Consider the following 57,671-nt stretch of genomic DNA (forward strand, 5'->3'; position numbering starts at 1 on the left):
CCGGCGAACACCGCGCAGTCTGATTTTATCAACTTCCTGATCGACCGTCCGTTCCTGTTACTGGCCGCCACCATGCTGATCAGCACCCCGCTGCTGCTCTGGCTGGCGTGGAGTCTGGCAAAACCGGCACGAAAACTGAAAAACGCGGCGGATGATGTTGCCAAGGGGAATTTGCGCCAGCATCCGGAACTGGAAGCCGGCCCGCAGGAATTCCTGGCGGCGGGCAACAGCTTTAACCAGATGATCAGCGCCCTTGAACGCATGGTGAACGCACAGCAGCGGCTGATATCCGATATCTCCCACGAACTGCGCACCCCGCTCACCCGGCTTCAGCTGGCCACAGCACTGCTGCGCCGCCGCCACGGTGAGAGTAAAGAGCTGGAACGCATCGAGACAGAGACTCACCGCCTCGACGGCATGATCAATGACCTGCTGGTGCTTTCCCGCAGTCAGCACAAAAATGAGCTGCTGCGCCAGAACATCAAAGCCAATGAGCTGTGGGATGACATTCTCGACAATGCGAAATTTGAGGCGGAACAGCGCCATAAAACGCTGGAAATCACCTCCCCGCCGGGCCCGTGGACAATTTACTGCAACCCATCCGCTCTCGGCAGTGCATTTGAGAATATTGTCCGTAACGCGCTGCGTTACTCAAACCAGCACATTCAGGTCGCCTTCAGTGCCGACACCAAAGGTATCAGCATTGTGGTGGATGATGATGGTCCGGGCGTCAGCCCGGAAGATCGCGAACATATCTTCCGGCCGTTCTACCGCACTGATGAAGCCCGTGACCGCGAATCCGGCGGTACCGGGCTCGGGCTGGCGATTGTCAGCACCGCTATCAGCCAGCACAACGGTAAAGTCACCGCCAACGACAGCCCGCTCGGCGGACTGAGGCTGGAAATCTGGCTGCCGCTGCACCCGCGCTGAAACTCTCTGTCGTTACCGGGAAATCAGTCCCGGTAACTATTCTTTCTTAAGCAAGAATCACCATTGCTATCAACATGATGTAATAAAACATTTCTGCTGTGATTGCGCATGTGCCGATTATAAAAAGTAATAATCCAAAGCTCTGGCTTAAAGTAACACTTTTTCTGCTGCCATCCCAAAAAAGACAGAATTTAAAAAAAATATTAGCCGATTAAACCGCATAAAGTTCGTTTAATGAAAGACTCGCGAGTGTTATCATGCTTGACCTGTCCGGGTAATCGGACTAGCCTTTGGCAGCAAATATAAATGGCGCTGATTGATTTGGTATAAATCATTTACCAATTTATTGAAAAATCAGCCCTCTGTAATACACCACAACTCTTACTGACGAGATTTATCAATAGAATCAGTAGGATAAACTCGCAATAGCGCACTCTGGGAGCGTGTAACCCAGTGCGGTAGCTATGGTCAAAAGAATATAATCATTATATTAATCAGCAAGGTTTTCTGTGAAAGGTATTATTTTAGCAGGTGGTTCAGGTACACGTTTATTTCCTATTACATTAGGAATTTCAAAACAATTATTGCCTATTTATGATAAGCCGATGATTTATTATCCGCTTTCTGTACTCATGCTGGCAGGAATCCGGGAAGTATTAATTATTACAACACCGGAAGATCAATCTGGTTTTCAGCGTTTATTAGGTGACGGCAGTGATTTTGGTATTTCCCTGGAATATGCCGTACAACCTGAACCAGAAGGTCTTGCACAAGCCTTTATCATTGGTGAGAAATTTATCGGTAATGACTCTGTATGTCTGGTACTCGGAGATAACATTTTCTGGGGACAGGGTTTCTCACCTAAACTGCTGAAAGCCGCTTCTTTAGAAGAAGGGGCGGTTGTGTTCGGTTATGAAGTGCAAGATCCGGAACGATTTGGCGTAGTCGAGTTCGACGAGCGCTATAATGCTGTATCAATTGAAGAAAAGCCGGTTAAACCAAAATCTAAATATGCTGTAACCGGTTTATACTTTTACGATAACGATGTTATTGAAATCGCTAAAAATATAAAGCCATCTGAGCGTGGTGAACTGGAAATCACAACAGTTAACCAAATTTACCTGAAAAATAATAAATTAAAAGTCGAATTGCTCGGACGCGGATTTGCCTGGTTAGACACCGGCACACACGACAGCCTGCTGGATGCCGCCAGTTTTGTTGAAACCATTGAAAAACGGCAGGGTTTTAAAGTTGCTTGCCTGGAAGAAATCGCTTACCGGCAGGGGTGGCTGACTGAAAAGCAAGTATTAGATGCCGCTGAAAAATCAAAAAAGAATGGATACGGCCAGTATCTTTTTAAATTAATCGAGAATAAAGAATGAGCCTGATAAATTTAATTGAATTCAAGACACTTGGAGATGATCGCGGCTCCCTGATTTCATTAGAACAGAATAAAAATATTCCTTTTGAAATAAAACGTATCTATTATATTTTTGGCACAAAAGAAAATGTTTCCCGCGGATTTCATGCACATAAAAAACTAAGACAACTCGCTGTATGTGTAAGGGGAAGCTGTCGCTTTGTTATGGATAATGGTACTCAAAAAGAAGAAATTATCCTAGATAGCCCTGACAAGGGTTTAGTCATTGATACTATGCAATGGCATGAAATGCATGACTTTTCTGAAGATTGTATTATTATTGTACTAGCAAACGATTATTACGATGAATCTGACTACATCAGAAATTATGAAAATTTCAGATCGTTTGTATAAAAGAAAAAGGATATTAAAATGTATCAGCTTCAATCAAAAACAATCAGCCTAAGATTTGTAGAAACTGATGACGCTGAATTTATTTTATCGCTACGTAATGACAACAATTACAATAAATATTTATCAAAAACCAGCACTGATATTCAGCAACAAAAAGAATGGATAAAAAAATATAAAGTAAAAGAAAAAAATAATGTTGAATATTATTTTATTATAGAAAGAAATGATGGAGTACCGTGTGGTACGGTGCGGGTTTATGATATAAAAAATGAATCTTTTTGCTGGGGTAGCTGGATTTTAAACCAAGAAAAAACGGCAACAGCAGCGATTGAGAGTGCCTTACTTGTATATAAATTCGGATTTGAAATAAAGAAATATCAACATTGCCATTTTGAAGTAGTGAAAGGGAATGATCGCGTTATTTCATTTCATAAAAAATTTGGCGCAAAAGAAACTCATCATGATGATATCCATTTTTATTATGAAATACTCCCGGAATCAATTAGTAAAATTAAAGAGAAATACAAAAAATACTTATAAACCACAATGACAAAAAGTAGGTAAAATCATGATAAAATTCTTAGACTTGCAAGCAATAAATAATCAATATCAAAGTGAATTAAAGGAAGCTTGTAATCGTGTCATTAATTCAGGCTGGTATATCATGGGAAAGGAGCTTGAAAACTTTGAAGCTAATTTTTCTCTGTACTGCGATACTAAGTATTGCATTGGTGTAGCTAATGGCTTAGATGCACTAACACTTGTATTGCGCGCCTGGAAAGAATTAGGTAAATTAAAAGCTGGTGATGAGTTTATTGTTCAGGCTAATACATATATCGCATCGATATTAGCAATTACTGAAAATGATTTAGTACCAGTTTTTGTAGAACCCGATCCTGACACTTATAACTTATCAATCAAAAATATTCGTAATGCATTAACAAAAAAAACTAAAGCCATATTACCCGTCCATCTATATGGACAGATTTCTCCTATGCCTGAAATCATGGATATCGCAGAGGAGTTTAATTTACTTGTTTTAGAAGATTGCGCACAAGCTCATGGTGCAACTATCGAGAATAAAAAAGCAGGTAATTGGGGCCATGCTGCCGGCTTTAGCTTTTATCCCGGAAAGAACCTGGGAGCATTAGGTGATGCTGGTGCAATCACAACAAATGATAAAGAGCTGGCAACTACGCTATTAGCACTGCGGAACTATGGTTCTCATCAAAAATACCTGAATATTTATCAAGGTGTAAATAGTCGCTTAGACGAAATTCAGGCTGCAATGTTAAATGTAAAATTAAAATACCTGCCACATGAAACACAGATCCGACAATCAATAGCACAACAGTATCTTGATAAAATCAAAAATCCATTAATAAAACTACCTGTAAATCCTGAAGAATATAAAAAAGAAATACAAACGCATGTTTGGCATTTATTTGTGATATCCTGCCCGTATCGTGAAAAATTACAGCAATATCTTTCAGATCATGGTATACAAACTTTAATTCATTATCCAACACCTCCACATAAGCAACAAGCCTACCAACAATTAGGTTCTCTTAATTTACCAATAACAGAAAAAATTCATCAAGAAGTTATTTCTATTCCAATTAGCCCTATAATGGATGATAAATCCGTACAGTATGTAATTGACACAATTAATGGCTTCACACTGTGAAAAAATTGTTAAAAGTATCCGTCCTAACCGGCTTACTGACAATGCTGCGTATGGCAATGGGCTTTGTAATTGCAAAAGTTGTAGCTGTTTATACCGGTCCGACAGGTATGGCTATGCTAGGTCAAATACAGAGTATAGTGACCAGCCTCAATGGAATAATAAACGCGCCTGTTGGAAACGGTATAGTTCGTTATACTGCTGAACATCACAGTAAAGGTTTTGAAGCATGTACTCCATGGTGGAGAGCATCTCTGAAATGGGTCGCGATTATCAGTGCCTTTGTTATTCCACTCGGTATACTTCTGTCCTCTTATATTGCTGATATATTATTACATAATACTTCTTTAGCATGGGTTATTGTAATAACTGTATCTGTCTTACCATTTTCTGCAATAGGTACTTTATGTAATTCAATTATAAATGGCCAACAGTTATATCGCAGATTTGTTGGCCTTGGCATGATATCCACACTTATTTCATCTGCCATAATGGTCAGCCTAATTATATCAGCTAATATCAAAGGTGCGCTACTGGCTGCAGCAATACAATCTGCATTAATCGGGATTGTAATGCTATTAGCTAATTTTCGTCAACCTTGGATGAAATATTCTTTCCTGATTGGAAAACAGGATAAACAAGCATTTAAATCTATTTCTGGCTATATGCTTATGGCATTAACCAGTGCTGCAACTGTTCCCATATCCCTTATTATAATTAGAAATATATTAATATCTCAGGTAGGCTGGAATGATGCAGGGTACTGGCAAGCCATATGGAAAATATCTGAAGTATATCTTGGTGTAATTACTATCGCACTCGGTACATATTACCTTCCGCGTCTGTCTTCACTGAAAAAATCAGAAGAAATAATTAGTGAAATTAATAAAACAGTGCGAATAATTATTCCTATCGTTATAGCAATGTCAATATGCGTCTATTTTCTTAGAGATTTTATAATTTGGCTTTTATTTACTGAAGAATTCAAACCTGCCAGAAATTTATTTTCGGTTCAACTATGTGGTGATGTTATTAAGATATTAAGCTGGCTATATGCGTATCCAATGATATCACGTGGTGCAACAAAATGGTTTATTTCAACTGAAATAATATTTTCTTCATCTTTTGTCATCCTATCATTTATTTTAATATCAAAGATAGGCATGTATGGTGTAACATGGGCGTATCTTATTAATTATATAATTTACTTTTTATTTATATTCTTCAATATAAAGCGTATCATTAGATGATAGCATCAAAAAATCATAGCTATAATATTATTACATGATTCATAAAATCATTGAAAATCACATAAAATGAATTATTCAGAATTCCTTTCGACATACTTCTCCAACCTCGATTTATTCTTACCTTGTGGAATCGTATGCATAGTTCTATGCTTCTATTCAGTAAGAAAAATCAGTATTTCTGGTATATTAGATCCAATTCATTTTTATTGGACTTATACATTTGGTACAACCTACAGTATTATATTAGGTCTATATTATCTTAATTTTATAGATGGATATATTGCCCTGGTAGTAGCATTATCTGGTTTGACTTTAATTTTTTCATTATTTGTCGGTAGAAAGTTTAATATTAACTTCATTAATGTATTTTTGAGATTAGTAAATAGTAAAAATAATAGTCACAGTATTTATATATTATCTGTAGCACTACTATTCCTATTATACAGCATTATCATCTACAACGTAGGACTTAATATTTCATCCGATGTTAATCGCTTTGAACAAAATAAAGGAATTGGCCCTTTAGTTAGAGCAGCCGATGCGCTTCGGTTATTCGTTTTTGCATATAGTTATGTATACATACGAAATATAAAAAGCACTAAAAAAAGATATATTTCCTACATCATTTTATCATTTGCCATATTAATTAGTTCTTTAAGTAATGGCGCAAAATTTGCATTGCTCGAAGTTTTATATTCAATATTTCTTTGTTATGTCATTTACACAGGGAAAAAATTAAAAATAACACTCTATAGATTTTTTTCTATATTTTTTGGCTTTTTATTGGTTTTTGCATTTGCAATTTTAGTAATAAGTCTTTCAATGAAAAATGATAAGAATATCCATCCTCAATATTTACCTCAAAGTACGCCTCTAGCTATAGAAAAAATATTCCTTCGGACATTATCTAATGGAGATCAGGCATACCTTGGATTACCCAATAATATTATAGACAAAATCGAAGAAGGAAATTTTTTTGATATTACACTTTCAGCATTGATAGGAAAGAATTTATATAGGAAATTATTTAATTATAACGAAACCTTAAATTTAGATAATGTTGGCCAAAAAATATTGAAATACCACTTTCCTTCATTTAGTCAGGCTGGAGGCCCTGTAAGTCATTTTGATCTTTATTTCTATCATTACTTACCTATTGGTCTAAATTTTTTAGCTATCATATTTATTGGCCTATTATTGTCATCAATAGCAAATTGTCGTTATTTAGCTAAAGATAATTTATTCTTAGCTTCTGTTGTTACAACCTTATGGATGAAAGGGCTGGTAATGGTTTTAGAACCCGCTATGGGGCTTGCTTATCTGATAGATTTTTTTACAGTTATTATAACTATAAAAATACTAGCTTCCTTATTTTCAAGAGGTAAAAATTCGATATGAACTCAACTTATAATAATAAATTAGTTAGTTTTGTACTTATATCATACAATCAAGAAAAATATATCGAAGATGCTTTACTATCTGTTTTAGAACAAGATTATAGTAATCTTGAAATTATTGTTAGTGATGATGGAAGTACTGATAATACAAAGAATATAATAAAACGCCATCATCATAATAATTTTATTTTCCTGGATAATCAAGAAAACAAAGGTCTGATAGGGAATTTAAATCATGCTTTTAGTTATATCAATGGAGAATATGTTGTTGTAATGGCTGGTGATGATATTTCATTACCACACAGAACATCAACTATTGTAAAATATTTTGATAATAATCCAGATATAAACTGTATCTATTCCAACACTCTTGATATTAACCCTGATAGTGAAGAAATTCCGTTATCTGCATATGGTTTTAAATATTATATCAGAAATAAAAATATGAATATTCATAGTCATTTACTAAATGATTTAGGCATATTAGGTTGTTCTGCGGCATTTAGAAAATTTTTATTAGAAAAACCATTACCAGACTTTCTACCGAGCGAAGATAAATTACTAACTCTCCGAGCTTTAATCAATGGAAGAATAGGTTTTATTAATGAAAAGCTAGTAAAATACCGATTGGGTACTGGAATATCAAATAATTTAAACAAAAAAGAATCCTCTGAATATCTAAAGCTACTCAAAGGAAGAATTTTAACTATTGATGGTTACATATCAGAACTTAGTAACATTAATAATATGGAAAAATATATAACCCTATTAAAAAGACAAAGAAAATTTCTGGAGTCATCTTTACAAATTTTGCAAGATAAAAGATATCGTCTTCCTGATTTTTACTTTGACTTTAAAAATATTTCATTCCGGGATAAATTAAAATTCATCTATTACCGTTATTTTTAATACATAGCTTCTACTATAGAGGTTATTCTTAAATTAAATATTACGTGATGAAATAAATGAAAAAAATTGTTATATTAATACCAACCCTTACTACTGGGGGAGGTGAAAAAATTGCAGCTATCCATGCCAATGACCTTAAAAAATTAGGGTATGATATTTCTATAGTTGTACCCCAAGGAAAAATTCATCAAAAAATAGATCCGTCCATTGACTTATACTCAGGTAATAGTAGAAACTTAATTAGCTCAATATTTTTCTGTAAAAAACAAATTTGTAAAATTAATCCAGATATTGTTTTATCATATATGGAAAGAGCTAATTTCATTAATTGCTGTATTTCATGGCGAAAAAAATGGAAAGCAATTGCCTCTATACATACAGTTCCTTCTGTTGCATATAAAAAAAGGCATATTTTAAATAGAATTTTCATATCTATAACAATGAAAATTCTAAGAAAACTTAACATCCCTATTATATGTGTTTCTTCAGGTGTTCAGAAAGAGCTTTTGTCGTTATATGATATAACTAATACACATTTAATTCCTAATTATTTATCTCAACATAATGAGAATACGATTGAACATAATATTCATGATGATAAAATAGTTTTCTGTTTTATCGGTCGATTGAATAAAATAAAAGGCTGCGATATTTTCCTTGAAGCCATTAGTAAATATCAAAAGAAGATAAATAAAGAAAATAGTAAAAATAAAAAGTTTTTAATTGTTGGTGATGGACCAGAAAAAAACAGTCTTATATCTTTATCTCAAAAATTAAAAATTACAAACATGGTTAATTTTCTTGGAGAAATAAAAAACCCATCTTCAATATTTGAGAAAACAGATTATTTAATAGTTCCATCTTATGTTGAAGGTTTTGGACTAGTCGTTCTTGAAGGATTATATTTTGGATGTTCTATTATTTACTCTGAATGTAAATATGGCCCAAAAGAAATATTAGGCAACCTAAAAGATGAATGTTTCTCATATCCATTCGCAGATCCAAGCTTAGATAGAGAATTAGCTATTGATCAACTTTCTCAATGGATACATGAACTAAATGATAAAAAATGTGATTACACGTCATTCAGAAATGCCATGCTAACAAAATATAGTAAAAATATATCATTGCAAAAAATAGTTTCTTTAATTACTGATTAGAATATATATCTACAGTAGCTATAGGATAATAAATTTAATTCCCGAACTATATTAAAAAGAGTTAATAATGAAAATAGCAATTTCCGGAACTGGCTATGTTGGATTATCTAATGCAATGCTATTAGCACAAAATCATCATGTTATCGCTCTTGATATTATTGCCGATAAAGTAGCAATGCTAAATAATAAATGCTCGCCTATCATAGACTCTGAAATAGAAAAATTTTTACATGAAAGAGAACTTTGCTTTCATGCTACTCTTGATAAATCTGAAGCGTATATCGATGCTCAGTACGTCATTGTTGCAACGCCAACAGATTATGATCCCAAAACTAATTACTTTAATACAAGTTCTGTAGAATCAGTGATCCATGATATCAATAGCATAAATTCAGATGCTACTATTATTATAAAATCAACTGTCCCAGTTGGTTTTACTGATATGATGCGTAATAAATATAATTATACTAATATTATTTTCTCACCAGAATTTTTACGTGAAGGCAAAGCCCTCTATGACAACCTTTATCCATCACGTATAGTTGTTGGTGAACGCTCTGAAAGAGCTGAAATTTTTGCGAATTTATTACTTGAAGGTGCTATAAAGAAAGATATTCCTGTTCTCTTTACAGATAGTACTGAAGCTGAAGCTATTAAATTATTTTCAAATACTTACCTGGCAATGAGAATAGCATATTTTAATGAACTGGATACTTATGCTGAAAGCAGAGGATTAAATACCCGACAAATAATTGAAGGTGTATCACTGGATCCCCGAATAGGTGGCCATTATAATAATCCATCATTTGGTTATGGTGGTTACTGCTTACCTAAAGATACAAAACAATTATTATCAAATTATAACAACATTCCAAATAATCTTATTAGTGCAATTGTGGAATCTAACAGAACCAGAAAAGATTTTATTGCTGATACGATAATATCAAAATCACCTAATAAAGTAGGCATCTATCGTTTAGTGATGAAAGCAGGGTCAGATAATTTTCGGTCGTCGGCTATTCAAGGTTTAATGAAACGAATTAAGGCTAAAGGGATTGAAGTGATTGTTTACGAGCCTGCACTAACGGAAGATAAATTCTTTAACTCTAAGGTAGTATCTGATTTAGATTTATTCAAAAAAGAAAGTGATATTATTCTTGCTAATCGGATAGTCCCTGATTTACTGGATGTTATGGATAAAATATATTCCAGAGATATTTTCGGCAATGATTGATATGAATGATATAAACCACGTGGATGGTTTTTCTGATAAATACTTGGTTTCTGTTATTATGCCATGCTTCAATTCTGAAGAACACATTCAGGAAGCTATTCATTCTGTTTTATCTCAGCACTATAGAAACTTAGAATTAATAATAGTTGATGATAACTCTACTGATGGCACCATTGATATTTTAAGTAAAGTAAATGATAATCGAGTAAAAATCATTTATTCTGATAAAAACAATGGTGCTGGGGTATCTCGTAATCTCGGCATTGAAAAAGCAAAAGGACGGTTTATTGCATTTCTTGATAGCGATGACCGATGGTCTGAAAATAAATTAAGTGAACAAATAAAGTTTATGATAGATAATGACTATTACTTTACATATAGTTATTATCAACATTTTAGTCGGTCCGGTCCGGGTAAAATAATTTATACCCCAGCATATACAACTTATAAAAAATCGTTATACGGCAATGTTATTGGCTGCTTAACTGCAATATATGATACGGCCAGATTTGGAAAAAAATATATGCCACTAATTCGTAAAAGACAGGATTTTGCTTTATGGTTATCTCTTCTCTCAGAAGAAGAAAAAGCTTACTGCTGTCCAAAAATATTAGCTCATTACAGAACTGATTCAGGAATGACTCAGAATAAAGTTAATGCAGCAAAGCATCAGTGGCATTTTTATCGTTTCACATTGAACTATGGTATAATGAAATCTCTATGGTATTTTTCTTTTTATACTATTAATGGCATTATCAAACATTTTTGCAAAAATAATTAGCCGTTTAGCAACTAATATCTCTTAATATCAGTACTATGCTCAACATCGTCTTATTCGAACCTGAAATACCACCTAACACCGGTAATATCATCCGCTTATGTGCCAATACCGGCTTTCGGCTGCATCTTATTCACCCGCTGGGGTTTACCTGGGATGATAAACGTCTGCGCCGGGCCGGGCTGGATTACAGTGAGTTTGCGGATATCAAACATCATCATGATTATTACGCCTTTCTCAACAGTGAGGGGCTGAGTTCTGATAATGCTCAGTCGCCGACCGGTAACCGGGTATTTGCGCTGACGACCAAAGGCACACCGCGTCACAGTAATGTCAGCTATCAGGCCGGGGATTATCTGCTGTTCGGGCCGGAGACTCGCGGGTTACCGCCTTATGTGCTGGATAATATGCCAATGGATCAAAAGATCCGCGTGCCGATGCTGCCGGACAGCCGTAGCATGAATTTATCCAATACCGTCGCAGTGATTGTGTTTGAAGCCTGGCGGCAACTGGATTATGCAGGGGCGTTATTGCGGGATTAACGATACTCTGTATTCCGGACACAAAAAAAGACAGCCTTGGCTGTCTTTTTTACTTTTGGTTGCCGGAGCCGAAAACTAAATCCCCTCGCACCCGTTAAAGTGCTGATCCATATCCAAAGAGGGTTTCTCACAGCCCGGTTTACCTACGATCTTTGCCGGGACACCTGCAACCGTGGTGTGTGCCGGGACCGGGTGCAGAACCACGGAGCCTGCGCCGATTTTGGCACCGCGTCCGATTTCGATATTACCGAGGATTTTTGCACCCGCACCGATCATCACGCCTTCGCGGACTTTCGGGTGGCGGTCGCCGCCGGTTTTGCCGGTACCGCCGAGGGTAACGGATTGCAGGATGGAGACATCGTTTTCCACTACAGCCGTTTCGCCGATGACAATGCCGGTTGCGTGGTCAAACATAATGCCATGACCGATTTTTGCTGCCGGGTGGATATCCACACCAAATGTCACCGAAACCTGGTTCTGAAGGTAGGTTGCCAGGGCGCGGCGGTTCTGGTTCCACAGCCAGTTGGCGATACGGTAAGCCTGCAGGGCATGGAAGCCTTTCAGGTAGAGCAGCGGCGTGGAGTATTTATCCACTGCCGGGTCGCGCAGACGGACGGCTTTGATATCCATTGCGGCAGATTTAATCATCTGCGGATCATTATGATACGCCTCTTCCACGATTTCACGGACAGAAATCGCCGGCATGGTCGGGGTTGCCAGTTTGTTGGCCAGCATAAAACTGAGCGCGCTGCCCAGGTTTTCATGCTTGAGTAATGTCGCATGGAAAAAACTGGCCAGCATCGGCTCACAATCAGCAAAGTCCCGTGCTTCCTGCTTTATATAGCTCCAGACTTCTTCCAGTTCTTCGTAGGACATAATTACCTCACAGACTTCGGATAAAAAACGGGCTTAAAAATGCTCACCTTCTTCTTTGGTGGCACGACCCAACAGGGCACGGGCAGCTTCGAGCACATCTTTATTGCAGTAGAGTATTTGATAGATTTGCTCGGTGATAGGCATTTCAACGCCTGCACGCTCTGCCAGCGCACGCACTTCTTTGGTATTACGGTATCCTTCCACCACCTGACCGATGCGCTCCTGCGCTTCATCCACGCTCACGCCCTGCCCCATCATCATGCCGAAACGGCGGTTACGGGACTGGTTGTCAGTACAGGTCAGCACGAGGTCACCCAGACCAGCCATTCCCATAAAGGTAGACGGATCTGCGCCTAATGCCACACCCAGGCGGGTCATTTCTGCCAGGCCACGGGTGATAAGCGCGGTTCGCGCATTGGCACCAAACCCCATACCGTCAGAGATCCCCGCACCAATCGCAATGACGTTTTTCACGGCACCGCCGAGCTGGATCCCGATAAAGTCCGGGTTTTTATAGACGCGGAAGCTTTTTCCGCAGTGGAAAAGCTGCTGAACCTCATCGGCAAAGGCAGGTTCTGTCGCCGCGACAGCAATCGCTGTCGGCAGGCCGGCAGCCAGCTCTTTGGCAAAAGAGGGACCGGAGATCATGGCCAGCGGGATGTTATCCCCGAGGACGTCACGCACCACTTCACCCAGCAAACGTCCGGTTTCTGCTTCCAGACCTTTGGTCGCCCAGATAATCCGGGCATCAGGCCGCAGCAGCGGTTTGACACGTTTGAGCACATCCCCGAACACGTGGCTCGGCACCACCAGCAGAATATTACGGCTGGCCGCGAGGGCTTTTTCGAGGGAGGCTTCCGGGATCAGGGTATCCGGGAAGGGGACATCCGGCAGAAATGCCTGATTGGCGCGATCGGCCTCAAGCTGGCGGATGTGTTCCGGGTCATGCCCCCACAGCACCACACGGTGCCCGTTACGGGCCAGAGTGATCGCTAAAGCGGTGCCGTATGAACCGGCACCGAGTACAGTCATAGAAGCGTCTGTCATTATGCTTCCTGTGTATCTTCCTGCGCAGCCTGCTGTTGTTCCTGCTGCTGCAGATAGTTCATGAACAGTGCATCGAAGTTAACCGGTGCCAGGTTCAGCTGAGGGAATGTACCGCGACCAACCAGGCCTGCGATGCACTCACGGGCATACGGGAACAGGATATTCGGGCAGTATGCACCCAGGCAGTGCGCCAGCTGAGTACCTTCCAGACCGCCGATGGTGAAAATACCGGCCTGCTGAACTTCACACAGGAATGCGGTTTCTTCGCCCATGGTCGCGGTCACGGTGACGCGCAGAACGATTTCATAAACGTCATCAGCCAGTTTGGTTGAACCGGTGTCCAGATCCATCTTCACTTCCGGCTGCCACTCCTGCTGGAAAACGGCAGGTGCATTCGGCGCTTCAAAAGAAATATCTTTGGTGTAAACGCGCTGAATGTTAAAAGACATTTCTGTGTTTTGTTGTTCTGACATAGTGTTACCTTTTGATATCCATATAAAGAGTGTGTGTTACAAAGGGGATGTTCCAATCATCCTTTGCCGGATTACTTTTTGCTGCGGGAAAGCGGTAAGTTATCACCGGTCCAGCCTGAGAGGCCGTCTTTCAGCACAAATACACGTTCAAAACCGGCTTTGAGCAGGCTTTCAGCCGGTTTGACCAGCTCCATACCGTTGGCGGAAACCAGGATAACAGGGCGGTTTTTGTGTTTTTCCACTTCACCGAGGTTGTTGTCTTTAATTTCTGACGGCGTCAGATTGACCGCGTCAATGATATGACCACGGCGGAAATCGTCCCGGGTACGGGTATCCACGACAATCGCTTCTTCTTTATTCATCAGTGCGATAGCAGCAGAACGCGGAATTGTTTTCACTTTTGAAAACAGTCCTTTGACAGTCAGTACGATGACTGAGATCAGTAACGCGACCCATACAAGGCTGATAATAGGGTGCTTACTGACAAATGGCATAATTTCTTGCAGCATGGGGGACAATAACTCCCGTTGGTTAATAACAAAGATCAAAGGGCAGAAGTATACCTGTGTGCCGGTTCAAATACAGCCGGTCTTGCCCGGGTTATGGCTGTTTTCATCGTAATTTTGCGGCGCATGCCGCGAAAATTCATTTTTCCGACAGACAGAGGGGTTAATTTACCATTGATTCGCGGCTAAGGTAAAAAACAAACGCAACAAATTCGCGGTGAATCTCTGCCGCCGGATTGTCCCGAAGTGTAAATCCCGGACAACAGGACTGGTAACGCTCTAAATGGCATGGAATAATTGTAGTTTAGAATAGTTAAATACGATCGTTTCTTTGGCGCAACGGCAGGGTCAGATAAATTGGCGCATAAGCACGTTTTCCGCACACATTCCCGCCGGGTATCCCCCGGTGTCCGCACATTGCTGGCAGCACTGCTGTTGCCGGTCTCTTTTGCTGTTTCTGCCGCCAATACAACCACCGCTGACGCCAGCAAGAATGAGCTGAAAAATCTCCAGCTGAATATCGCGGAGAAAGAAAAGAGCGTCAAAGAGCAGCAGGGAAAACGCGCGAATCTGTTAACCCAGCTGAAAAATCAGGAAAAGGATATCGCCGCTGCCGGTCGTGAACTCTATTCCACGCAAAAAACCCTGAAACAGCTCGATGGTGAAATCACCTCTCTCAGTTCTGACATCAGGCAGCTGGATGCAAAGCAGAAGTCTCAGCGGGCGCTGCTGTCAAAGCAGCTGGATGCGGCATTCCGTCAGGGGCGTCATCAGGGTATTGAACTGATTTTCAAGGGTGAGGAAGGTCAGCGCGATGAGCGGATCCTCGCCTATTACACCTATATCGGTGCCGCGCGGGAAAAAACCATTGCAGAGCTGGAAGAAACCACTCAGCTGCTGCACGCCCGCCGTCAGACCGAACAACAAAAACGTGCAGAGCAGAAAAAACTGCTCGGCAAACAGCAGAGTGAAAAGAAAAAGCTCGACAACGCCCAAATCGCGCGTAAATCCACGCTGACCGAGCTGGAGCGCTCGCTGAAAGCTGATCAGAAAGATTTGCTGGTGATGCGGCAAAACGAAAGCCAGCTGCGCAACAAGATAGCCAAAGCGGAGCGTGAGGCCAAAGCCCGTGCGGAACGCGAAGCCCGTGAAGCCGCCCGTATCCGTGAAAAACAGGCCCAGGCGAAGAAAAAAGGCTCCACCTATACCCCGACTCAGGATGAACGTTCGCTGATGTCCCGTACCGGGGGACTGGGCCGTCCTGCCGGTCAGGCTGTCTGGCCGGTTCGTGGTCCGCTGGTACACCGTTTCGGTGACAGTATTTCCGGTGAACTGCGCTGGAAAGGTATGGTGATTGGCGCGCCGGAAGGCACACAGGTAAAAGCGGTGGCGGATGGTCGTGTCCTGCTGGCGGACTGGCTGCAGGGCTATGGCCTTGTGGTGGTGGTTGAGCACGGTAAAGGGGATATGAGCCTTTACGGGTATAACCAGAGCGCACTGGTGAATGTGGGTGATCAGGTGAAAGCCGGTCAGCCGGTTGCACTGGTGGGCAGCAGCGGAGGTCAGGAAAAACCGGGCCTCTATTTTGAAATCCGGCGCCAGGGACGGACGGTTAACCCGCAGCCCTGGCTGGGGAGATAGCACACCGTGACTTACCGGCAGAAAACAAAAAATATCTTACTGACTTCGTTACTTTTTATCACTTCGTCACTGATAACGTTTTCTGCCGCTGCAGCGCAGCTCGCCATTGTGATCGATGATTTCGGCTACCGCAAACAGGATGATAACCGCATCCTGGAACTGCCGCCGCAGGTCTCGATCGCTATCCTGCCAAACTCCCCGTTCGGCAAAGAGATGGCGGAGAAAGCCCACCGTCAGGGCCGGGAAATTCTTATTCATATGCCGATGGCACCGATCAGCAAACAGCCGCTGGAACGCAATACCCTGCGCCCGTCCATGAGTGCCGCAGAAATTGATACCCTGATCAAAGCCGCGATTGCCAGCGTGCCGTATGCCTCCGGGATGAATAACCATATGGGCAGCGCAATGACCTCTGATCTGACCGCCATGCAGCATGTGATGGCATCCCTCTCCGGCTCCGGTTTTTATTTTCTCGACAGTGTGACCATCGGCGGTACCAAAGCGACACAGGCAGCACAGGGAACGCCGGTCCGGGTACTGCGCCGCCAGGTTTTTCTGGATAATGTGCAGACAGAGGAAGAGACCCGCAAACAGCTGAACCGGGCGGTTGCGCTGGCACGTAAGCAGGGATCGGTGATCGCCATCGGGCACCCGCATCCGTCAACGGTGCGCGCACTGCATAAACTCATCCCGCAACTGCCGCCGGATATTCAGTTGGTGTCACCGGGATATATGCTGACGCATGCCGGTAAACCCTCCGCCGTAAAACCGCAGCCGGAGAAACCGGTCGTACCGGTCAAACCTGCGGAGAAGGAAAAACCGTGGCTGACACCAATGACAGAACAGTGCGAAGGTAAAGCAGAAATCGGCGGGGAGTTCTACGTCAGTTATATCAACCTGCTGGCAGAAGCGGTCATGAGAGATCAGCTGAACGGCAACGTGGCAGAAGTGCTGTCCTCCATCCGTATGGCGCTGCCGCAGGCGGATACCACACCGCCTGCGGCAAAAGAATCAGTCAGTACTGATCTGAAGGCGGCGGAACATCATGCCGATAACCGCGCGGCTGATCCACAGAGTCAGCACGACACAGACCGCCGCCATCATCCATAACTCTGTTTCCCCGAAGTGCCGGAAACTGTCGCTGATTAATACGATAAAAAGCGTCCCCGCCGTTACGGCGGCCATAGCCAGAAGACTGAATACGGTGCTGAGCAGAACAGATATTACCAGAGGTCTGATTTTCAGTATTCCGCCGTCCGGCGGAAACCGGTGCCGGACAAAAAGAAAAATAATACCGCACAACACCAGCAGACCTGCCGCCGTGATGTACACATTATCAGAAACCGGTTCCGCTATTCCGCCCGGGAAATGTTTTGCTATCACCGCTGTCAGAAATGATGCCGCCATCCACAATAAATACACTATCCCGGTACTGAACAACACGGCGTAAATATCCGGTGATTTTCCGTCCGGAATAACGGCCGGATAACTGACTTTAAGATAATAAGCCGCCGTCAGACGGGTGGCGATACCGAGTAATACAAAAGAAATCAGGTACAGAAAAATATCGACCGTTTTTATCATCAGAATAACATCGGAAAATCCGGAGCCATCTGCAATGATTTGCGCCGCCAGATTACGGAGCCACTCCGCCTTAAGGGCACCGAGCAGACTGTTTACCGTATACAGAAATATTGTCAGGCCGATAACTGCCAGCACTGTTTTCCGGTTCAGTTCGGTTATCCGGTTATGATAAAAAAGGAGTGATGTCAGGGTGAAAATACCGGTCAGCTGGATCAGCTGAAAAGAAAATACCCGCGACAAATACGCCGCTAATGTTAAATCAGGCGAGCCGGCACTGACAGACGGATAAGAAACCAATATCAGCGAACCACCCAGGATAAGCATATAAGCCAGTACAAATAATAACGGTAACCGGAAAACGGTGGTCGTGTTCATGTCTGTTCCTTTAAAGCCCGCAGACCGGGCACATCATCAATCATGTTCCGTGTATAACAGATTATCGCCGGAAAACCCTCAGATGTCACCGGCGGGAATAAAGACGGGAGATGCATTCAGCGCTGATTCAGGCTGCGGTAACTGTGCAGTTCTTTATTGCCGTCCATGACCTGAACATCCTCCGGCGGCTGATAACAATCAGACAGCGGGGAAACACAGCGCCGCTCATCATGCTGACGTAACCCCAGCCAGTCGCTGATCAGCCAGTAATCCGCACTGCCGGAATAGAGGGATTCTATTTTCCGCCCGCGCGGATACTGCCCGGCCAGTTTTTCGCTGTACCAGATATACATCGGGATGTCATAGGAGTCCCTGACCGGATCCGCAATGCCGTGAACATATTCAGTATCACCGCTGAGGTGTTTCCTGACCATACCGTGATCTGAAAAATAAAGCATCGATGAGCGGCTGTCCGCCAGCTGCGCGGTAATATCCCCCAACAGGGCATCCGTATAATAGACGGAATTCAGGTAACAGTTTTCTTCCCGTCCGCCGGAGAACGGCAACAGTATTTTGTCTTCTGTCCGCTCACAGGCCGGCGGGTGACTGCCGTAGAGATGCAGAATAATCAGTTTACGCCCGGGTTGTGCGAGTGCAGCCTCCAGATCCGGCAGCAGTGTCCGGTCATCAATGATAATCTCATTCCGGCGTGTTACCTCTGCCCGGAAGGAAATGGCCGCAATCAGCCCGTATCCCATTCCGCCGACTCCCTGATTGCTGTACCAGTACGTTTTCAGGCCGGCGGACTGCGCCAGTGTCAGTATATTATCCGCGTAATCCGCGAAGTTACCGGTTTGCCCCGGCTGTACATTCGCGATCGATGCCGGTACAGATAAAATAGTGACCGGTGCCGGAGAGACCGCATTGGTAAATACCAGCATATTTTTCTGCTGCGCAACCGCCAGCGGGGTGGTGTCCTCTGCCCTGCCATACAGGCTGAGATCATGACGGCGGGCCGATTCACCAATCACCAGCACATAGTTTTCAATTTCATCATTGACCATGTCATAGCGGAACACCGGCTGCCGGGTTCTGACTTCATTGATCAGCAACTGCATATGATGCACACGGAAAAAAGTGCCGAGAGGATAAAACGGTGAGTGTTTGGTCAGAGATTCCCCCCAGACAAAATCATCCGAGCGGTATTTACCGTTAAAATAATAAAGTGAACTGCTGATCACCAGATACGCCAGGAAAACCACAACCGTATTACGCAGTGTCCGTGCGGAAAAACTGCGCCCGATATACCGGCAAAACAGGTAAAACATCACCGTTCCTGCGAAAAATACCACCAGATACGGCCAGTACATCAGTGTCATTGCCCCGGCTTCTGCCGGGGTGGTTGCCATCAGGGTTTCCGCCAGTGTTTCACTGAATCCGGACTGATAAACCTGCCATAAAAAAAACCGCATTCCCTGAATCATACAGAAAAACAGCACCAGTATACCGGCAATAATCCGCCCGGCCGGGTGGCGGGTCAGCCAGCCGCAGGTCAGCAGAAACATCACGGTAAACAACACCGTTTTTATACTGTGTGCCACACCGTGGTTATCATCGATATAAAACAGAACAACGGCCAGAAGCGCAGTTAATAACAAACTGATTTTTTTCATACTGTAATACTGACCGGAAACAGATAAAAGAAACTGAATAATACCTTAACTTTTTCGGTTGTACTGTGCGGTACTCCCGTCAGCGCTATTTTTTCATCCACGTCTGCCCTCCTTCAATGCTATGATAAAAGCAGTGATTTTTTCATTTTCTTAAATGAACCGAACAGAGGAATGCGTGATGATTATTGTCACCGGCGGTGCCGGATTTATCGGCAGCAATATTGTAAAAGCACTGAATGATGACGGTTACACCGATATTTTAGTCGTGGATAACCTGAAAGACGGCACCAAATTTGTCAATCTGGTCGATCTGAATATCGCCGATTACATGGATAAAGAAGATTTTATTGCCGGTATTGTCGCCGGGGATGATTTCGGGGATGTTGAGGCGGTATTCCATGAAGGTGCCTGCTCATCCACCACCGAGTGGGACGGCAAGTACATGATGGATAATAACTATCAGTACTCCAAAGAACTGCTGCATTATTGTCTGGATCGCCGGATCCCGTTCCTGTATGCCTCTTCTGCCGCCACCTACGGCGGGCGCAGTGATAACTTTATTGAAGATCGGCAGTATGAAAAACCATTGAATGTATATGGTTATTCCAAGTTCCTGTTTGATCAGTATGTCCGTGAAATACTGCCGGAAGCAGAGTCTCAGATCTGCGGTTTCCGTTATTTCAACGTCTACGGCCCGCGTGAAGGCCATAAAGGCAGCATGGCGAGTGTCGCTTTCCATCTGAATAATCAGATTTTAAACGGCGAAAACCCGAAATTATTCTCCGGCAGTGAAAACTTCCTGCGCGATTTCATCTATGTGGGTGATGTGGCGGATGTCAACCTGTGGTTCTGGAAAAATGCCAAATCCGGTATTTTCAACTGCGGCACCGGTCGTGCGGAATCTTTTCAGGCTGTCGCCGATGCCGTGACCAACTTCCACAGTGATCGCCAGTGCGCGCTCGATTACATTCCGTTCCCGGAAAAACTGAAAGGCCGCTATCAGGCTTATACCCAGGCTGACCTGACCAATCTGCGTGCCGCGGGTTATCCGGGCGAATTCAAAACGGTCGCCGAAGGTGTTCGTGAATATATGGCTTGGTTAAATCAGGGAAATTAATTAAACGCACATGAAAATTCTGGTGATCGGGCCGTCGTGGGTCGGTGACATGATGATGTCACAAAGCCTTTACCGTACCCTGAAAACACGTTATCCGCAGGCAACGATTGATGTGATGGCACCGGCGTGGTGCCGTCCGCTGCTGGCAAAAATGCCGGAAGTGGATGAGGCTATCGCCATGCCGCTCGGTCACGGCGCTCTGGCTCTCGGCGAGCGCCGCCGTCTGGGGCATTCCCTGCGTGATAATAAGTATGATCGTGCTTATGTGCTGCCGAACTCGTTAAAATCAGCGCTGGTGCCGTTTTTTGCGAAGATCCCGGTGCGCACCGGCTGGCTGGGTGAGATGCGTTATGGTCTGCTCAACGATCACCGGAAACTCGACAAAGCCGCTTTTCCGCTGATGGTGCAGCGCTATGTTGCCCTCGCGTATGATAAAGCGGATGTCCCTGCCGCCACTGCTCTGCCACAGCCTCTGTTGTGGCCGAAGCTGGTGGTGCGGGATGAGGATATCGCAGAAAGTATGGCGGCGTTTAATATCAGCGATCACCGCCCGGTCATCGGTTTTTGTCCGGGAGCTGAATTTGGCCCGGCCAAACGCTGGCCGCATTATCACTACGGTGAATTAGCGAAGAAACTGATTGATGAGCGCGATGTTCAGATAGTCCTGTTCGGCTCGGAAAAAGATCACGCCGCCGGAGAGGATATTCTCGCCATGCTCAGTGATGAACAGCGCGAAAACTGCCTGAATCTGGCCGGAAAAACCTCGCTGGAGCAGGCCGTAAACCTGATTGCCGGTTGTCATGCCATTATCACCAACGATTCCGGTCTGATGCATGTGGCTGCCGCACTGGATCGCCCGCTGGTTGCTTTATACGGCCCGAGCAGCCCGGATTTCACGCCGCCGCTGTCAGAGAAAGCCCGCGTTATCCGTCTGATCTCCGGTTATCACAAAGTCCGCAAAGGGGATGCCCATGAGGGCTATCATCAGAGCCTGATTGATATTCAGCCGGCGCAGGTGCTGTCTGAACTGGATGATTTGCTGAAGAGTTCCCCGCCATGCGCCGTGTGTTAATCGTCAAAACCTCGTCGATGGGGGATGTGCTGCATACCCTGCCTGCACTGACCGATGCCGTGCAGGCATTCCCGGAGATCACGTTTGACTGGGTGGTTGAAGAGGGTTTTGCCCAGATCCCGGGCTGGCACGCCGCTGTTGATCGCGTCATTCCGGTCGCTATCCGCCGCTGGCGGAAAAACTGGTTCCGCCGTGATATCCGTGATGAACGCCGTCAGTTCCGCGAAGCCGTACAATCACAGACGTATGATGCTGTCATTGATGCGCAGGGGCTGATTAAAAGTGCCCTGCTGGTCACGCGGCTGGCACACGGGCGCAAACATGGCTACGACCGGCACAGTATCCGCGAGCCGCTGGCGAGTTTTTTCTATGATGAAAAACACGCTGTCAGTAAAACACAGCATGCTGTTGAGCGTATTCGTCAGCTTTTTGCCCTGAGTCTCGGCTATGAGAAACCGCAGACACCGGGGGATTACGCGATTGCAGCTCATTTTCTGAATAACCGTACCGTATCGCCGGATGCCGTGCCGTATCTGGTCTGCCTCCACGCCACCACCCGTGATGCCAAACACTGGCCGGAATCACACTGGCGGGCGCTGTTTGCACAACTGGCTGATACTGATCTGCATGTCCGTCTGCCGTGGGGCGCACCGCATGAACAGGAGCGGGCGCTGCGCCTGGCGGAAGGATTCACCCATGTGCATGTATTGCCGAAATTATCACTGGCGGATGTGGCGGCAGAAATTGCCGGGGCAGAGGGAGTGATTTCAGTCGATACCGGGCTGAGTCACCTGACAGCCGCGCTGGATAAACCCAATATCACCCTGTACGGCCCGACAGACCCGGGGCTGATCGGCGGTTACGGTAAGGGGCAGTTTGCCCTGACATCAAAGGACGGGGATTTATCCTCTGTCAGTGCGGATGATGTGCTCGCCGCCATGGCAGAGCACATGCCGCGTTAAGATTATGATGCGTGACGCTGTGCGAGTTTCCGCTGATAAAACTCTGCCAGCGTCATCCCTTCCGCCCGCTGCGCGATATACGCAAACAGCTGCTCCAGATCATCATACAGTGCATCAATCGCCGCCTCATCCCTGAATGTCGGGCTGCCGCCCGGCATAAATTCAGAGGAATGCAGCATAAATTCGATATGATCATTTCCCTGTGCCAGGCAAGCATCCACCACCTGCTGCATCTGTGCCAGATTCCCGCCTTTCGGTCGCAGCCAGTTCACGGACGGCGAACGTTTTTTACCGCGTAACTTATCGTAAAACTGTTTCAGGCCGTTCATCAGCGGGGAATGGCGGAACTGCACACTCATCGGCACCTGTAACAGCGCTGAATCCCCGGAACGGCGGATATCATTCAGATCCATAAAATAAGCGGCAGACGGAAAATTCAGGTAATTGGTGCCGCCGTGACCGATGGGTGCCGGTGCCCCCGGAGTATATGCCCAGTTCACCCGCGGTGTCACCGAGCAGTCTGTCTGATAACCAAACTCTGCCAGCAAACGGGCATATTTTTCATTGAATGCCCAGCGGCCCGCACGGTGGCTGACCATTTTGGTCTGTAATTTATCTTCCAGCAGTGATGTCATGACGTTAATTTTTTCTTTCATCACATCGTCAGGGTATTCAATCAGATAGGGCTGAAAACGATCATCATCGGCTGTCAGTGCCTTCAGCGGCGGGCTGTTCCAGGCGTGTAAATGCATACCGATCTCCCCGGTCTGCCGGGCGATCACATCCTGCGCAAATTCAATATAGGCATCATCGGTTGCCATTTCATAATTGGTCAGCCAGACCGGCTTAAAGCTGTACTTCTCACACAATGCCTGAAAGCGCGGTAAAAACCGGGTATTCTGCGTGGTGATCACCGGACCGGATTCCCAGAGGTTATCCCCTTCCGTATCAAGGGTGATGATAAAAGCGGGTTTCGCCATGGTTGTGCTCCTCACACGTGTGTTGACGGGACGGGCTGAATTAAATCGCAGTACTGGCGGACAATCGTCTGCTGCTCAAACTTCTGATACATCTCCGGTGTGATCACCGGCGGATGTTCATAAACCAGGCGGATTTTTTCCGCCAGGCTCACCGGTGTCATATCGGATAAATAGGCGGTCAATTCGCCGGTCATAATCTCGCCGATCCCGCCCGGACAATAGGTACTGACCACCGGTGTACCGCAGATCAGGGATTCAATCAGAACAGAAGAGAGCCCTTCACTGTCGGAACTCAGTACCACCGCTTTCGCCCCACGGATAACCGGCATTGGTTTTGACTGAAAACCGATAAATTCCACCCGCTCTTCCAGACCGAGTTCAGCCACCTGGCTTTTCAGCGTTTGTGTGGCTGCCGGGCTGCCCTGACCCGCCAGCAACAGTTTGCACGGCAGATTAGCCAGTGCAAACGCGGTCAGTAATCTGTCCTGCCGTTTCACCTCATGAAAACGCCCGAGGTGAACCATGTAATCCTGCCCCCGGTACGGGTTATCTTCCTGCGCCTGACGCTGAATATCTGCAACATCAAACGGGTTATAAATGGTCACGCACTGCTGCGGCGTGACCCCGACGTTTTCACACAAATCCCGGCACACCGCACCGGACACGCCGATAATATTCCGTCCGTTATACACACGGCGGATTTTTTCCTGTTTCAGTCGACGGCGCAGGCCGGTTTTATTGCCGAGGTAGCTGGCTGAAAACATGCCGTGCAGACAGAACCAGACATTCAGCCCGGTCAGTGCCTGTGATGCCGCCACAATACGGTCGGTTTTATGCAGATTGGACACCACCAGTGCCGGTTTGCCTTTACGGGCAAACAGACCGGACAAAAACGTATCCATCTTTCCGGCACGGCGCCGGATTTCTGTCTGGCGGTGGAACAACCCCCGGTAGCTGTCTGCAGAAACCTGATAATCCACGCCTTCCGGGATGTCATAATCACGGGTATTGCTGAGTGACAGCAGAGTGACATCATAACCGGCCAGAACCAGCCCGTGGCTCAGGCTCAGCACCACCCGTTCAGCACCGCCGCCCGGTAAACCGTCAATAATAAATAAAATATGCTGTTTCATTATGCCAGGACCCGCCCGTAGAGATCGATAAGCTGCTGTGATAACGCCGCCGGTGTATAAGGTAAAACCCGCTGCCGCGCGCATGCAGACATCCGGCTGCTGAGGTGATCACAAGGCAGTTGTGAAACCGCGTCTGCCAGACCGGCAATATCCAGCGCATCACAGACAAAACCTTCTTCACCCTGCGTGATAAACTCCGCCCCGCCGCAGGTGGTACTGGTAATCACCGGCAGTGCGCAGGCCATCGCTTCCGGTACCACATTCGGGAACGGATCATACAGCGTCGGCAGCAGCAATCCGTCACTCATCTGATAAAACGGCAGTGTCTGTTTCTGCATGCCCGCAAAACGGATACGATCAGCACACCCCAGAGATACCGCCAGCTGACGATATTTTTTTTCTGCTTTATCCTGACCGATTACCAGCAGCCAGGCATCATTGCGGCTGACAGCCATAATCGCCGCCGCCAGACCTTTGCGTTCAAATCCGGAACCAACGTACACCAGGCATTTTGCCGCCGCCGGGATCTGATGCGTCTGCCGGAGCGCCAGACGCTCAGCTTCCGGCAGCGGATGAAACTTCTCAGAATCAATGCCGTTATAGATGACGGTAATCTGTGACTCTGACAGACCGAAGTCTTCCATCACCTCTTTCTTTACCATCACCGAATTACAAATCACCTGCTTAAAATGCGGGTCATGGTACATCTCCTGCTCCGCCTTCATCACATAACAGTGATACGGTGAGGCAAACAGCAGTTTCGCCCGCCAGGGCGGCAACACCCGCGCCCGCTGTAACAGCCAGCGGCGGTGAACACCATCCCCGGCACGGTAGATATCACAACCGGCGATGCGTTCATGGCTCTGAACAATATCAAATTTTTCATTCTGCCAGCAGGTACGGGCGGCGTGAGCAAATCCGCGCTCACGGCTGATCCGGCCCCATTTCGGCGGATTCACCACATGAATATGCCAGCCGGGAGCCGCAGCGCCCTGCCAGGAGCGGGTGATAACATTCAGATCCAGATTCCGGTTATCCAGTGCTTCCAACGCCCGGGAGACAAAGCGCTCCGCGCCGCCATCCGGACGGTATTTCTGACGGACAATCGCCAGACGCATCTCTTTCATAAATATCTCCGTGCTGCCGCAATCACAGCCTCTGCCGGGATCGGGCTCAGGTAACGTTCATCCGTTCCGGTATCGATATCATCCGGATGCGGTTGTTCGCCATAATCTGATGCCTTAATAATTTCACCGGTTGCCTGCCACGGTGCCCAGAACACCAGTTTTGTCGGGCCGAACAAGGCTATCATGGGTGTTTTCAGGGCGGCAGCCATGTGCATCGGCACGGAATCCACACCGATAAACAGTTTTGCACGATCAATCAGGGCGGCAAGCTGAGGCAGTGTCAGTTCTCCGGCAACAGAGACGATGCTGCCGTCTGCCACCGCCTGCTGACACGGTGCCATAATGGATGCAATCATTGCTTTTTCGCGCGGGTCCGGCCCGCTGCTGAGCACAATCTGATGCCCTTCATCCGCCAGTGTGCGGATAACGTCACTCATTTTGTCGTCATCCCAGCATTTATAGAACCAGCGGGACGTCGGCTGCACCACAATATACTCACCGGTCACCTTTTTACGCTGCAAAAGCTGCTCTGTCTTCTGCCGGTCTTCCTCTGAATACGCCATGGTGACATGACTGACAGTCACCGGCAGATTCAGCGGCGCTAACCCGTTAAGATTCTGCTCCACCGTATGCGTGGTCAGTTCCTGTGAAGTATCTGCCAGCAGGGTGTAACATTTTTTCCAGAAAATACTCTGCCGTTTCCGCAGATCCAGCCCGGCGCGGATACGGGCACCGGTGAACCGGGTGACAATCGCGCTGTACCACTGATCCGCGAGATTCACCACCAGATCATAACGGCGCTGTCGCAATGATTTCAGTAAACGCCACTCATGCCCGATACGTTTGCAGGTTCCCTCTTTACGCCAGTCTCTGTCCATGGCAAAAATATGGCTGATGCCGGGATGACGGCTGAGCATCGGTGCCGTTTCCTGATACAGCAGGACATCCACCTCAGCATCCGGGTAATTCGCTTTCAGAGTATTAATCACCGGTGTTATCAGCAGCATATCGCCGTGATGACGGAGTTTTATCACTAAAATGCGCTGTACCGGCGCGGGTGCTGTTTGCATAAGAGTTCCATTGGGGTCAGACAGAAATCAGGGAATAACAGGTATCAATATCTGAGGCACAGATTACCACAAATCGTTCCCGGCAGTATTAACAGATAGCGCAGTGTGTTGTACCGGGCAGCGGGGCTCCGGCTGTCAGCGGCACTGGGTTTATGCTTTTTAATGCGCTATTCGTGTTAGTTTTATGCTACTATTGCCGTAATCTTATCTGCGAAACTGATAAAATGTTACTGCGTGTATACCAGGTTCTGCTTTACCTGATCCAACCTCTTATCTGGTTACGTCTGTTATGGCGCAGCCGCCGCTCCCCGGCCTACCGCAGACGCTGGGGTGAACGTTATGGTTTCTGCAAAGGAAAAACCGGCACCGGCGGTATCATCCTGCACTCGGTTTCTGTGGGCGAAACACTCGCCGCAGTGCCGCTGGTCCGGGCATTACGCCACCATTATCCGACGTTACCCATCACCGTCACCACCATGACACCGACCGGCTCAGAGCGGGTTTTATCAGCATTAGGTGATGATGTTTACCACGTCTATCTGCCTTACGACTTACCGGGGTCAATGAAACGGTTTTTCAATACCGTTCAGCCGAAACTGGTGATCGTCATGGAAACCGAACTGTGGCCGAACATGATAACCGAACTGCACCGCCGGAAAATTCCGCTGGTGATCGCCAATGCCCGTCTGTCCGCGCGCTCGGCTGCCGGTTATAAAAAAGCAGGCAGTTTCGTGAAAACTATCCTGAACCGGATCACGCTGGTCGCGGCCCAGAATCAGGAAGACGGTGAACGCTTTATTGAACTCGGCCTGCGCCGCCAGCAACTGCATGTGACCGGCAGCCTGAAATTCGATATTTCTGTCACGCCGGAACTGGCTGCCAAAGCCGTTACCCTGCGCCGTCAGTGGGCGGCCCGCCGTCCGGTGTGGATTGCAACCAGTACCCATGAAGGCGAAGAAGACATTATTCTCAGTGCCCATAAAACCCTGCTGAAGCACTTTCCGAATCTGCTGCTGATCCTGGTGCCGCGCCATCCGGAACGGTTTGCCAAAGCACGCGAACTGACCGAAAAAGCCGGTCTGACCTATGTCATGCGCAGCAGTAACACCATTCCGTCACCGGAAACACAGGTGGTGGTCGGAGATACCATGGGTGAACTGATGCTGCTGTACGGACTGGCGGATATCGCGTTTGTCGGCGGCAGCCTGGTTGAACGCGGCGGACATAATCCGCTGGAAGCCGCCGCACACGCCCTGCCGGTGCTGATGGGGCCGCACACCTTCAATTTCAACAATATCTGCGGCAAATTACAGCAGGCCGACGCCCTGCTGACCGTCACGAATGAACAAAGTCTGAGTGACGCCGTCAGTAATCTGCTCAATGATGAGGATTACCGGCTGTACTGCGGGCGGCATGCCGCCGAGGTACTTCATGAGAATCAGGGCGCACTGCACCGTCTGATGCAGCTGCTCGGCCCGTATCTGCCGCCGCGGAGCCACTGATGACAGATAAAAAACGTCTCTCTGTTGTAATGATCAGCAAAAACAATGCCGATGTTATCGGTGATTGCCTGAACTCCGTTCAGGGACTGGCGGATGAAATCATTGTGCTCGATTCCGGCAGTCAGGACGACACACTGACCATCGCCCGCGATGCCGGGGCTCAGGTGTATGAAAACCTGGAGTGGCCGGGCTTCGGCCGTCAGCGGCAGATTGCCCAGCAGTATGCCACCGGGAACTATATCCTGATGCTCGACACCGACGAGAGGATCACGCCGGAGCTGAAGCATTCGATTGAACAGGTCCTTGCCGCACCGCAGAAAAATACCGTATACCGCTTTGCCCGCCGGAATCTGTTTCTCGGGCGTTTTATGAAGCACAGCGGCTGGTATCCGGATCATGTCCTGCGGTTATATCCGCGTGAGCAATATCAGTACAACAGTAATGCAGTTCATGAATCTCTGGAGACACAGGGTGCCAATATCATCACACTGAAAGGGGATGTATTACACCTGACTTGCCGCGATTTACCTGAGTTTCAGCAAAAACAGTTACGCTATGCCGCTGACTGGGCAAAAGCCCGCCATCTGGCCGGTAAACGCTGCTCTTTCCTCTCTGTACTGACTCACACCGCCGGTGCGTTCTGTAAAACCTGGCTGCTGAGAGCCGGGTTCCTTGACGGTAAGCAGGGGTTTATCCTTGCATTTGTGAACGCACAATATACCTTTAATAAATACGCCACCCTGTGGTCTGTCAGTAACAACGATGAGTCAGCATCATGAAAACACGCGCAATCTATCCCGGCACTTTTGATCCTATTACCTGCGGACATATCGATATTCTTGAGCGCGCCTCAAAAATGTTTGATCACATCCTGCTGGCGATCGCCAACAGCAGCCGTAAAAATCCGATGTTTACTCTCGATGAGCGGGTTGCGCTGGCAAAAGACGTGTGTGCTCATATCCCGAATGTGGAAGTGCTGGGATTTTCCGAGCTGATGGCGAATTTTGCCAAAAAGCAAAATGCCAATGTGCTGATCCGGGGTGTCCGGTCGGTTGCTGACTTTGAATATGAATGGCAGCTGGCGAATATGAACCGCCATTTTGCGCAGGATCTCGAGAGTGTTTTCCTGCTGCCGTCACAGAACCTCTCTTTTGTTTCTTCATCCCTGATCAAAGACGTGGCCCTGCATGACGGCGATGTCTCTGCATTTCTGCCGGCGTCCGTTGCACAGGCAATGATGCAAAAACTCGGTAAAGCGTAATCAGTGCTGACAGGCGGGGCAGAAAAACGTGCTCCGCTGACCGACCTTCACCACGTCAATCTTCTGTCCGCAGTTCGGGCAACATTCTCCGTGTTTTCCGTACACAAACAGTTCCTGAGCAAAATAGCCGGGTTTTCCGTCTGACTGTAAAAAATCTTTCAGCGTGGTGCCGCCCTGTTTGATGGATTCCGTCAGTACCTGCTTTATGGTGGTAACCAGGCCGGTTACCTCATCCATCGTCAGATCTTTCGCCGGACGCAGCGGATGGATGCGGGATAAAAAGAGGGATTCATTGGCATAAATATTTCCCACGCCCACCACAATTTTATTATCCATCAGCCAGCTTTTGACCGGTGTGTTTCGTTTGCGGGATTTGGCGAACAGATACGCGGCGTCAAAATCATCACTCAGCGGCTCCGGCCCCAGGTTCGCCAGTACCGGGCAGGTTGCCAGGTCATCCGCCCACAACCAGGCACCAAAGCGGCGCGGGTCGGTATAGCGCAGAATTTTACCGTCACCGAGCACCATATCCACATGATCGTGTTTCTCTTCCGGCGTTTCCTCCAAAAGAATCCGCAAACTGCCGGACATCCCCAGGTGAATGATGATCCACCCTTCCGGCAGCTCAATCAGCAGGTATTTTGCCCTGCGCTGCACACTGAGTACCGGCCGGTCACTCAGGCGCTCGATCTGTTCTGACACCGGCCAGCGCAGCCGCCGGTTGCGGACTTCAACATAACGTATGGTATTACCAACAAGATGCGGCTCAATGCCGCGCCGGCTGGTTTCGACCTCAGGTAATTCCGGCACAGATAACTCCTCAGCGATTAACCGGCAGCAGCGGTTGTGCGGCGTCTTCTTTCCCGCCGGTGACCAGCGCCACTGCAATACACAGGAGATAAACAGTAATACTCTCACGGCTGAAGAACAAGACATCTGTCAGGCCATAACCGGCCAGACACAATGTCATCATTATCAGCAACAGGTTCTTATTCCGGATCCCAGCATAGAACAGCGAGAGATAAATCAGCACCAGCAGTACACCACCGATAACCCCCTGCAATGACAACACGTCAATCAATTCACTGTGCAGATGCACCGTCAGGTAGACAGTGATTGAATCACTGATTGTACCGGCTGCTATTTTTTCTGAAATAAAGTCATTACGGGCCTGAAACGATTGTCCCATCGGGGCATGCTTAAAAGCAGACAGCCCTGCATACCACATGGTATAGCGATCACCCAGTGATCCCCCCGGTTTTGACACATCATAACCCTGAGTTTCAGTGATTGCTTCATTTATCCGGGATTTATATAAGAACTCATATGATGAGCCTGCAAAGATCAGCAAAAGCACAGCAATAATGCTCACTGTTTTTATATTCAGGCTCTTGCGAAAAATAATGATCGTATAAAGAACAGAAAGCAGAAGGTAGATAGCTATCGCCGCACGGGTTTGTGTCAGAATAATAATTGCATTGGAAATAATCAGATTAGTAAAGAACAATGTGACATTTAATTTATTTTTTACCTGAATACAATAATGAAGGCTGACAAAAAATATTGCACTGATAAAGTATGCTGCTACTGTTGCCCGGTTTGTATCTAACTCCACCCTGTTTTTATGCAAAACAAAAATATCATAGAGTGCATACAATAAAATATAAAGTGGTAATACCTTGATAATACCTGAAACATATACATTTCTGAAAAACGTTCGCAGTTCACGCTTTAATAAGATACATACACAAAAAATAAATGCTCCGAGTATAATTCTCGACGCAGTAGGAGAATGGTTTTTATAAACACTCATCCCGTCATCATTCATCAGAAATGACCAGGCAACCCGTGAGAGTCCGAACAGCAGAAATGACGCCGCAACAAGCAATGCTGCACGATCACGGAAAAGCGTCATTTTTTTGAAAAAGACCAGCCAGAATGTCACGATAACGGATAAATAACTCAGTATAAAATAAGCGTCCCGTGACAAGGTATCCACGAAAGAAGCAATTACCATCGAGAAAGTCATCAGCATACCAATGATAATGGATAATGTTCTGTTCATCGCCATTTAAAAAACGCCTGCTGATTTTATTTTTAAGAACATCATTTTTCTGCTTAGTCTTACTTTAGTACTGAACAGAAAGTGAAATGTTTTAATATCATTAAACCGGTCCATAACAAAACGCGGGAGTTTGCGTTTGTTATTTCTGGATAAATAATCAGAACATACTTTAACAAACAGACCTTCAAACATCACTTTTTCATTTTTATTTTTTACAAAGAAATTTTCCATTGATAAAACAATTTGCAGGAAAAGAACGGTTTTATTCATACTTTTCTCTGTGGATAAGCTGCCGCGATGTTTATAATAGCAATAAATCTGAGTGTCTGTGATCAGAATATTCTGAGCGGCACAAATCACATATGCCGTAATAACCACATCCTCATAGCAATAAATTTCGGGAAACATATCATCTGTCAGGATATCACGGCGGATAAAACGGCCAAGTAAATGCCCTTTCACCATCTTATGTTCCAGATAAAGTTCTTTTAATCTGTCCTGTGTGATGGATACAACCGGTTTATCCTCAATCTCTAATACCGGATGACGGTCGTGATGCTCATCCAGACGGGTTATCAGCAGATCAAACGGATGCTCCCGCATAATATCCATAACCCGGGTCAGCGCACCGTTTTTCAGCATATCATCACTGTCTAATGCTGTAATATAGTCGCCGCGGGATAATGAATACGCATAATGACGGACTTTGCCAATATTAGAAAAGTTAACTGTTTCAACAACCTTAATAAAATTTCGCGGCTGATAATGATTGATAATATCTAACGATTTATCTGTGGAACCATCATTAATAATGATCGCTTCAACCCGTTCCGGAGAACCATTCTCATTCAGGGCATTATCCAGACTCTCTAATGCGGCCCGGATTGATGACGCCGCATTATGTACTGCAATCATGACCGAAATAACCGGGTTACTCATATCATATTCCAACATTCGTTTTTATCTGTGAAGTAAACTGACTCTGATTCCGGCTGTCACTGACACGCCAACTCAGTAATCATATAAAAACTATATAAAAATAATAAATAAATCAGCCGTTATAGTTGTATGTTCTGACGAGATAATAGTACCTGTAAATGATACAACAATCTGAATATTTTAATACTCTTACAATCAGTATTTAAGATAAGTACCCGATTTATCTGCCATTTTATCGCTAATTAACGTTATGAATGATATCATTTTATATGAAAGCACCAACAATTCATAAAATTACGATATATTATACCAGATAACCCAGAAAGTGAAAACAGATGACCATATTGCCCTCTGCCGTTTACCTTTCTCCGGTAAACAGGCAATAAAAAACCCGGCCGGAGCCGGGTTTTTTCAATCAGAAAGCAGAAATTACTTAATTTTTGCTTCTTTGTACATTACATGCTTGCGAACAACCGGATCGAATTTTTTCATTTCCAGTTTTTCAGGCATAGTACGTTTGTTCTTCGTAGTGGTATAGAAGTGACCTGTACCTTCAGAAGAAACCAGTTTGATCTTTTCGCGAATACCTTTAGCCATTTTTCAGCTCCTTAGTACTTCTCACCGCGGGTACGTAAATCAGCTAAAACAGCTTCGATACCCTTTTTATCAATGATACGCATACCTTTAGCAGATACACGCAGAGTCACGAAACGTTTTTCAGACTCAACCCAGAAACGGTGAGAGTGCAGGTTCGGCAGAAAACGACGTTTGGTCGCATTTAATGCGTGAGAACGGTTGTTACCGCTCATCGGACGCTTGCCAGTAACTTGGCAGACTCGGGACATGTCTATTCTCCAAAAATCTAATCAGCTCGAGCTTTGTATTGGGTGAGGCTGCCTCGTCAGGCTTAGGAGCCCATCTCAGCTTACTTTTGACTCGCCGGGAAATTGCTCTGTCAACCAGCAAAAATATGCTGAGATAGGCTCTTCTCGCCAAACCCAAGATCCTCAAAGGTGGCGTAGTATACGCTTTCCGGCGCAAACGCTCAAGACCCGAACAGTAAAGATCGCGTGTTTCTGCGAAAAAAACTGCTCAGATCATCTCGTGTTCTGCGAACGAAAACATATTGAATTTCCCGACAATCAGGTGATCCAACACGTTTATCCCTACCAGCTCACATGCCTGAACAATTTTTTTGTCAGCAGGCGGTCAGCCCGGCTGGGGTTTTCGTTACCGGAGGGGTGATTATGCGCCAGAATCACAGAAACTGCATTCACTTTGAGCGCCAGGCGCAAAATCTCTCTGGGATGCACTTCCACACAGTTTACTGTCCCTGAAAACAGCTCTTCATAACGGATAAGCTGGTTCTGGTTATTAAGAAAAAGCACAGCAAAGACTTCCCGCTCCTGCCAGGCCATCCGCTGGTTAAGATAGGCCTTTACGGTACAGGCACTGCTGAGAAATTGTGTTTCCTGAAACTGACTGCTGAAATAGCGCCGGGATAATTCGACAATCGCCTGCATCTGGCAAAACTTACTGTCCCCGATCCCGTTCAGGGATTTGAATTCCTCATACCCGGCGGTCAGCAGCCGGTGCAGTGACCCGAAGACCTCCAGCAGATACTCCGCAAACTGCCGCACCGGCCGCTCACGGGTGCCGGTACGCAAAAAAATAGCCAGTAATTCTGAATCACTCAGAACGGATGTCCCGTAAGCGATCAGTTTCTCTCTCGGCATCAGCGCCGTATTTCCGGTTATGTTATCCATTTTTCCCCCGCCGGTTTCCCTGTTTCACCGGAAAAAGTATGTCAGCTCCGGCGGTTTTTCCGTATAAAACAGGCTATTTTTGCGAGATGCGCCGAAGAAAAAACATTATTTAGCTGGATAAATACACAGCACCCTACCTATACGGCGGTGTTGTGGTAAAATCGCGTATCTCCGAAAAATAACTGGATCAAACACAATGTCCGAACTGACAGGAAAACAGATAGTTCTGGGTATCAGTGGTGGTATCGCAGCCTATAAAGCCCCTGAGATTGTCCGCCGTCTGCGTGACCGGGGTGCCATTGTCCGTGTCGCCATGACACCCGCTGCGACCGCATTTATCACCCCGCTCACACTCCAGGCCGTTTCCGGCTTCCCGGTGGCTGAAAGTGTGCTTGACCCTGCTGCGGAAGCGGCAATGGGCCATATTGAGCTGGGAAAATGGGCGGATCTCATTATTCTCGCGCCCGCCACCGCTGATCTGATTGCCCGCCTGAGCGCCGGTATGGCAAATGACCTGGTCACCACTATCTGCCTGGCCTCTGATGCCACCATCGCCGTTTTACCGGCCATGAACCAGCAGATGTACCGTGCGCAGACCACACAGGAGAATCTCGCACACCTGGAACAACTCGGTTTTGCCGTCTGGGGGCCGGACAGCGGCAGCCAGGCCTGTGGTGATATTGGTCCGGGACGCATGCTGGATCCGTCAGAGATAGTCTCACGGGCAGAACAGCACTTCCGTAAAAAACAGGATATGTCCGGCATCCGTCTCGCCATTACCGCCGGGCCGACACGCGAAGCACTCGACCCGGTGCGTTTTATCAGCAATCACAGCTCCGGTAAAATGGGTTTTGCCATTGCCGCAGCTGCCGCAGCACGCGGCGCGGATGTCACACTGATTGCCGGGCCTGTCACACTACCGACACCACCGGGTGTTAAACGTATTGATGTCAGCAGTGCCTGTGATATGAATGATGCTGCACAAAAAACAGCCCCGCAGCAGGATATTTTTATCGGCTGTGCCGCCGTTGCCGATTACCGCGCCAAAGCGGTTGCGCCCGAGAAGATTAAAAAACAGGGCGACGAAATCACCTTCACGATGGTGAAAAACCCGGATGTGATCGCCGGTGTCGGTGCACTGGAAAAAAACCGGCCATTTGTGATTGGATTTGCAGCGGAAACCCAAAATGTGGAAGAATACGCGCGCGGTAAGTTGGTGAAAAAACAGCTCGATATGATTTGCGCCAATGATGTTTCTGTTGAAAACCAAGGGTTTAACAGTGATAACAACGCCCTGCATCTGTACTGGCATACCGGCGATATCAGCTTACCGAACATGAGCAAATCAGAGCTCAGCCACCATTTACTGGACGAAATACTGAAACACTATGACCAAAAAAATCGACATTAAGATTCTTGATCCGCGCATCGGCGGGGAATTTCCGTTACCGGCCTACGCCACGCCGGGCTCTGCGGGTCTGGACTTACGTGCCTGCCTGGATGAAGCCACTGAGCTGAAGCCGGGCCAGACACTGTTACTGCCGACCGGCCTTGCTGTCCATATTGCCGACCCGACCCTGGCGGCAATGGTGCTGCCGCGCTCCGGGCTCGGTCACAAACATGGTGTGGTTCTCGGCAACCTGGTGGGCTTAATTGACTCTGATTATCAGGGCCAGCTGATGGTATCCGTCTGGAACCGTGGTGATACCACCTTCACAATTGAGCCGGGCGAGCGTATCGCACAGATGATTATCGTTCCTGTTGTTCAGGCTGAATTCAATATTGTTGAAGAATTTACCGAAAGTGAACGCGGAGCCGGCGGATTTGGCCATTCAGGCCGTCAATAATACTAATAACGCCGTTATCTCCGCCACTTTTCTGACAGCAGTACGGGTGTACCGCTGTCAGTCGGCAGATGTGTTTTTGCGTTAACGCAGGGGTTTTATCTGACATGGCAGAAAGTACAAAAAAGAAGAACAGGCGCGAGGAGATCCTGCAGGCGCTTGCGCAGATGCTTGAGTCCAGCGACGGCAGCCAGCGTATAACAACCGCCAAACTTGCCGCCAGTGTGGGTGTTTCAGAAGCAGCGCTCTATCGTCATTTTTCCGGCAAAACAAAAATGTTCGACAGCCTGATCGTATTTATTGAGGACTCACTGATTTCGCGGATAAACCTCATTCTTCAGGATGAAAAAGAGACAATCTCGCGAATCAAACTGATTCTGATGCTGATTCTGGGATTCTCTGAAAAGAACCCCGGCCTGACCCGTATCATGACCGGTCACGCACTGATGTTTGAGCAGGATAAATTACAGAGCAGAATTAATCAGTTGTATGAACGGATCGAAGCTCAGTTGCGTCAGGTCTTAAAAGAAAAGCGGATCCGTGACGGCAGCGGTTTTACTTATGACGAAAGCCTGTTAGCATCTCAGTTACTCGCCTTTTGCGAAGGCATGCTGTCCCGTTTTGTACGCTCAGAATTTAAGTACCGGCCAACACAGGAATTTGAAACCCGCTGGCCGTTGCTCCTTGCACAACTTCAGTAATACCATTTTTAGTTAAACTACTCACCCCGCCCGTTTTATTGGGCGAGGGCTTTTTTTTGCCTGTTGTCCGGCTCAGATTTCAATCCCGTACTGCTCACGGTAAGCCCGCACAGCCTGCAAATGGGTATCCATCTGCGGATCTTCCGCCAGATAACTGATTAAATCATTCAGTGTGATAATGGAAAATACCTGACAACCATAGTCCCGCTCCACTTCCTGGACGGCGGATAACTCACCTTTGCCTTTTTCCTGACGATCAAGACTCAGCATCACACCGGCAAGTGTGGCATTGTTTTGTCTGATGATTTCCATTGACTCACGGATAGCTGTTCCGGCCGTGATGACATCATCCACCACCATAATCCGTCCGTTCAGCGGACTGCCGACCAGTGTTCCGCCTTCCCCGTGATCTTTGGCTTCCTTGCGGTTAAAGCAGTACGGCATATCAAGATCATGATGCTCAGCCAGTGCAACGGCTGTTGTCGTTGCAATCGGAATGCCCTTGTAGGCAGGCCCGAACAGGACATCGTACTGCACGCCGCTGTCGCATAATGCTGCCGCATAAAAGCGTCCGAGCAGTGCCAAATCCCGCCCGGTATTGAATAACCCGGCATTGAAGAAATACGGGCTTTTCCGGCCGGACTTCAGCGTAAACTCACCAAATTTCAGTACCTGTTTTTTCATCGCAAGTTCAATAAATTCGCGCTGATAAGCTTTCATCGGGATCTCCTGATTCTGATTGACGGATAACGTGCCTGAATCACAGGCATAAAAAAGGCGACTATCACGTCGCCTTCTGATTAATTTTCTAATGCCGCCTTCTGGGCGGTGAAAATGGTTTCCAGCCCGCCCCTTGCGAGGGCCAGCAGTGATAACAATTCATCATGACTGAACGGCGCACCTTCTGCCGTGCCCTGGACTTCAATCATCCGCCCGTCATCAATCATAACCACATTCATATCGGTTTCTGCCGCAGAATCCTCAACATATTCCAGATCACAACGCGGCTCGCCGTCCACAATACCGACAGAAACGGCGGCAACCATGGATTTCAGCGGACTGGCTTTCAGCTGGCCTTTTGCGACCATCTGATTCAGCGCATCAGCCAGGGCCACACAGGCACCACTGATAGCAGCAGTACGGGTGCCGCCGTCAGCCTGGATAACATCACAATCGAGGGTGATGGTGAACTCGCCCAGTTTGGTCAGATCAACCGCTGCGCGCAGCGAACGCGCGATCAGGCGCTGGATTTCCATTGTGCGGCCGGTCTGTTTGCCACGGGCGGCTTCGCGGGCATTACGGGAATTGGTTGCGCGCGGCAGCATGCCGTATTCGGCTGTGATCCAGCCCTGTCCCTGACCTTTCAGGAAACGCGGCACACCTTCTTCAACGGAGGCATTACATAACACTTTAGTGTCACCGAACTCGACCAGCACAGAGCCTTCGGCATGTTTGGTATAATGACGGGTGATAGTAATAGGACGCACCTGGTCTGTTCCCCGGCCAGCGGGACGTGATGACTGACTCATAGTGATTCTCCGGTTCAGTTAACTGTTGGGGGCGCATTATACGGCTTAAACCGGTGAATGCCTATGCCTTAACACCATAACAGCGCTATAATCAGAGCAATAAATCCATCACAGGACAGATATCATGATCCGTAGTATGACCGCGTTTGCCCGTCAGGAAGTCAAACGCCCGTGGGGCACTGCCGCATGGGAACTCCGCTCTGTTAACCAGCGCTACCTTGAAACCTACATCCGTCTGCCGGAACAACTCCGCAGCCTGGAGCCGGTGATCCGTGAGCGTCTGCGCCAGCGTCTGACCCGGGGAAAAGTTGAGTGTAACCTCCGCTTTGACCTGAGCAGCAACGCGCAAAGCGGGCTGAATATGAATGAAGACCTGGCAAAACAGCTGGTTGCTGCCGCAAACTGGGTTAAAAACTACAGTCACGAAGGGGAAATCAATCCGCTGGAAATTCTGCGCTGGCCGGGTGTGATGTCCGCACAGGAACAGGATCTGGACACCATCAGTGAAGAACTGCTGGCTGCTCTCGATGATACCATCACCGCCTTTATCGATGCCCGTGAACGTGAAGGCGCGGCACTGAAGACCTTAATCGAACAGCGCCTCGACGGTGTGACCGAAGAAGTCCGCAAAGTCCGGGCGCAGATGCCGGATATCCTGTTATGGCAGCGTGAGCGCCTGCAGAGCAAACTGGATGATGCACAGATTCAGGTCGATCCGAACCGTCTGGAACAGGAACTGATCCTGCTGGCACAGCGTATTGACGTGGCGGAAGAGTTAGATCGCCTCGATGCCCATGTGAAAGAAACCCATAATATCCTGAAGAAAAAAGAAGCCGTTGGTCGCCGTCTGGACTTTATGATGCAGGAGTTCAACCGCGAATCGAACACCCTCGCCTCAAAATCCATCAATGCCGATATCACCAGTTCCGCGATTGAACTGAAAGTACTGATTGAGCAGATGCGTGAGCAGATTCAAAACATTGAGTAACACTTCACAGTAAATCAGAGCACCTCAACAAGCCAGCCGATACCCTGTATTAGCTGGCTTTTTTACTATCAGAGCATTGCAGAGTGAATCACAATAGCGCATGATTGGCGTGTACCCAAAGGTGTACCCCTAGACATTATAAAAATCCATTTTGGGTACACCCCCTGTTTTTACATTGGAAATTGCACAATGCCTAAACTCACAGATAAAGAGATCCGGGCGTGGATAAAGTCAGGCGAGCGGTTCGAGGGTAAATCGGACGGTAACGGGCTGTATTTACGTTTCAGACAAAATGACCGCATTCCTTCATGGCGGTTCAGGTATAAACTCGCCGGGAAGTCTCGGACAATGAATCTTGGATCATACTCCGCTCTCTCACTCGCTAAAGCCCGGGAACTGACCAAGGAGTTATCTGCCCGCGTATCGCTGGGCTATGATGTTGCCAGTGAAAAGCAAGAACGAAAGGCCGAAGCATTGGCGAAAATCGAGGCCGAGAAAAATGCTATCCGAGTTTGTGATCTGGCTGCTGAATACTTTGAACGTCAGATACTCCCGCGCTGGAAGCATCCGGACATACTCCGCCGCCGCATTGATAAAGACATCAACCCCCGCATTGGTGATATGAAGCTGGAGGATGTAAAGCCCCGTCATATTGACGACATGCTGAAGGGGATCGTTGACCGTGGTGCGCCTACTATCGCAACTGACGTTCTGCGCTGGGTGCGCCGCATGTTCGATTACGCCATTAAGCGGCAGATGATAGAGATTAACCCCTGCTCCGCCTTTGAAGTGGCTGACGCTGGCGGTAAAGAAGTATCACGGGACAGATGGCTGACCAGAGAAGAATTGATACTGGTACTCAGGGCATTCCGCACATCAAGTATCAGCCGACAAAATGAAATCAGCTTTAAAATACTGCTGGCATTATGTCTGCGGAAAATGGAGTTATGTGCCGCCCGCTGGGAGGAGTTCGATTTTGATAATGCGGTCTGGCATTTCCCTGCTGAACGCAGTAAAAACGGGGATGCCGTAGATATTCCGCTGTGCCCTACAGTCATTGACTGGTTTACAGAACTGAAATCTATGTCCTGCGGCAGTCAGTACGTTCTGCCAGCGCGGAAGATGCAAAGCCGGATGATTCCTCATATTCAGGAATCCACCCTGCCCGTTGCCTTATCCAAAGTACGCCACGCCCTGCCCGCTGATATGCCTAATTTCACTATTCACGACTTCCGGCGCACAGCACGCACACACCTTGCCGCGCTGGGTGTTGACCCTTTTGTTGCTGAACGTTGCCTGAATCACCGGATAAAGGGCGTAGAAGGTATTTATAACCGGCATGATTACTTTGAAGAACGACGGGCAGCATTAACGCAGTGGTGCGCCCTGCTGGTATCGCTGGAGAAAGGCGAAGATTACAACGTGATCCCGATGGGGACACGTAAAGCAAAATGACCGGATAAGCCGTATCTAGCCCGACGGGGTGAAAAGCGGGGAAGCCTTACCCGCCTGATACGGTAATACCCAAGGCGCGTAAAAGGTGACGTAATGAACAAAAAAAACAAAGCCACTGTAAAGACGGGTAGCGTATGGTCAGACAATGGTCTGCCAGAAATGGAATATTGCACCCTGACGCGAGCCGCTGAATTATTAAACGTCAAAATCGAAGATCTGCTTCATTTTGCAGAAATTGGATTTATCGAACTTTGTGTAAAAATGGATGGATTCGAAGCTGGGTTGTCTTCCCCTATGAGCTATAGAGATCAATCTACTTGGGAAGATTTTTGTGAGAATGATATAAAAATACTTTTAGGGCTTGGGTCGGCAACAAAAGAAAATGGATTAAGCTTATTTTCTCCGAAATACTGCCCATCTATCGATTTTCATAATGGTAAAATTGCAGAGTATTATTTTTATGAATACAATGACACGCCCGGGTTGCGACACCCTATAGTTTTTTTATCCGGCCTGTGGGCGCTTGTAGGATTATCAGATAGAAATATTTTCCACAAATTATCAATGAATAATAAAGTGGAATTAAACCCATTTAGCTTTTTATTAAAGGAGGTTGATTACATTTCAAACCCAGATAATGATGATGTTTATCATGTGCAACCATTAAGTGAATATTTATATAAAAACAATATGTTAGTAAAGGAACGAATCAAGACAATAGCCACTCTAACCTGTGGGGATTTTTATATAACCAGAACTCAAATAGATAAAATTTATTCAAATATAGGAAAGCCGATATCTAACCTTAGAAATAAAAATAATAGCTTTGAAGATAAAGAACATTACACCCAAATAAGAGCCAGAGAAAACAGATTCAAAATACACCAGGCTATAACAAAACTATTAATTCTACACCCTCATAATCCAAATGATGATTCTTCAAATTATAGGGCTGCTGATGGAAGAATAATAATAGCAAAAGTCGCCAGATGCCTTGATTATCATGCGGCCAATTTATTTGACGATAGGGAATTACCAATCAAAGATGAATCCCGACTGAGGGCTATTATTAGTAGTTATCTGGAAAATTTGGGCGCAAAGATGGATAAATAATAACTGGTGCTTGATAGCATCAACCATATGATTGATGCTTCATGCCTGTTTTTTTATACAGTTATTTGCGCTTAACTGTGCCCAGTAACTCACAAAGGAGCTAGGCATAGCATGAAGCAACAACGTAAACCACGCGCTAAAACCAGTACCCCTTACCCTACCAGCGGTAATGCCCGCAAACGCCAGACCGCAGACTTTTTAGGTATTTCAGACGCAACACTCTACCGCTGGGAAAAGGCGGGCAAAATCCCGAAATCTTTCGAGCTTGAAAAAGGCTTGTCTGTCTTTGACGCAGCGGAGATCCGTTCGTGGGTGGGCGCTAAGAAAGCACAGCGCGAGGGGGTTTAATGATGAAAATAACCGGATTATTGTCATGCCCGCTTACATTCCCGTTATCACTTTTAAGTCAACACTCAGCTAACTAACGGAATAGTCAGAATGAAACCAAAAAATAACAGCTTAACCGCTGGTGGATTCGCTCACCCTGAAAACGGACTGGCTAATACCTTTGATAATTTAATTCCTGTTGTTAATAACAATATTGACGGAAAAGAAATTCAGACTGTAAGTAGCCGTAAATTACACTCATTCCTGAAAGTTGGGCGTGATTATACTAGTTGGATTAAAGGACGAATTAAACAATATGGTTTTGTTGAGAATGTCGATTATATCATTGTGGAAAATTTGAGCTCCCCAAAACGGGGGAGCGCAAAATTTAGGCAGCAGATTGAGCATGATTACATTGTCAGCCTCAACATGGGTAAAGAATTGTCTATGGTTGAGCGTAACGATCAGGGAAAGCTCGCCCGCCAATATTTCATTGAGTGTGAGGAACGATTACGCAGGATTGCACCGGAAGAGCATGAGGCAGCTATACAGAACTGGCGCAAAAATCGGGTCGCTGCCTGCGAAGATCATAAGAACATGGCCAATGCTATGAAAAGCTATATTGAGCGTACAGGCGACAATCAGCATGGTTTCGCCTACAGCAATGAATGCACATACCTCAACAGTCTTGTGTTGGGAATACACCCGCGAGTTTGGGCAAAACAGAAAGGTATTCACGTAAAACAGGTACGTGACCACATGAGTATCGACCAACTGGCTCTGCTGGCCTATCTGGAAAGCCGTAATTGTGCATTGTTGGATCTGGATACTCTGACGGCGACCCGCAAGACAAAACTCACTGAACTGGCTCAACGCTGGCTGGTTCAGCGCATGGAGGCGAAACAATGATGGCCACCCAAACCACGAATTCGGGGTTAGATCCTAACCCATTGAAAACATTACAGACCCCGAATATGCGGTCTGCTCAGAAAGTAATCAGGACAAATCTGTCCAGTTACTCGCAAAAGAAAAAAGACAGCGTGCAGGCTGTCTTAATTCAATTCTATACGGACTTACCATCTTTAAGAGGGAAAGTTTCAAGGATACCCAATAGTATTGGGTCAGTTCAGAGGCTCCCCGATGATATCGGGTTGGTTCATGTAGCACCAGTCGCCGTTGGTGGGATGGATATACACAAGGCCAATGATATTGGCTCTGTTCCGGTGATCCTGTTCGCTAATGGCGCGAATGGGTTGAACCACTGGAACGATATTCACTCGGTTAAGTTTTGGGCTGAGTTATTAGCTAAAGTGTCAGCCGGTCTCAGTGGTGAGACTTTGAGCTATCCGAATCCGGATATCCCAAATCGTGGGGAGATTGAGTTTTGCGAATCCATAAAAAAGGGCGGCGTTTCCACCACCCTTTGCGTGTTCGATATTAAATATCGAGCAAATCAGCCATTACAGGGTAGTCAATGGTTAAAAGCGGGTAAACAGAATATTTCCGGGGAAGTGAAGAACTTTGATGATCATCACTTGTTTTTATCGCCGGATGTTCGTTATAGTGATCCGGCACTGGCAAAATCCGGTGTCAGGATTGAGACCCTGAATATACAAACGGCGACACATGACGCGCCCAGCGTCTTTTTTTGTGTCCGTGCCTATGCACACCTGCAAAATACGGTATTATGCCGTCCTGATTCAATGGTGGCGTTGGCAGGGCAACCGAAAGGTTGGCTGGTTTCCGTTTGTGCCAGTAGTCTCAACCCTGTCAGCGTCACCACCCCTATAGAGATTGAGACCTCTGGTGGTGACTCCGCATTAATACAAACGGAGATCATCGTTATGATGGCTATCCCTGCCCAAACTCACCCTAAATTTAAATGGCGTTTCTTCTCCTGCCAGCAGTCCAGATATTTCACCGTTGAAGCCCGCAGCGAACAGGAAGTCCGCTCTATGCTGCCTGATTCGCCGTGCCTTTTTTCTGCCCGTATCCGTCAGGGGGTGAATCATGCTTAAAACTTTCCGGATTACCGGCTATGCCGTCAATAAGCGCGGCCTGACAGTCGGGTTTAGCCAGACTATTTCAGCCACCAGCCAGAAGCAGGCACAACAGCAGGCGATTGCGGGATATGAAGTGTCCGGTCAACGCTATATCCGTATCACCCGGATGATTGAGGTAAGAAGCCATGCGTAACCCAGAGCCGAATGAGTATTACACCCACAATAACGGTGACACGGTATTAGTCCTGTCCGTTCAGTTTAACAGGGTGACGTTTATCCGTGACGGGTTCGACAGCCCGGTCATCATGACACTGAGCCGGTTTGTCAAAGAATACACTTACGCAGGGAGAGCATGATGATGACTGACAAAAAAGAAATCAAACCCGCTGATATCCATGATTATTTAATCCGGACTGATTTGAATCAGTTAAGCACGGAGGAGCTGCAAAGGCTTCAGGGGATTTCTGTCAGCGCAAGTGACGGGATTATGGCAGGACTGAAAGCAATGGGGGAGTGTGCGTTTTGGGCGTGTGACAGTGAAAATTACAGTGACAGCCAGGCAAAAGATGATCTCCGCCGTATCAGTGAATCCCTGATGTATTTACTCCGTATCGCCGAAGCCCTGAGCCTCAATGCAGATAACACCCAATTTCTGATTTACCAGCGTGACGGTTTTCCGTTTGCGGAGGTGAACAATGGCAAATATTGATTTAATCCGGGCAGTGAAACTGAAAGCTAACGGGCAATGGCAGGGCATACTGTCTGCTGTGGGGGCAGATCTGCCGGTAAATACACATACAGCCTGCCCTGGATGCGGTGGAAAAGATCGGTTCCGCTTTGATGATAAGGACGGCAACGGCACGTTTATCTGTAACCGGTGCGGCGCAGGTGACGGGTTAGCTCTCGTTCAGCGTGTGCTGGGCGTGGGAGTTACGGAAGCCGCGAAAGAAGTTGCCGTGATTATCGGTATTGATACCCGTTCAGACCATCAGCCCGCCAGAGAACGGACTCCGGTCAGTGTGCAGCAGCAGAGCCACAAAGCCGATCGGCAGCAGCGTGACACAGCAGAGAAACAAAAACGCTTCACAGAGCGATACTGCGGCCTGTTATCACAGGTTCAGCAGGGAGAATCCGTTTATCTGACCGGTAAAGGGCTGACCGGTTTCATGCTGCCGTTACTGCCTGACGGGTCAATCCTGATCCCGCTGGTGAATGCAACCGGCACCGTCACCGGCGCACAGACCATTAAACCGGACGGCGGGAAACGCCTGTTAACGGACTGTACGAAAAAAGGCAGTTACTATCCCGTCAATGCGCCTGAGAACGTTTCTGAGGTGATTATCGCGGAAGGGCTGGCAACCGCCCTGACGTGTCACGTAATCCGCCCTGATGCGCTGACCGTGGCGGCAATGGATGCCGGGAACCTGATCCACATCGCTGAGGTGATGCGGGGTAAATATCCTGCAGCACAGATAACCATTGCGGCAGATAACGATGCGGACAACACGGTCAACACCGGCAGGGAGAAAGCAGAGGCGGCAGCGCGGGCGGTTAACGGTCAGGTGACGATACCTGCCACCAGCGGTGACTGGAACGATGTGTATCAGGCTGAGGGGCTGGATGCCGCAGCACAGGCATTTAATCAGGGAATGTATCAGCCGGAAAGCGGCGACAGCGGACAGGCACCGGAACCGGCAGAGAAACCCGCCGCAGCCGACCAGATGAAGCCCCGGATTGAAACCCGTGATAACGGTGTCTTTCAGGTGATCCCGAAGCTGGATAAAGAAACCGGGGAAATCATCAATAACGAGCAGTGGCTCAGTGACCCACTGACGGTGGTGGCTGCGGGTGTTAACGATGTGAATGAGTCATTCCTGATAATGGACTGCGGCAGCGGCACCACAAAGGCGATCCCGATGGCTGATATCGGTGAGCGAGAGGGCTGGCGGACACTGAAAACCAGCGGCGTGATTGTCACCACCAAACCGGCATTACGGGCAACACTGGCGGACTGGCTGATGCGCAGCCGGGGGCGGGATGTGTGGAGCGTGACCCATAAATCCGGCTGGCATAAAGGCGCGTACATCATGCCGGACGGCTCCGTTATCGGTGAGCCGGATAAACCTGTGCTGTTTAACGGGCAGAGTGCGGCCGCAACCGCGTATCAGGTCAGAGGAACAGCAGAGAGCTGGCGGAATGAGGTGGCGAGGCTGGCGGACGGCAATATCCACATGATGTTTGCCATCGGCGCGGCACTGGCAGCACCCATGACCGGGGTCACGATGGCAGACAGCTTCGGTATTCACCTTTATGCCCAGTCCACCGCCGGTAAGAGCACCACGGCAGATATGGCGGTCAGTCTGTACGGGCATCCGGATTTACAGCGGCTGACGTGGTACGGCACCGCCTACGGTATCGCTAATGAGGCTGTGGCGCACAATGACGGGCTTTTGTATCTGGATGAAGTCGGACAAGGCGCAGATCCGAAACACGTCTATAAATCGGCGTACACGCTGTTTAACGGAAAGGGCAAGATTCAGGGAGCCAGAGACGGCGGCAACCGTCCGCTGGAGAGCTGGCGGACTGTGGCAATCAGTACCGGTGAAAAAGATATCGAAACATTCCTGCTCAGTTCCGGCGTGAAGATTAATGCCGGGCAGTTAGTCCGGTTACTCAATATCCCGGTTCAGCGGGCAACGGAGCTTCACGGCTGCGAAACAGGTAAGCACCATGCCGACACTATCAAAGTGAACTGCCGTTCTCACTATGGCGCAGCGGGACGCGGGTGGATCGCCTGGCTTTCCGACCACAAAGAGGACGCGAAAACGGCTTACCGTGACGCACAAAAGCGGTGGAGCAAACTGATCCCGGATAATTACGGGGAGCAGGTTCACCGGGCAAGTGACCGTTTTGCGGCGGTTGAGGCCGCGTTACTGACCGGACGGGTGATCACCGGCTGGCGCGAGCAGGACTGCCGGGATGCGGTTCAGGCGGTATTCAATGTCTGGCTGGCAGAGTTCGGCACCGGCAACAAAGAAATTGAGCAGATAATCGGACAGGCGGAGGCATTCCTCAACGCGCACGGACTGAGCCGGTTTGCACCGTTGCCGTATGACTGCCGGGACATGCCAATCCGGGATCTGGCCGGGTACAGAAAGAAAGGGGATCACGACAATGACCCGATTATCTTTTACACCTTCCCGGCGGCGTTTGAAAAGGAAATTGCACAGGGGTTTAACTATAAGCAATTTGCGGACGTGCTGAAAACTGCGGGGATGTTAACACCACCGGCCAGTGGCAGAGGCTATCAGCGGAAAAGCCCGAGAATAGACGGGCGGCAGATTAACGTTTATGTGCTGCGGTTTATGCCGGAAACCTCAGACCCGGAGGATGAAAGTTAATTTAATATTAATAAATGACATCTAAAAGTATCACCGGAGTGTATTCAGATAAAAAACGCGATAAGTAAAAAACCGTGTTTTAGTGTTGGTTCAGTTGGTTCATTTAATAAGGTATATTGATTTATAAGGAAAATAGTCTGTTTTCTGAACCAACACTGAACCAACAAAGGGCTGTTTTGAACCAACAAACAGGTATTTTGAACCAACACTGAAAATCAGCCGCTTCCCCTCTGGCTGGCAGTGACCGGAAAGAATGTTGGTTCAGTGTCGGAGTATGTTGGTTCAATCGGGGGCAATGTTGGTTCAGTATTTTGAAATAAATCATTTAAAAACAATCATTTTTACAAATTGAACCAACTGAACCGACTGAACCGACACCTGATCGCGTATTTATATAAAAAAATAAAACGGGAGTAACGAAAGTGAGCAGAGAAATTCTCATCCTAAAGAAAAGTAACAAAACGATAACAATTCAGGCCGATACCAGCATACCAAAAAGCGCACCGGGTAAAACGCAGCAGGAAGCCCCACAGCAGCCGCAGAAGAAAAACAGGGCAGAGGCTTCCGCGAAGAGCAGAAATGGCCTGAATGACATATGTGGAGGTGTTATTAACAACAAGTCACAGTCAAGTAACTGTACTATACAGCGCTGGTGAAAATGGCTGGATTAAACTTCAGTATGTTGCCGCAGGAAAGGGAACTGATGTGGAGGCAATATATAAATCTGCCGGTAGCAGAGAGAGTCATCGTGTTGATGTAAATCACCTGATGATGTTAAAACGCAGGATGTCTGTCAGGACTGAGTCCGGACATAAAAAGTGTCTGGTGTTAAGAGGGTGCCTTGGTTACAGCAGATTTGTTGGAGCAGCGTGGTAACATGCAGACAGAATTACGGATAATGAGGTGAGTGATATGGATATTATTATTCAACAAATTCAGGCAGGTACTACACAGCTGTACTGATTTTAATATGTATCTGAAATATTATAAACCACGTTAATCCGTTTGGAATAATTGTCCGGGAAATTAAAACGAACGTTACCCTAATCATTTTGCAGACATATATTCAGACAGAAGCCAAGTTTATTATACTCACATTTGATTTTTTTAATCTTTTACCTTTGGTAAATAAAAAAAATCCCGATATTTAATATGTAGGTATTAGTTAATAACACATATTGTTAACGGGTGGTTAATTTGAAGATATCAAATGTAATTATAGGTTTTTTTTTAATAGTGTTTATTGTTGTTTCTTCATCGGCAGCTGGATTCTACTATTCACTTAAGATATTCAATGAACATAAAAATGATTTAACGCAGGTCAGGAGAGCTGATAGTTATGTCCAGTCTTCTGCTGGCCATCTTAAACAGGCCCGTATTGATTTAGCCAGGGCTGCGATTAATTTTTATAGCGGGGATGTAAATAAAGGTGGTGAAATATTAAAATTAGTCGATAGTAGTATGCTTTTATCAAAAAAAGAATGGGAAAAAGGAGAAGGGGTGGAGAGTCCCTTCGCGACTGATATTGTTGCTGACATGGAGAAGACATATCATATATATTATGATTCAGTAGATTATAATGTGAATCTTCTTAAAAAAGGAATGGTAAATGAATACCTGAGTAGTAATATTGGCGATAATATCAATAAATTTAATATGGCTTATAATAAATATACTGACTCTGTTAATTCTTATGAAATTGATGTTGAGAGTGAAGCTGAAAGATTAATTAACACTGTATTCTATTCAATTGTATTTTTTGTTTTATCATTTTTACTAATGATTTCTCTGATGTCATTATTTTTTAAGAAAAAAATGGTTATGCCACTTGAAGGTATCATTGCTAACTTAAGCGAGATTTCTGATGGTAATCTTTGTGGCGAAATTGAAAGAAATGGATATCAGGAAATTAAATTACTTTCTGATGCTTTGTTTAATATGCAGAATCAATTATCAGAGATAGTTGGGGAAATTCGCACCGGAGCTGATTCTATGTATTCTGGTTTAAGTGAAATAGCATCAGGAAATAATGATCTGTCCTCCCGGACAGAGCAACAGGCGGCAGCACTGGAAGAGACTGCAGCAAGTATGGAAGAGCTTACATCCACAGTAAGATTAAATGCTGAAAATGCTAACCGGGCCAGTCAGTTATCGGTGAATGCATCTGAGATTGCCGGAAGAGGCAGTGAAGCGGTCGTCAGTGTTGTGCAAACGATGAATGAGATTGCCGAGAGTTCGGGAAAAATAGCGGATATTACCGGCGTTATTGATGGTATCGCTTTTCAGACAAATATACTTGCACTTAATGCCGCAGTTGAAGCTGCCCGGGCGGGTGAACAGGGGCGGGGATTTGCCGTGGTTGCGGCAGAAGTCCGTAATCTGGCTCAGCGAAGTGCTCAGGCCGCAAAAGAGATTAAAAACCTCATAGAGGACTCGGCAGAACGGGTCAGTTCCGGATTTAAACAAGCTGAAAACGCCGGAAAAACAATGAATGAAATTGTTAATGCAGTCACTAAAGTAACAGATATTATGGGTGAAATAGCTATTTCTTCAGAGGAGCAAAGCCGGGGTATTGAGCAGGTCGGTTTAGCGGTATCTGAAATGGATACGGTTACTCAGCAGAATGCGGCATTGGTTCAGGAATCAGCGGCAGCTGCAGCAGCTCTTGAAGAGCAGGCAGGAAAGCTTGCTGATGTTGTCGCCGTTTTTCACATACAGGGAGTGTTAACCGGCAGAACCCGTGAGTTTGCAGGGGATAGCACAGACCAGGATTCGGTACCGGGAAAGAGGGTTGCGACTGACTTTCCGCATACTGAACCGGTATCATTTTGATGGGTAACCTAAATAGCTGTTGGTAAATATTGTTTTTTCAGGCGGACATGAAACATATTGCTGGCCTGTTTCATGCCTGCCTGTAGCCATTCAGTCACTGTTGTCTGTCAGTATATATTAAGAATAACGCACTAAACCTGGACCAGATAACGATTAACATTATACAGGGACTAATGCGGCTGTATGTGCAGTAACAGTTCATCAAGCCGTGTAATCACTGATGTACTGGCTTGTTCCATATTTGTTAAGCTAATGTTCATTTGTTCATCATCTCCTGAACGGAATGCCTGCAGAGCTTCCTGACCGGAACTATGCACGTTTTCATGGGGTATTTCGAGGTCAGAAAAACAGCTGAGGTGTGAAAATTTACGTCCTTCGTCACCATAAAACCATTTCCCTAAACGACAATCGGTGTGACTGTTAACTTCGGAGGTTTCATCCCGGTTAAAAATTAACTCATAAACTTTAATCTTCCAGATAACATGATCTAATTTCACAGTATTAAGAAACTGCTGGGTAGCAATAAAACAAATAATTTCCTGCATATGAGCAGAAAGTTCAATAGTTTGCTGTAACATCATGCAGGCCTGTTCTGTCGCGGCACGAATATCATTAATCGACTGATAATTTTTCTCCGCACTGGTACTGATGCTTTTTGCATGCTGATTAATATTCAGTGTCAGTGCAGTAATGTTCTTTGCCTGAAATTGAATCCCTGACGATAATTGTTTAATTTCTTTTGCAATAACGGAAAATCCGGCACCTATTCCACCGGCATGAGCCGATTCAATGGCAGAATTTATTGCCAGGAAATTTGTTTGCCGCGACAGATTATTAATTTCATCAATATTATTATTTATACCGCTGAGCACAGACATAAGATCGTCAATGCAGTGTATGTTTTCACCAGTATGTTGCTCAATCAGACAGACTAATTCAGACAACTGATTCATCTCTTTCCTGATATGCTCGTTTCTTTGATTAAGTTCATCAACAGTGACTAATTCCTTCATCAGGCGCTGGCTGGAATTCAGCAATGAATCACGAATGATTTCTATTGCACTGATACCGGAAATAAAATGATGACATAACAATTTATCATATGTTTTCTCAGCTATATTAAATTTTAATGTTTCTGAGATTGTTTTATTTGATGCCAGGTCTGTTGTTTTTTGTTGATGGATTTTTTTATGCTTACTTTTAAACCACCGCTTAAGTTTCTTATGCATTATATAAAGCCTTTTTTTCATAATTACGGTTATCAGTTAATCTGAACGTTACAATGCCATCTTAAATGAGCAATGAGGAGCAGGGATTGTTATGTAAAAATAAAATATCGGAGTGGTCTTTATCTTAAGGAATACGCTTGTATTAAAATTGGTGATTACAATATTACTGTGTTGCAACAGATAAAATTGTGGCAGCGGCGGACAGGCAGGGCAGCAGCAGAAAAAAATCTGCTGCTGTCCTGTTTTTAGTTCACATTGCGCCGATGATCATTCAAATTAAAGTCTGCATGGCGATTATGTGAATAGCTTATTGAAATCATCATGATTTACTTTAAAATACGGCATTGAAAACGATAGATTTCCGAGTGATTATCATATTTAAAAATAGAATAAAGTAACTATTTTTGTTCTGGTTTCTAATATCGCAATTCATCAGCATGATTTTAATTGTTCTGGTTATTTCAAAGTTAAAACACACATGAAATAACCTAAGGTATCACCTGGGGTATCCCATGATGAATGGCGTCCTTCATTTGGATGCCAGGAGTTATATAATTTCCCACTGCTAGGCAGAGCTGAGCCATAAACGCCATCCACCAAACCTGTATTAGAGTAATTCAGTAATGGCCCCCAGAATTCAACTATCTCACCATCAGGGGAACGAACACCTCGGGTTGAATTTTCAAAACGTCCATTCATTTGGTTTCTACATTTGTAGTTTATTTGGTGAAATGTTTGGTCATGCCTTGAGCCTTCATTGATCATCCACTTAAATAAATCAAATTTAAATGTGATAGGAGGCCTGGTGTTATACTTAGGCGTTGCTGTGATTGTCACTATTTGTCTGGTTTCAGGCTGTTCGTGAAAAGTAACCACACCATTATTAACGGTTAACCAGTTTGCTGAGGCTTCCCATTGATAATCGTGGCTAGTCCCTTTTCTGGGAATGAGTTCAAAAGTGGCGTTTATAAAACCTGCGTCCATCCTGGTAGCTGAATGTTCAAAATCAGCCCCATTAACTCGAATCGCTTTAAATGTTTCGGCTTTAATTTGATATCGAGAAGAAACTATCGCTGATGACCATCCTGTAAATAATAATGATGCAGCTAAATTATCACCCGGAGTGGTGGCTTGATAGGTTCGGTGATATGTACCATTTTTATCATCTTGCCAGGATGTATCTGTGCCTGCTATCGCCCCCCGTACTGTTACCGTTTCTTCTGTCAACAATTCAGCATATCCAATTAAAGGTTTACCTTGTTGATTTTTCAAAGTAACCGTCACTGTTATCTCATCTCCCGTCATATAGATGCTATTATCTACTTTAATCGCTGATTGGGTTTTTATTGGGTCATCAGGTGTCACTGTAAACCCGGCTTCAAAAGAATCGAGGAGGCCACCGTAGACAGCATAACGCCCCGGAATTGTACCGGTCAGATATCCGGTATAAGTCCCGTCCCCGTTATCCGTCACCGGGGTCAGGGTAACGCCTTCCGGATCAACCGATAAATTCGAAGAGACTCTGAGTTCAATACCTCTCGTTACGCCGGGCACGTTGTTGCCATGCTTATCAACTAATGTTTGTAACACCGTGGCTTTTGTTAACCCGTCACCTTTGAAGCTATCCGGTATTACTGCCAGTGTACTCGGAATATCATTCTGTCCGTTATAGATATATTCCGGGTAACTTGGTTTCAGTGTGATAAGCGTGTTTAATGGCGTGGCGTCGGCATTATCGTATTGTGGTATTACCGTGTATATATCCGGTGCATGCTCCTCATTAAAACGCATTGTGGCCGTATACATACCCGGAGCACTTTCCGTGACATTATCAATAAAGACGTCAGTATTAATATTGAGACTGGTGCTTTGGCTGCTCTTAACCTTAAACGTAATGCGCTCAGATGCCCCGGATATCGTGTTTCCGTAATCATCTGTGGCTGTCAGATACAGTTGTGTTTCCGTGTCACCATCCATATATCTGTCAGAGCCGATAAGCAGATTTTTATCTGCAGTGAATTCTGATTTTTCTCCCGATAATAATCCGGCAGTAATGGCATAGGTGCCGGAGGAGACAGGGGTATTCCAGGTGCTGAGTCTGAGGACGGCGGTCAGCCCGGTACCGGCGGTGGCGGCGGTGTAGGTTGCCTGATACACCCCGCTGTTACCGGTCTCGGTCCACGGACCGGCAGCTGAATGTTCCGCGTTCGGTACCGAGACGCTGTCCGCCAGGGAGGCAGCCTCACCGGAGACGGCATTTCCGTGTTCATCCTTCAGTGTGACCGTCACCCGGATATCCTCACCGGCGGTGTAGGTTGTGTTATCCACGGTAATACGGGCCTGTCCTTCCGCCGCATCCCCGGCAGTAATGGCATAGGTGCCGGAGGAGACAGGGGTATTCCAGGTGCTGAGTCTGAGGACGGCGGTCAGCCCGGTACCGGCGGTGGCGGCGGTGTAGGTTGCCTGATACACCCCGCTGTTACCGGTCTCGGTCCACGGACCGGCAGCTGAATGTTCCGCGTTCGGTACCGAGACGCTGTCCGCCAGGGAGGCAGCCTCACCGGAGACGGCATTCCCGTGTTCATCTTTCAGTGTGACCGTCACCCGGATATCCTCACCGGCGGTGTAGGTTGTGTTATCCACGGTAATACGGGCCTGTCCTTCCGCCGCATCCCCGGCAGTAATGGCATAGGTGCCGGAGGAGACAGGGGTATTCCAGGTGCTGAGTCTGAGGACGGCGGTCAGCCCGGTACCGGCGGTGGCGGCGGTGTAGGTTGCCTGATACACCCCGCTGTTACCGGTCTCGGTCCACGGACCGGCAGCTGAATGTTCCGCGTTCGGTACCGAGACGCTGTCCGCCAGGGAGGCAGCCTCACCGGAGACGGCATTCCCGTGTTCATCTTTCAGTGTGACCGTCACCCGGATATCCTCACCGGCGGTGTAGGTTGTGTTATCCACGGTAATACGGGCCTGTCCTTCCGCCGCATCCCCGGCAGTAATGGCATAGGTGCCGGAGGAGACAGGGGTATTCCAGGTGCTGAGTCTGAGGACGGCGGTCAGCCCGGTACCGGCGGTGGCGGCGGTGTAGGTTGCCTGATACACCCCGCTGTTACCGGTCTCGGTCCACGGACCGGCAGCTGAATGTTCCGCGTTCGGTACCGAGACGCTGTCCGCCAGGGAGGCAGCCTCACCGGAGACGGCATTCCCGTGTTCATCTTTCAGTGTGACCGTCACCCGGATATCCTCACCGGCGGTGTAGGTTGTGTTATCCACGGTAATACGGGCCTGTCCTTCCGCCGCATCCCCGGCAGTAATGGCATAGGTGCCGGAGGAGACAGGGGTATTCCAGGTGCTGAGTCTGAGGACGGCGGTCAGCCCGGTACCGGCGGTGGCGGCGGTGTAGGTTGCCTGATACACCCCGCTGTTACCGGTCTCGGTCCACGGACCGGCAGCTGAATGTTCCGCGTTCGGTACCGAGACGCTGTCCGCCAGGGAGGCAGCCTCACCGGAGACGGCATTCCCGTGTTCATCTTTCAGTGTGACCGTCACCCGGATATCCTCACCGGCGGTGTAGGTTGTGTTATCCACGGTAATACCGGAATGCCCTTCCGCCGGCACGTCAGCGATAAATTCCGATGTTACCTGTCTGGTATTGATATTGCTGTTCACTGTTAATACAGACTGACCCGCAGTGGTACTGGTGAACGGGATAGTGACCTGACCCAGCTCATCTGTTATCAGCTGCGCGGCATCTATAACCGCACCGTTTGTGACATCCGCTGTCAGCGTCAGACCTTCTGCCGGATTATCAAACTGATCAGTGATTGTTGCCACAGCAATGTTTTTTGACTGACCATCAGCCACGGCTTTGTTATTGATTAACTCGAGGGTTTTTATTTTTGCGGAACTGATATCCGCAATATAAGTGATCGTTTCGCTGCGGCTGTTACCGTTGCGCATCCCGGCTTTCAGCAATCCTTTACCGGCGGATTTGCTGATGATTTTCACGGTTGCCGTGCCGTCAGGACCAGAGTTCACGGTCAGGGTCTGACCGTTGTTGCCGTCCGCGTCATAAATGGTGACACCTTCCGGATTTTTCAGGCCGGAAAAACTGAAGGTGACGGCTTTATCCGGCAGAACTTCACCTTTATCATTCTGTAACAGCGCAACGGCAGTAAACTGGTCGCTGTTATTCGCCACCAGTGACTGGTTCGGCGTGACAGTCAGCTGAGTGACGGTTTCCGCAGACGGGATCACATTTACCCACATTTCTGCGGTATTGGACGGGTTGCCCTCATTATCCTCTCCGACAGCGGTCACACGGTAGCCCTGAGGTTCCCCGCTGCGGTCAGCAAAAATATAGGGTGGCAGGGTAATATCTGCCGTGGTCAGGCCGGTTTGTTTGATCTCACCGCCGTTTGCCAGCAATTCAGGTGCGGACCAGCGCAGTGATTTCAGGCCGTATTTAGCTTTCAGCACACTGACCGTCACCGGCTGCGTCTGTGACGCTTCACCGCGCAGTGACGGCGGCAGGGCGATCCGCAGCAGTTCCTGCTTCCGGTACTGCATCACAATATTGTAATTTCTGTCGACGAAATCGTAACGGTTACCCGCCAGGTTACGCATAAGGTCAACATTACCGGTATCCGTCTGCTGTGATAACGGCACGCCGAAACGGTAGGAAAGCTCCATACCGACCCGGCTGTCATTGGAATCACCGCGGGATGTCTGACCTTTAAAGGTGATCAGCGGGAACGGGGTGTAACTGAGCCCGAGGGTGGAAACCGACGGGTTACTTTTCAGTTCACCGGAAGCGGTGGTACCGGCCAGGCTGATGCCGTCACCGAAGTACTGTTCATATTTTGCAAATGCGCCTAACTGCGGATAATCAGGCAGATAGCCCTCCGCACGGATATCAAACCCGTTCGCCGGGCGTTCGTCGTAATCGCGCATTTCATGCAGTGATGACTGATGCCAGTCTGTTACCCTGAAGTAGCCGTTAGCCGCAAGCTTCAGGTAGTTGGCCCATAATTCACCGCCGACACCGACCCGCGAGTTACTGCCGGTGATATCATAGTCATAAAAGCTGTTCACACCCCACATCCAGCCGTCTTCATACTGACGATAGCCCAGACCGAGGTTGGTGGTGGTCCGTTCATCGTTGGCACGAAGGCCGACCTGTGAGAATAACAGGCTGTCCGGGTTATCGATTAACGGGACCAATACATCCGCATCACCGGTTTTGTTGCTGCCGAACTGAATGCGGGCATGACCCACCTGGTTCAGCCAGTCGTTCACCTGCTGGTTGAGCAGGTTTTCACCGATACTGCGGGCATATCCGACAGTACTGTCTGTTACATTATCAGCAGACAGCAGTTGCCCCGCCTGTGATATTCCCTGCGCCATCCGTGTTTCCGGCGGA

At 47.0% G+C, this 57,671-nt stretch carries 53 protein-coding genes and 1 pseudogene (2 of these 54 cut by a window edge); 34 read left to right on the forward strand and 20 right to left on the reverse strand.

What is annotated here, in order from left to right; translation table 11 throughout:
* The 12 genes from cpxA to trmL form a co-directional block, all read left to right on the forward strand.
* Positions 1-930 carry the 3' portion of an envelope stress sensor histidine kinase CpxA gene (gene cpxA, locus N7387_RS04570; protein WP_024473658.1) on the forward strand. It extends 441 nt beyond the left edge of the window, so the window shows 930 of its 1,371 coding nt (coding positions 442-1,371); its start codon lies beyond the left edge, outside the window; its stop codon occupies positions 928-930.
* Positions 931-1,439: 509 nt separating this feature from the next.
* Complete coding sequence (gene rfbA, locus N7387_RS04575) at positions 1,440-2,312, forward strand: glucose-1-phosphate thymidylyltransferase RfbA (protein WP_279797241.1); 873 nt, start codon at positions 1,440-1,442, stop codon at positions 2,310-2,312.
* Positions 2,309-2,704, forward strand: a complete 396-nt coding sequence (locus N7387_RS04580) for an FdtA/QdtA family cupin domain-containing protein (protein WP_262861605.1) — start codon at positions 2,309-2,311, stop codon at positions 2,702-2,704. The genes rfbA and N7387_RS04580 overlap by 4 nt, the downstream gene beginning before the upstream one ends.
* A gap of 18 nt (positions 2,705-2,722) precedes the next feature.
* Positions 2,723-3,244 carry a GNAT family N-acetyltransferase gene (locus N7387_RS04585; protein WP_279797243.1) on the forward strand — a complete coding sequence of 174 codons (522 nt, stop codon included), beginning with the start codon at positions 2,723-2,725 and terminating at the stop codon, positions 3,242-3,244.
* Between the two features lie 28 nt (positions 3,245-3,272).
* The gene (locus N7387_RS04590; RefSeq protein WP_279797244.1) at positions 3,273-4,391 is read left to right on the forward strand and encodes a DegT/DnrJ/EryC1/StrS family aminotransferase; all 1,119 of its coding nucleotides are present in this window, start codon (positions 3,273-3,275) and stop codon (positions 4,389-4,391) included.
* Positions 4,388-5,638, forward strand: coding sequence for an O-antigen translocase (locus N7387_RS04595; protein WP_279797245.1), 1,251 nt, complete (start codon positions 4,388-4,390; stop codon positions 5,636-5,638). Before N7387_RS04590 ends, N7387_RS04595 begins: the two co-directional genes overlap by 4 nt.
* Positions 5,639-5,704: 66 nt before the next feature.
* Positions 5,705-7,036, forward strand: a complete 1,332-nt coding sequence (locus N7387_RS04600) for an O-antigen ligase (RefSeq protein WP_279797247.1) — start codon at positions 5,705-5,707, stop codon at positions 7,034-7,036.
* Positions 7,033-7,944, forward strand: coding sequence for a glycosyltransferase (locus N7387_RS04605; protein WP_279797249.1), 912 nt, complete (start codon positions 7,033-7,035; stop codon positions 7,942-7,944). The genes N7387_RS04600 and N7387_RS04605 overlap by 4 nt, the downstream gene beginning before the upstream one ends.
* A gap of 56 nt (positions 7,945-8,000) precedes the next feature.
* On the forward strand, positions 8,001-9,104 hold the full coding sequence (locus N7387_RS04610) for a glycosyltransferase (RefSeq protein WP_279797251.1): 1,104 nt from the start codon (positions 8,001-8,003) through the stop codon (positions 9,102-9,104).
* Positions 9,105-9,171: 67 nt separating this feature from the next.
* Positions 9,172-10,338 carry a nucleotide sugar dehydrogenase gene (locus N7387_RS04615; protein WP_279797252.1) on the forward strand — a complete coding sequence of 389 codons (1,167 nt, stop codon included), beginning with the start codon at positions 9,172-9,174 and terminating at the stop codon, positions 10,336-10,338.
* The gene (locus N7387_RS04620; protein WP_347815226.1) at positions 10,331-11,119 is read left to right on the forward strand and encodes a glycosyltransferase family 2 protein; all 789 of its coding nucleotides are present in this window, start codon (positions 10,331-10,333) and stop codon (positions 11,117-11,119) included. The genes N7387_RS04615 and N7387_RS04620 overlap by 8 nt, the downstream gene beginning before the upstream one ends.
* A gap of 35 nt (positions 11,120-11,154) precedes the next feature.
* Complete coding sequence (trmL, locus tag N7387_RS04625; RefSeq protein WP_279797254.1) at positions 11,155-11,658, forward strand: tRNA (uridine(34)/cytosine(34)/5-carboxymethylaminomethyluridine(34)-2'-O)-methyltransferase TrmL; 504 nt, start codon at positions 11,155-11,157, stop codon at positions 11,656-11,658.
* Positions 11,659-11,733: 75 nt separating this feature from the next.
* Here trmL and cysE read toward each other — a convergent pair whose 3' ends face one another.
* The 4 genes from cysE to N7387_RS04645 all read right to left on the reverse strand — a co-directional run bounded on the left by cysE (position 11,734) and on the right by N7387_RS04645 (position 14,563).
* Entirely contained in the window at positions 11,734-12,534 is an 801-nt protein-coding gene (gene cysE / locus N7387_RS04630; RefSeq protein ID WP_262882305.1) for a serine O-acetyltransferase, read from the reverse strand.
* Between the two features lie 33 nt (positions 12,535-12,567).
* Complete coding sequence (gpsA, locus tag N7387_RS04635) at positions 12,568-13,581, reverse strand: NAD(P)H-dependent glycerol-3-phosphate dehydrogenase (RefSeq protein WP_262859813.1); 1,014 nt, start codon at positions 13,579-13,581, stop codon at positions 12,568-12,570.
* Complete coding sequence (secB, locus tag N7387_RS04640) at positions 13,581-14,054, reverse strand: protein-export chaperone SecB (RefSeq protein ID WP_046892880.1); 474 nt, start codon at positions 14,052-14,054, stop codon at positions 13,581-13,583. The genes gpsA and secB overlap by 1 nt, the downstream gene beginning before the upstream one ends.
* A gap of 71 nt (positions 14,055-14,125) precedes the next feature.
* Positions 14,126-14,563 carry a rhodanese-like domain-containing protein gene (locus tag N7387_RS04645; protein WP_262859814.1) on the reverse strand — a complete coding sequence of 146 codons (438 nt, stop codon included), beginning with the start codon at positions 14,561-14,563 and terminating at the stop codon, positions 14,126-14,128.
* Between the two features lie 426 nt (positions 14,564-14,989).
* Between N7387_RS04645 and envC the strand changes: the two genes are divergently transcribed.
* Positions 14,990-16,201 (forward strand): murein hydrolase activator EnvC, encoded by a 1,212-nt coding sequence (gene envC / locus N7387_RS04650; RefSeq protein ID WP_279797343.1) that lies wholly within the window; start codon positions 14,990-14,992, stop codon positions 16,199-16,201.
* A gap of 6 nt (positions 16,202-16,207) precedes the next feature.
* Positions 16,208-17,311 carry a divergent polysaccharide deacetylase family protein gene (locus tag N7387_RS04655; protein WP_262882303.1) on the forward strand — a complete coding sequence of 368 codons (1,104 nt, stop codon included), beginning with the start codon at positions 16,208-16,210 and terminating at the stop codon, positions 17,309-17,311.
* Here N7387_RS04655 and N7387_RS04660 read toward each other — a convergent pair.
* Positions 17,213-18,160, reverse strand: coding sequence for a hypothetical protein (locus N7387_RS04660; RefSeq protein ID WP_279797260.1), 948 nt, complete (start codon positions 18,158-18,160; stop codon positions 17,213-17,215). The genes N7387_RS04655 and N7387_RS04660 overlap by 99 nt on opposite strands.
* Positions 18,161-18,276: 116 nt before the next feature.
* Positions 18,277-19,833: a phosphoethanolamine transferase gene (locus tag N7387_RS04665; RefSeq protein ID WP_279797262.1), complete on the reverse strand. Its 1,557-nt coding sequence runs from the start codon at positions 19,831-19,833 to the stop codon at positions 18,277-18,279.
* A 178-nt stretch (positions 19,834-20,011) separates the two neighbouring features.
* Here N7387_RS04665 and rfaD point away from each other — a divergent pair, with 178 nt between their 5' ends.
* From rfaD to rfaC, 3 genes are read left to right on the forward strand one after another with little or no spacing between them, the layout of a single operon-like run.
* A complete protein-coding gene (gene rfaD, locus N7387_RS04670; protein WP_262882300.1) occupies positions 20,012-20,950 on the forward strand; it encodes an ADP-glyceromanno-heptose 6-epimerase in 939 nt (312 codons plus the stop codon).
* A 10-nt stretch (positions 20,951-20,960) separates the two neighbouring features.
* Positions 20,961-22,022: an ADP-heptose--LPS heptosyltransferase RfaF gene (gene rfaF, locus N7387_RS04675; RefSeq protein WP_279797265.1), complete on the forward strand. Its 1,062-nt coding sequence runs from the start codon at positions 20,961-20,963 to the stop codon at positions 22,020-22,022.
* The gene (rfaC, locus tag N7387_RS04680) at positions 22,007-22,984 is read left to right on the forward strand and encodes a lipopolysaccharide heptosyltransferase RfaC (RefSeq protein WP_262882298.1); all 978 of its coding nucleotides are present in this window, start codon (positions 22,007-22,009) and stop codon (positions 22,982-22,984) included. The genes rfaF and rfaC overlap by 16 nt, the downstream gene beginning before the upstream one ends.
* Before the next feature lie 2 nt (positions 22,985-22,986).
* Here rfaC and N7387_RS04685 read toward each other — a convergent pair whose 3' ends face one another.
* Genes N7387_RS04685 through rfaQ form a run of 4 tightly spaced genes read right to left on the reverse strand, consistent with a single transcriptional unit; the run spans position 22,987 to position 27,294 of the window.
* Positions 22,987-23,964 (reverse strand): polysaccharide deacetylase family protein, encoded by a 978-nt coding sequence (locus tag N7387_RS04685; protein ID WP_262882297.1) that lies wholly within the window; start codon positions 23,962-23,964, stop codon positions 22,987-22,989.
* An 11-nt stretch (positions 23,965-23,975) separates the two neighbouring features.
* Positions 23,976-25,097 carry a glycosyltransferase gene (locus N7387_RS04690; protein WP_279797269.1) on the reverse strand — a complete coding sequence of 374 codons (1,122 nt, stop codon included), beginning with the start codon at positions 25,095-25,097 and terminating at the stop codon, positions 23,976-23,978.
* Positions 25,097-26,224, reverse strand: a complete 1,128-nt coding sequence (locus N7387_RS04695) for a glycosyltransferase family 4 protein (protein WP_279797271.1) — start codon at positions 26,222-26,224, stop codon at positions 25,097-25,099. Before N7387_RS04695 ends, N7387_RS04690 begins: the two co-directional genes overlap by 1 nt.
* On the reverse strand, positions 26,221-27,294 hold the full coding sequence (rfaQ, locus tag N7387_RS04700) for a putative lipopolysaccharide heptosyltransferase III (RefSeq protein ID WP_279797272.1): 1,074 nt from the start codon (positions 27,292-27,294) through the stop codon (positions 26,221-26,223). Before rfaQ ends, N7387_RS04695 begins: the two co-directional genes overlap by 4 nt.
* A gap of 224 nt (positions 27,295-27,518) precedes the next feature.
* On the opposite strand from rfaQ, the gene waaA reads away from it, so the two are divergent.
* From waaA to coaD, 3 genes are read left to right on the forward strand one after another with little or no spacing between them, the layout of a single operon-like run.
* Positions 27,519-28,796, forward strand: a complete 1,278-nt coding sequence (gene waaA, locus N7387_RS04705) for a lipid IV(A) 3-deoxy-D-manno-octulosonic acid transferase (protein ID WP_279797275.1) — start codon at positions 27,519-27,521, stop codon at positions 28,794-28,796.
* Positions 28,796-29,575 (forward strand): glycosyltransferase family 2 protein, encoded by a 780-nt coding sequence (locus N7387_RS04710; RefSeq protein WP_279797277.1) that lies wholly within the window; start codon positions 28,796-28,798, stop codon positions 29,573-29,575. The genes waaA and N7387_RS04710 overlap by 1 nt, the downstream gene beginning before the upstream one ends.
* Positions 29,572-30,057 carry a pantetheine-phosphate adenylyltransferase gene (gene coaD / locus N7387_RS04715; RefSeq protein ID WP_025152344.1) on the forward strand — a complete coding sequence of 162 codons (486 nt, stop codon included), beginning with the start codon at positions 29,572-29,574 and terminating at the stop codon, positions 30,055-30,057. The genes N7387_RS04710 and coaD overlap by 4 nt, the downstream gene beginning before the upstream one ends.
* Here coaD and mutM read toward each other — a convergent pair whose 3' ends face one another.
* From mutM to radC, 6 genes and pseudogenes are all read right to left on the reverse strand, one after another.
* Positions 30,058-30,867 carry a bifunctional DNA-formamidopyrimidine glycosylase/DNA-(apurinic or apyrimidinic site) lyase gene (mutM, locus tag N7387_RS04720; RefSeq protein ID WP_279797279.1) on the reverse strand — a complete coding sequence of 270 codons (810 nt, stop codon included), beginning with the start codon at positions 30,865-30,867 and terminating at the stop codon, positions 30,058-30,060.
* A 10-nt stretch (positions 30,868-30,877) separates the two neighbouring features.
* Positions 30,878-32,128 carry an O-antigen ligase family protein gene (locus N7387_RS04725; protein ID WP_347815227.1) on the reverse strand — a complete coding sequence of 417 codons (1,251 nt, stop codon included), beginning with the start codon at positions 32,126-32,128 and terminating at the stop codon, positions 30,878-30,880.
* Entirely contained in the window at positions 32,129-33,061 is a 933-nt protein-coding gene (locus tag N7387_RS04730) for a glycosyltransferase family 2 protein (RefSeq protein WP_279797281.1), read from the reverse strand.
* A gap of 429 nt (positions 33,062-33,490) precedes the next feature.
* Positions 33,491-33,658, reverse strand: a complete 168-nt coding sequence (rpmG, locus tag N7387_RS04735) for a 50S ribosomal protein L33 (protein ID WP_004236665.1) — start codon at positions 33,656-33,658, stop codon at positions 33,491-33,493.
* An 11-nt stretch (positions 33,659-33,669) separates the two neighbouring features.
* Complete coding sequence (gene rpmB, locus N7387_RS04740; protein ID WP_015422374.1) at positions 33,670-33,906, reverse strand: 50S ribosomal protein L28; 237 nt, start codon at positions 33,904-33,906, stop codon at positions 33,670-33,672.
* 247 nt (positions 33,907-34,153) lie between these two features.
* Positions 34,154-34,827: pseudogene (gene radC / locus N7387_RS04745) on the reverse strand (DNA repair protein RadC).
* 196 nt (positions 34,828-35,023) lie between these two features.
* Between radC and coaBC the strand changes: the two are divergent.
* The 3 genes from coaBC (at position 35,024) to slmA (ending at position 37,372) form a co-directional block, all read left to right on the forward strand.
* Entirely contained in the window at positions 35,024-36,238 is a 1,215-nt protein-coding gene (gene coaBC, locus N7387_RS04750; RefSeq protein WP_279797285.1) for a bifunctional phosphopantothenoylcysteine decarboxylase/phosphopantothenate--cysteine ligase CoaBC, read from the forward strand.
* Positions 36,216-36,674 carry a dUTP diphosphatase gene (gene dut, locus N7387_RS04755; protein WP_025152338.1) on the forward strand — a complete coding sequence of 153 codons (459 nt, stop codon included), beginning with the start codon at positions 36,216-36,218 and terminating at the stop codon, positions 36,672-36,674. Before coaBC ends, dut begins: the two co-directional genes overlap by 23 nt.
* Before the next feature lie 104 nt (positions 36,675-36,778).
* The gene (slmA, locus tag N7387_RS04760) at positions 36,779-37,372 is read left to right on the forward strand and encodes a nucleoid occlusion factor SlmA (RefSeq protein ID WP_025152337.1); all 594 of its coding nucleotides are present in this window, start codon (positions 36,779-36,781) and stop codon (positions 37,370-37,372) included.
* A 72-nt stretch (positions 37,373-37,444) separates the two neighbouring features.
* On the opposite strand, the gene pyrE is transcribed toward slmA, so the two are convergent.
* On the reverse strand, positions 37,445-38,092 hold the full coding sequence (gene pyrE / locus N7387_RS04765) for an orotate phosphoribosyltransferase (RefSeq protein ID WP_262859832.1): 648 nt from the start codon (positions 38,090-38,092) through the stop codon (positions 37,445-37,447).
* Between the two features lie 80 nt (positions 38,093-38,172).
* Entirely contained in the window at positions 38,173-38,901 is a 729-nt protein-coding gene (rph, locus tag N7387_RS04770; protein ID WP_072871569.1) for a ribonuclease PH, read from the reverse strand.
* 124 nt (positions 38,902-39,025) lie between these two features.
* Here rph and N7387_RS04775 point away from each other — a divergent pair, with 124 nt between their 5' ends.
* From N7387_RS04775 to N7387_RS04825, 11 genes are all read left to right on the forward strand, one after another.
* Positions 39,026-39,889: a YicC/YloC family endoribonuclease gene (locus tag N7387_RS04775; protein WP_015422373.1), complete on the forward strand. Its 864-nt coding sequence runs from the start codon at positions 39,026-39,028 to the stop codon at positions 39,887-39,889.
* Between the two features lie 189 nt (positions 39,890-40,078).
* A complete protein-coding gene (locus tag N7387_RS04780; RefSeq protein WP_279797291.1) occupies positions 40,079-41,344 on the forward strand; it encodes a site-specific integrase in 1,266 nt (421 codons plus the stop codon).
* Positions 41,345-41,437: 93 nt separating this feature from the next.
* The gene (locus N7387_RS04785) at positions 41,438-42,457 is read left to right on the forward strand and encodes a hypothetical protein (RefSeq protein WP_279797293.1); all 1,020 of its coding nucleotides are present in this window, start codon (positions 41,438-41,440) and stop codon (positions 42,455-42,457) included.
* 111 nt (positions 42,458-42,568) lie between these two features.
* Positions 42,569-42,805 (forward strand): AlpA family phage regulatory protein, encoded by a 237-nt coding sequence (locus N7387_RS04790; RefSeq protein ID WP_279797295.1) that lies wholly within the window; start codon positions 42,569-42,571, stop codon positions 42,803-42,805.
* Positions 42,806-42,895: 90 nt separating this feature from the next.
* Positions 42,896-43,693, forward strand: a complete 798-nt coding sequence (locus N7387_RS04795) for an antA/AntB antirepressor family protein (protein ID WP_279797297.1) — start codon at positions 42,896-42,898, stop codon at positions 43,691-43,693.
* Positions 43,690-44,802 (forward strand): host cell division inhibitor Icd-like protein, encoded by a 1,113-nt coding sequence (locus N7387_RS04800; protein WP_279797299.1) that lies wholly within the window; start codon positions 43,690-43,692, stop codon positions 44,800-44,802. The genes N7387_RS04795 and N7387_RS04800 overlap by 4 nt, the downstream gene beginning before the upstream one ends.
* Positions 44,795-44,980 carry a hypothetical protein gene (locus tag N7387_RS04805; RefSeq protein WP_279797301.1) on the forward strand — a complete coding sequence of 62 codons (186 nt, stop codon included), beginning with the start codon at positions 44,795-44,797 and terminating at the stop codon, positions 44,978-44,980. Before N7387_RS04800 ends, N7387_RS04805 begins: the two co-directional genes overlap by 8 nt.
* Positions 44,973-45,143, forward strand: coding sequence for a DUF4222 domain-containing protein (locus tag N7387_RS04810; RefSeq protein ID WP_279797303.1), 171 nt, complete (start codon positions 44,973-44,975; stop codon positions 45,141-45,143). The genes N7387_RS04805 and N7387_RS04810 overlap by 8 nt, the downstream gene beginning before the upstream one ends.
* A complete protein-coding gene (locus tag N7387_RS04815; protein ID WP_279797305.1) occupies positions 45,140-45,496 on the forward strand; it encodes a hypothetical protein in 357 nt (118 codons plus the stop codon). The genes N7387_RS04810 and N7387_RS04815 overlap by 4 nt, the downstream gene beginning before the upstream one ends.
* Positions 45,483-48,188, forward strand: a complete 2,706-nt coding sequence (locus N7387_RS04820) for a TOPRIM and DUF927 domain-containing protein (RefSeq protein ID WP_279797307.1) — start codon at positions 45,483-45,485, stop codon at positions 48,186-48,188. Before N7387_RS04815 ends, N7387_RS04820 begins: the two co-directional genes overlap by 14 nt.
* A gap of 1,197 nt (positions 48,189-49,385) precedes the next feature.
* Complete coding sequence (locus N7387_RS04825; protein ID WP_279797309.1) at positions 49,386-51,020, forward strand: methyl-accepting chemotaxis protein; 1,635 nt, start codon at positions 49,386-49,388, stop codon at positions 51,018-51,020.
* Positions 51,021-51,190: 170 nt separating this feature from the next.
* Here N7387_RS04825 and N7387_RS04830 read toward each other — a convergent pair whose 3' ends face one another.
* Both N7387_RS04830 and N7387_RS04835 read right to left on the reverse strand, forming a co-directional pair.
* Entirely contained in the window at positions 51,191-52,249 is a 1,059-nt protein-coding gene (locus N7387_RS04830; protein ID WP_279797311.1) for a methyl-accepting chemotaxis protein, read from the reverse strand.
* 456 nt (positions 52,250-52,705) lie between these two features.
* On the reverse strand, positions 52,706-57,671 hold the 3' portion of the coding sequence (locus N7387_RS04835) for an inverse autotransporter beta domain-containing protein (protein WP_279797313.1). The gene runs 245 nt beyond the window's last position; the window shows 4,966 of its 5,211 coding nt (coding positions 246-5,211); the start codon falls outside the window, past its right edge; it ends in the stop codon at positions 52,706-52,708.

It is taken from the genome of Morganella sp. GD04133 (assembly GCF_029835375.1).
Lineage (GTDB): Bacteria > Pseudomonadota > Gammaproteobacteria > Enterobacterales > Enterobacteriaceae > Morganella > Morganella morganii_B.

Bases quoted from the DNA above. Each gene is read 5' to 3' on its own strand.
- N7387_RS04580 (WP_262861605.1), top strand. From the start codon at position 2,309: ATGAGCCTGATAAATTTAATTGAATTCAAGACACTTGGAGATGATCGC.
- N7387_RS04585 (WP_279797243.1), top strand. From the start codon at position 2,723: ATGTATCAGCTTCAATCAAAAACAATCAGCCTAAGATTTGTAGAAACT.
- N7387_RS04590 (WP_279797244.1), top strand. From the start codon at position 3,273: ATGATAAAATTCTTAGACTTGCAAGCAATAAATAATCAATATCAAAGT.
- N7387_RS04600 (WP_279797247.1), top strand. From the start codon at position 5,705: ATGAATTATTCAGAATTCCTTTCGACATACTTCTCCAACCTCGATTTA.
- N7387_RS04605 (WP_279797249.1), top strand. From the start codon at position 7,033: ATGAACTCAACTTATAATAATAAATTAGTTAGTTTTGTACTTATATCA.
- N7387_RS04610 (WP_279797251.1), top strand. From the start codon at position 8,001: ATGAAAAAAATTGTTATATTAATACCAACCCTTACTACTGGGGGAGGT.
- N7387_RS04615 (WP_279797252.1), top strand. From the start codon at position 9,172: ATGAAAATAGCAATTTCCGGAACTGGCTATGTTGGATTATCTAATGCA.
- N7387_RS04620 (WP_347815226.1), top strand. From the start codon at position 10,331: ATGATTGATATGAATGATATAAACCACGTGGATGGTTTTTCTGATAAA.
- trmL (WP_279797254.1), top strand. From the start codon at position 11,155: ATGCTCAACATCGTCTTATTCGAACCTGAAATACCACCTAACACCGGT.
- cysE (WP_262882305.1), bottom strand. From the start codon at position 12,534: ATGTCCTACGAAGAACTGGAAGAAGTCTGGAGCTATATAAAGCAGGAA.
- gpsA (WP_262859813.1), bottom strand. From the start codon at position 13,581: ATGACAGACGCTTCTATGACTGTACTCGGTGCCGGTTCATACGGCACC.
- secB (WP_046892880.1), bottom strand. From the start codon at position 14,054: ATGTCAGAACAACAAAACACAGAAATGTCTTTTAACATTCAGCGCGTT.
- N7387_RS04645 (WP_262859814.1), bottom strand. From the start codon at position 14,563: ATGCTGCAAGAAATTATGCCATTTGTCAGTAAGCACCCTATTATCAGC.
- N7387_RS04660 (WP_279797260.1), bottom strand. From the start codon at position 18,160: ATGAACACGACCACCGTTTTCCGGTTACCGTTATTATTTGTACTGGCT.
- N7387_RS04665 (WP_279797262.1), bottom strand. From the start codon at position 19,833: ATGAAAAAAATCAGTTTGTTATTAACTGCGCTTCTGGCCGTTGTTCTG.
- rfaD (WP_262882300.1), top strand. From the start codon at position 20,012: ATGATTATTGTCACCGGCGGTGCCGGATTTATCGGCAGCAATATTGTA.
- rfaF (WP_279797265.1), top strand. From the start codon at position 20,961: ATGAAAATTCTGGTGATCGGGCCGTCGTGGGTCGGTGACATGATGATG.
- rfaC (WP_262882298.1), top strand. From the start codon at position 22,007: ATGCGCCGTGTGTTAATCGTCAAAACCTCGTCGATGGGGGATGTGCTG.
- N7387_RS04685 (WP_262882297.1), bottom strand. From the start codon at position 23,964: ATGGCGAAACCCGCTTTTATCATCACCCTTGATACGGAAGGGGATAAC.
- N7387_RS04690 (WP_279797269.1), bottom strand. From the start codon at position 25,097: ATGAAACAGCATATTTTATTTATTATTGACGGTTTACCGGGCGGCGGT.
- N7387_RS04695 (WP_279797271.1), bottom strand. From the start codon at position 26,224: ATGAAAGAGATGCGTCTGGCGATTGTCCGTCAGAAATACCGTCCGGAT.
- rfaQ (WP_279797272.1), bottom strand. From the start codon at position 27,294: ATGCAAACAGCACCCGCGCCGGTACAGCGCATTTTAGTGATAAAACTC.
- waaA (WP_279797275.1), top strand. From the start codon at position 27,519: ATGTTACTGCGTGTATACCAGGTTCTGCTTTACCTGATCCAACCTCTT.
- N7387_RS04710 (WP_279797277.1), top strand. From the start codon at position 28,796: ATGACAGATAAAAAACGTCTCTCTGTTGTAATGATCAGCAAAAACAAT.
- coaD (WP_025152344.1), top strand. From the start codon at position 29,572: ATGAAAACACGCGCAATCTATCCCGGCACTTTTGATCCTATTACCTGC.
- N7387_RS04725 (WP_347815227.1), bottom strand. From the start codon at position 32,128: ATGGCGATGAACAGAACATTATCCATTATCATTGGTATGCTGATGACT.
- N7387_RS04730 (WP_279797281.1), bottom strand. From the start codon at position 33,061: ATGAGTAACCCGGTTATTTCGGTCATGATTGCAGTACATAATGCGGCG.
- rpmG (WP_004236665.1), bottom strand. From the start codon at position 33,658: ATGGCTAAAGGTATTCGCGAAAAGATCAAACTGGTTTCTTCTGAAGGT.
- rpmB (WP_015422374.1), bottom strand. From the start codon at position 33,906: ATGTCCCGAGTCTGCCAAGTTACTGGCAAGCGTCCGATGAGCGGTAAC.
- coaBC (WP_279797285.1), top strand. From the start codon at position 35,024: ATGTCCGAACTGACAGGAAAACAGATAGTTCTGGGTATCAGTGGTGGT.
- dut (WP_025152338.1), top strand. From the start codon at position 36,216: ATGACCAAAAAAATCGACATTAAGATTCTTGATCCGCGCATCGGCGGG.
- slmA (WP_025152337.1), top strand. From the start codon at position 36,779: ATGGCAGAAAGTACAAAAAAGAAGAACAGGCGCGAGGAGATCCTGCAG.
- pyrE (WP_262859832.1), bottom strand. From the start codon at position 38,092: ATGAAAGCTTATCAGCGCGAATTTATTGAACTTGCGATGAAAAAACAG.
- rph (WP_072871569.1), bottom strand. From the start codon at position 38,901: ATGAGTCAGTCATCACGTCCCGCTGGCCGGGGAACAGACCAGGTGCGT.
- N7387_RS04775 (WP_015422373.1), top strand. From the start codon at position 39,026: ATGATCCGTAGTATGACCGCGTTTGCCCGTCAGGAAGTCAAACGCCCG.
- N7387_RS04780 (WP_279797291.1), top strand. From the start codon at position 40,079: ATGCCTAAACTCACAGATAAAGAGATCCGGGCGTGGATAAAGTCAGGC.
- N7387_RS04785 (WP_279797293.1), top strand. From the start codon at position 41,438: ATGAACAAAAAAAACAAAGCCACTGTAAAGACGGGTAGCGTATGGTCA.
- N7387_RS04790 (WP_279797295.1), top strand. From the start codon at position 42,569: ATGAAGCAACAACGTAAACCACGCGCTAAAACCAGTACCCCTTACCCT.
- N7387_RS04795 (WP_279797297.1), top strand. From the start codon at position 42,896: ATGAAACCAAAAAATAACAGCTTAACCGCTGGTGGATTCGCTCACCCT.
- N7387_RS04800 (WP_279797299.1), top strand. From the start codon at position 43,690: ATGATGGCCACCCAAACCACGAATTCGGGGTTAGATCCTAACCCATTG.
- N7387_RS04805 (WP_279797301.1), top strand. From the start codon at position 44,795: ATGCTTAAAACTTTCCGGATTACCGGCTATGCCGTCAATAAGCGCGGC.
- N7387_RS04810 (WP_279797303.1), top strand. From the start codon at position 44,973: ATGCGTAACCCAGAGCCGAATGAGTATTACACCCACAATAACGGTGAC.
- N7387_RS04815 (WP_279797305.1), top strand. From the start codon at position 45,140: ATGATGATGACTGACAAAAAAGAAATCAAACCCGCTGATATCCATGAT.
- N7387_RS04820 (WP_279797307.1), top strand. From the start codon at position 45,483: ATGGCAAATATTGATTTAATCCGGGCAGTGAAACTGAAAGCTAACGGG.
- N7387_RS04830 (WP_279797311.1), bottom strand. From the start codon at position 52,249: ATGCATAAGAAACTTAAGCGGTGGTTTAAAAGTAAGCATAAAAAAATC.